We start from the raw sequence: 57,671 nt of genomic DNA, 5'->3' as shown, positions 1-57,671 counted from the left end.
AGTCAGCAGCTCGGACAGTAGGTCGCCGGCGGCGTCGACGATCTCGCGCTCGCCGGTGACCAGCAGGTCCAGGATCAACCCCCGGGCGGCGGCCAGGCCCAACCTGGCCCGCCGCCGCGCTTCGGCCGGATCGAGACCCCGCTGCACCAGCAGTTCGGTGAGCGGCTCGGCCCAGGCCGCGACGACCGCGTCCCGGAAGGAGTCCGTCCACGGGCGCCGGTAGAGGGCGTGCGAGTAGATCTCGAAGAACAGCCGAGTCGCCGGTGCCAGCGCCGGATCGCTGACCCGGCGCCAGAACTGCCGGCCCACCTCGGCCAGGTCACCGTCGGACGAGACAAGGTCGGCCAGCGCTGCCCGCTGGATCGCCTCGACCCGCTCCACGACGGCGACGAGCAACTGCTCACGGGTGCCGAAGTGGTAGATGAGCATGCGGTGGCTGGTGCCGACACCCGCGGCGATCTCTCGAACGCTGAGGTCACTGAAGCCGGTCTCCTGCAGGTATGCCAGGCACCGGTCGAGGAGGGCCTCGCGGGCGGCGCTCATTCCTCGCTGGCCGCCTTGAGACCGGCGGCCTCGAGCGCCAGGAACCGGCGGGTCTTGCCGCCCATCAGCACGTTGAGCAGTCCCGCGAGCGGGCCGGTCTGGTCCACGCCGATGGTGATCTGAGTCGTGCCGTCCGGGTTGGTGGCCAGCCGGTGATAGCCGGACGTGTGCACGCCGAGGGAGCGGGTCTCCCAGGTGAATGATTCGCCCGCCCGTACCGCGCTGACCCGCCAGACCAGGGTGGGCATGCCCGGCTGCCTGATCCGGAACCGGTGCCCGAGCGCCAGATCGCCGCCGTCGAGCGGCCGCACGTCCTGGATGGACCTGGTCCACCGGGGCCAGGTGGTCACCGCGGCCAGCGCCTCCCAGGCACGTGCCTGCGTCGCCGCCGCCGTGATCGTCTGCTCATATCGCATGTACCAGATGGTACATGCGGTCGATCGCGCCCGCCGGCCTTGGCCCACCGGGTCGGTCGACTGTGGTCCGCCGGTTGGTGGTGCCCATCGCGCCTCCGTACAGCCCGCTCGACGACGACGGCGACCCCTGTTCCCCAGATCACTCGGGTATTGATCTCAAGCAGGGTTCAGGTTCCAAGATCTAGGTCATGAACCGAGTTGCTGACTTCGAGTCCGAGATCGCTGCCATTACGCAGGTCGTCGCCACCGTCGAACACGCCCAGCGCAACGAACTGGTCGAGGAGTTCGTCTCGCTGTTCCGCGAGGACGCCATCTGGACGACCGGGGCCGGCAAGCTCCTCATCGGGCGGGACGCGATCGCCGCCTTCACCCGGCAGGTGCTACCCGGCGCGATGAAGGGTCTCGTTCCCTCGTACGAGGTCGTGCACGTGCTCTTCATCCGGCCGGACGTGGCCGCGGTCAAGGTCCGCCAGCGGTACTTCTCGCCCGCGGGCGAGCTGCTGACCGAGCAGGGCGAGGGCACTCCGATGTACGTGATGTCCAAGGAGGACGGTCGGTGGCTGCTGACCGCCAACCAGAACACGGGCGTAGCGGCCAACGGCTGAGCCCTCAGGGCGTCTCCCAGCCGTGCTCGCCGGACCCGCATCGCCGAGGACGGTGCGGCCGCCGGCGCCGTCCGGGCCGGCCCGCTGGCGGACAATCTCCACCACCTCGTGTCCGCCGGCCGCCGCACGACGCTACGGCCGACGCACCCGTCGGCGCCGCGACCTCGATGACGCCCCTGCCCGAGCGGCGGGTGGCCGCACCCTGGCCGCCCGAGCGGTGGCTCGTCGCGCGGTGGCCCCGACCGTTGGTTCACGCTCGGGGCCGACCGCGATCTTCACCCAGGTGAGGCACGTCGCAGAGTCCGGGCCGAAGTGGGCCGCTGACGAGGGTTCGGGTCAGCTTGGGGCGAGGAGGCAGAACTCGTTGCCTTCCGGGTCTGCGAGGACGGTCCACGGGATGTCGTCCCGGCCCAGGTCGATGACGGTCGCGCCGAGAGCCTGCAGTCTCGCCGCCTCGGCCTCCGGGTCGTCACCCGGGTACGGGCGGACGTCGAGGTGGACGCGGTTCCACACGGTCTTGACGTCGGGTGTGCGGACGAACTGCAGATATGGTCCGACGCCCTTGGCGGAGCGCAGTACGGCCTTGTGGTCGGTCACTTCGTGCAGGACCCAGTCCATGGCACTGCCCCAGAAGCGGGCCATGGCTCGCGGATCCGCGCAGTCGACCACAACCGCGGCGATCGGTCCGGTGTCCCGGTAGAGCGGTCGGGGGTCCAGCACGCAGAACTCGTTGCCCTCCGGGTCGGCCATGACCGTCCACGGGACGTCGCCCTGGCCCACGTCGGCAGGTGTCGCGCCGAGATCCTTCAGGCGCGCGACGACCTCCGCCTGGTGGGCCGCCGAGGTGGTGGCGAGGTCGACGTGCACGCGGTTCTTCACCGTCTTGGGTTCCGGGGAGACGATGAGGTCGATGCAGACAGCGACGGGGTCGGGGTAGACGAAGCCCTCGGGTTCGAGGTTGGTCACGCCGGGTCCCTCGCTGGAGATTCCCCAACCGAGCACCTCCGCCCAGAAACCGCCCAGCGCGGAGTCGTCCTGAGCCTTCATGTTGATCTGCACAAGCCGCGTTGCCATGCCGGCGATACTAGGGCCCGCCGAAGATCAGCACTTGGGGAGGTCTCCGGTAGGTCGTGCAGCGACCAGCTGTGACCCGGAGCCTGAACCTGGGGCGCGACTCCGACGTTGAACCAGCCCGGGGCCCGGAGCACAGCCGCGATCCCGCCGGCTCGCCCACACCCGTCGGCCGCGGTGCCCGACACGGGTGAGGAACCGAATGGCCGGCGAGCCCCGGTCGATCGCTGGTGGATCGACCGGGGCTCGCCGTTCAGAGCCGGTCAGACCAGATCGAACCGGTCGAGTTCCATGACCTTGGTCCAGGCTGCGACGAAGTCCGCCACGAACTTCTCGCGCGCGTCCTGGCTGGCGTAGACCTCCGCGAGGGCCCGCAGCTGGGAGTTGGAGCCGAAGATGAGGTCGACCGCGGTGGCGGTCCACTTCACCTCGTCGGTGGCCAGGTCCCGGATCTCGTATACGTGCTCCTCGGACTCCGACGCCTTCCACCGGGTGCCCGGAGAGAGCAGGTTGACGAAGAAGTCGTTCGTGAGCACGCCGGGCCGATCGGTGAGGACGCCGTGCCGCGCGCCGCCGACGTTGGCCCCGAGGGAGCGCAGGCCGCCGACGAGGACGGTCATCTCGGGCGCCGTCAGGTTGAGCATGTAGGCACGGTCGACGAGCAGCACCTCCGGCTGGGTCTTCTCGCCCGGACGCAGGTAGTTGCGGAACCCGTCGGCGCGCGGCTCGAGGACCCGGAACGACTCGACGTCGGTCTGCTCCTGCGTGGCGTCGGTGCGGCCCGGCCGGAACGGCACGGTCACCTCGACGCCGGCGTCGCGCGCCGCCTTCTCGACGGCGGCCGAGCCGGCCAGCACGATCAGGTCCGCGAGCGAGATCTTCGCGCCGCCGGCGGAGTTGAACTCCCGCCGGATGCCCTCGAGGGTCTCCAGGACCGTCGCGAGCTGCTCGGGCTGGTTGACCTCCCAGCTGCGCTGCGGCTCCAGACGGATCCGCGCGCCGTTGGCGCCGCCGCGCTTGTCGGTGGACCGGTAGCTGGCGGCCGAGGCCCAGGCGGTGGAGACCAGCTGGGCGGTCGTGAGGCCGGACTCCAGGACCTTCGCCTTGAGGGCCGCGACGTCGGCGTCACCCACGAGCTCGTGGTCGACGGCGGGCACCGGGTCCTGCCACAGCTGGGGCTCCGGGACCCACGGCCCGAGGAAGCGGCTCACCGGCCCCATGTCGCGGTGCAGCAGCTTGTACCAGGCCTTGGCGAACGCCAGCGCGAACTCGTCGGGGTTCTCCAGGAAACGACGCGAGATCTTCTCGTACGTCGGGTCGACGCGCAGCGCCAGGTCGGTCGTGAGCATCGTCGGCTTGTGCTTCTTCGACGGGTCGTGGGCGTCCGGAATGATCGCCTCGGCATCCTTGGCGACCCACTGCTTCGCCCCACCGGGGCTCGTGGTCAGTTCCCACTCGTAGCCGAAGAGGATCTCGAAGAACCGGTTGCTCCACTGCGTCGGCCGGTCGGTCCACGTCACCTCGAGGCCGCTGGTGATCGTGTCCGGGCCCTTGCCGGTGCCGTAGGTGCTCAACCAGCCCAGGCCCTGCGCCTCCAGCGGGGCGGCCTCGGGCTCGGGACCCACGTGGTCGTCGGCGACGCCGGCGCCGTGGGTCTTGCCGAAGGTGTGGCCACCGGCGATGAGGGCGACGGTCTCCTCGTCGTTCATCGCCATCCGGGCGAAGGTCTCGCGGATGAAGTGCGCCGCCGCGGCCGGGTCCGCGTTGCCGCGCGGGCCCTCCGGGTTGACGTAGATGAGACCCATCTCGGTCGCCCCGACGTCGGCCGCCATCTCCTTCTCGGAGACGTAGCGCTCGTCGCCGAGCCAGGTGTCCTCCGGACCCCAGAAGATCTCCTCCGGCTCCCAGACGTCCTCCCGGCCGAAGCCGAAGCCGAAGGTCTTGAAGCCCATCGACTCCAGGGCGACGTTGCCGGCGAGCACGAGCAGGTCGGCCCACGAGATCTTCTGGCCGTACTTCTGCTTGACCGGCCACAGCAGGCGGCGGGCCTTGTCGAGGTTGGCGTTGTCCGGCCAGCTGTTGAGCGGGGCGAACCGCTGACCGCCGTCGCCGGCGCCGCCGCGACCGTCGTGGATGCGGTAGGTGCCCGCGGCGTGCCAGCTCATCCGGATCATCAGGCCGCCGTAGTGGCCGAAGTCGGCCGGCCACCAGTCCTGCGACGTCGTGAGGACCTTGACGATGTCCTGCTTGAGGGCCTCGACGTCGAGCTTGGCGAACTCCTTGGCGTAGCTGAAGCCCTCCCCCAGCGGGTTGGCCTTGGACGAGTGGGCGTGCAGCACCGACAGGTCGAGCTGGTTGGGCCACCAGTCGCGGTTGGTGCGCGGACGACCTCCGGTCTTCGGCGTCGGCGAGTCGATCGCCGGGTTCTCGCTCTCGCTGCCGTGCGCGGTCACCGAGTCGTGCGCGATCGGGCAGCCGGCCGCCGCCTTCTTGTCCACGCCCTGGGCGCTGGAGGGGGCGTTGTCCTGGATGTCGCTCATCTACTTCCTTCCGAACTGGCGGATCACTGGGAGGTGCGTTCGGTCGCACAGTCGGGGCAGGTGCCCCAGTAGACGACCTCCGCCTCGTCGACCGTGAAGCCGTGGTCGTCGGAGGCGGTGAGACAGGGAGCATGGCCGACGGCGCAGTCGACGTCGGCGATCGCGCCGCAGGAGCGGCACACGACATGGTGGTGGTTGTCCCCCACCCGGGACTCGTACCGGGCGGTCGCACCGGCAGGCTGGATGCGCCGCACCAGCCCGGCGTCGGTGAGCGCGCGCAGCACGTCGTACACCGCCTGGTGGGAGACCGTGGGCTGCTCCGCCCGCACCAGCGCGATCACCGTGTCGGTGTCGACGTGCGGGTGGTCGCGCAGCGCTGCGAGCACCGCCATCCGGGGCCGGGTCACCCGCAACGAGACCGCCCGCAGCTGGGCCTCGAAGTCGGACGTCATGCGACGAACATAGTCCACTCTTTTGGAATGAATCAAGTTTTGCCACGACTCCACCCGCACACTTTCGAGGCAGACCGGTCGGCGGCGCGCATACCGGACACGGTGCCGCCGCAGCTCGCGCTCGCCCGCGGTGTCGATCTCGACGCCGGCCGCTGCGATCACCCCGACGCGGGCGCAGGGCAGCGGCTCGGGCCACGACTGGTCGCAGCGGGCTCCGATCATGGCCCGGACCAACCGCCTCCGAAGCCGCTACCCGGCTCGCCCGCGCCACGGCGGAGCCAACGGCCCAGGCTGCTTCCGGGGGATTCCGTGGGATTCACCCGGCCGAGAGCGGCCGCGTGGAGGAGCTGACGTCCGGCGAGGCTGCCCAGGAGTCGAGCAGCCAGAGGTTCTCTTCGGAGGCGGTGCCGGGCTCGGCGCTGTAGATGACGAGGGTGAGCCCCGGCTCGGCGGTCATCGCGAGGGTCTCGAACGCGAGCGTGAGGTCGCCCACGACGGGGTGGTGGAAGCGTTTGGTGCCGGTGCCGGGGCGGCGGACGTTGTGGGCGCCCCACCGGGTACGGAAGGCGTCGCTGCGGGTCGACAGCTCCCCGACGAGGTCGTGGAGGTCCTTGTCGCGGGGGTCACGGCCGGCCTCGGTGCGCAGGACGTCGACGGTGACGTCGGCCATCAGCTCCCAGTCGAGGTAGAAGCGGCGGGCGGCGGGGTCGAGGAACTGGTAGCGGACCAGGTTGGGCGGCTGCGGGTCGCCGGTGGCGTAGACGTCGCTGAAGAAGGCGCGGGCGAGCTGGTTGGCCGCGAGCACGTCCAGGCGTCCGTTGCTGACGTATGCGGGCCCGGCGGTGATCGCGTCCAGGGTCCACTGCAGGCTGCGGTGCAGCGGCGTCTGCCTGCCCGGGCGCTGGCGTGGCCGGGTGAGCGCGTCCGAGCCTTCGGCGGCCTGGGCAAGGTGGAGCAGGTGGGCGCGTTCGGCGTCGTCCAACTGCAGGGCGCGGGCGACGGCTTCGAGGATGCCGGGAGAGCCGCCGGCGAGGTTGCCGCGTTCGAGCTTGCCGTAGTACTCGACGCTGACGTCGGCGAGCGCGGCGACCTCGCTGCGGCGTAGCCCTTTCACGCGGCGCCGGGTGCCGGCCGGCAGCCCGGCCCGCTCCGGGGTGATCTTGGCTCGGCGCGAGATGAGGAAGTCGCGGACCTGGTCACGGTTGTCCACGCTTTCGACCCTACGGGGCGTGGGCCGCGGTAGGGATGCACTGCCGGTACATCCTTCACCAGGAACTCCCTGCCGGGGCGAAACGGGGGTTACCTGGATGACGTGACGCTGTCCCTCCGGCGGTATGGCCGGAAGTGTTCCGGTCTGCTCGGTATCGGCCCGAGTGTTCGCACCTCGGCGATCCCGGGCGTGGTCCCCCGCCTCGGACCGAGCGCGCCGGTCATTCAGACAAGCGAAACGACTGCCTCAACCCTGACAAGGAGAACATCATGCGTGGCGTTGTCATGCACGCCCCCGGCGACGTCCGGGTGGAGGACCGCCCGGATCCGCGGATCGAGCAGCCCACCGACGCGGTCATCCGCGTGTCGGCGACCTGCGTGTGCGGCTCGGACCTGTGGCCGTACCGCGGGGTCGAGAAGCTGGCGGGCCCGACGCCGATGGGCCACGAGTACGTCGGCATCGTCGAAGAGGTCGGCGGCGACGTCACCGGCGTCAAGGCGGGCCAGTTCGTGGTCGGCTCGTTCTGGGCATCCGACAACACCTGCCAGATCTGCCGAGACGGCTACCAGTCCGCCTGTCCGCACCGGGTGCCGATGGGCATGTTCGGCTCGCAGGCGCAGTACCTGCGGGTGCCGCTGGCCGACGGCACCCTGGTCGCCACGCCCGAGGTGCCGCCCGCCGACCTGATCCCCAGCTATCTGGCCGCCTCCGACGTGCTGGGCACCGGCTGGTTCGCCGCGGTCGCCGCCGAGGTCGGCCCCGGCAAGACCGTCGCGGTCGTCGGCGACGGCGCGGTCGGCCTGCTCGCCGTCCTGGCGGCCAAGCAACTGGGCGCGGAGCGCATCATCGCGATGAGCCGGCACGAGTCCCGGCAGAAGCTGGCGCGGGAGTTCGGCGCGACGGACATCGTCACCGAACGCGGCGACGCGGGCGTGGCGAGGATCAAGGACATGACCGGCGGGCTCGGCGCGCACTCGGTGGTTGAGGCGGTGGGCACGCAGGAGTCGATGATGCAGGCCATCCACTGCGCCCGCCCCAACGGGCACATCGGTTTCGTCGGCGTCACCCACGACGTGGCCCTGCCCGGCATGGAGATGTTCTGGTCCCTGGTGCACCTGCACGGTGGCCCCGCACCGGTACGCCGGTTCCTGCCGGACCTGATGCGCCTGATCGGCGACGGCACGATCAACCCGGGCAGGGTCTTCGACCTCGACCTGCCCCTCGAGGAGGCCGCCGAGGGCTACGGAGCCATGGACAGCCGCCGCGCCATCAAGACCCTGCTGCGCCCGTAACGGCCGCACCGGTTGCTCGCCAGCGCGGCGGGCAACCGGTGCCGCCGCGAGACGGCTGCTGCTTTCGTCTGATCAGGCATCACTTTTGCTCGATGGAGCGAAAGTTCTGGACCGATCAATCGAAGTAGTTTAATGTCTTGGTGCATCACCCCGCGTTCCAGGTGGCGCACATCGTCGGCGTCGATTGCCCCTGGCACGGGGTCGACGGCTGCCGCCTCCCCCAACGCACTCCCGCGGCCGGCCGTCCCCACCCCTACTGCCTCCCGGGAGGAACGATGGGCACACGGCTGCCGCGCCGATTCCGCAGTCCTGTCCTAGGTTCGATCGCACTCGTCCTCGCCGCCACCGGCCTGTCGGCCACGCCGGCCGCGGCGGCCCCCGCCCAGGAACCGGGCGTCACCCTGCGCGTGTACGACGTACAGGTACCGCTCGACGAGCTCTGCACCCTCAAGCCCGGTCAGACACCGAACGTCGACAAGCTGATGTCCACGGTCAACTGGACCTCGACGGCGGACTTCGGGTTCGACGATTACTTCGTGACGGAGGTGCTCGGCAACATCAACGTCACCCAGGCCGGCGCGTACGCGTTCCGGCTGACCAGCGACGACGGATCGAAACTCACCATCGGCACCTCCGTGGTCATCGACCACGACGGCCTGCACGGGCCGACACCGAAGGAGGGGACGGTGACCCTCTCGGCGGGCATGCACGCGCTGCGCATCGACCACTTCGATCGCACCGGCGGGCAGCAGGTCACGCTGGAGTGGAAGACCCCGGGTTCCTCGTCGTTCGTCGTGGTGCCCAACTCGGCCCTGAGCACCGACGCCGGCGTCGTCCGGGTCACCGCCCCCGGCCGCAAGGAGTGCGAGGGGGTCTTCGACTCACCCGGCGACGGCCTGCCGCTGACCGGTGTGCATCCCGGCTACACGTTGACCAACCTGCGGCCCAACGGCTTCCAACCCAAGGTCACCGGCATGGACTGGCTCGCCGACGGCCGGCTGGTCATCTCCACGTGGGGCGGCAACGACCAGTCCGGCACGTCGCAGGACGGCGAGGTGTACATCCTCGACAACACCGGTGGCTCGACCGGCCCCGGCAACGTCACCACCAAGAAGATCGGCGACAACCTCAAGGAGCCGATGGGCCTGAAGGTCGTCGACGGGGTCGTCTACGTGTCGGAGAAGCAGCGGCTGACCCGGCTCGTCGACACCAACGGCGACGAGGTCGCCGACCAGTACCAGACGGTCGCCACCTGGCCCTACGGAGGGAACTTCCACGAGTTCGCGTTCGGCCTGCTCTACCAGGCGCCGTACTTCTACCTCAACCTGTCGGTGTCCATCAACTACGGCGGCGCGACCACCAACCCGCAGCCGGCGCCGAACCGGGGCACCACGGTCAAGGTCCACAAGGACACCGGCGCGCTCTCCTACGTCGCCGGGGGCCTGCGGACGCCGCACGGCATCGGCTGGGGTCCCGAGGGGGGCATCTTCGTCACCGACAACCAGGGCGGCTGGCTGCCCTCGTCGAAGCTGCTGCACATCAAGCAGGACCGGTTCTTCAACCACTACATGAACCCGGCCGGCCCGTTCGACGGCAACCCGGTCACCCCGCCCGTGCTCTGGATGCCACAGAACGAGATCGCCAACTCCCCCAGCACTCCGCTGCGGTTGCCCAGCGGCACCTTCGCCGGGCAACTGGTGATCGGTGACGTGACCTACGGCGGGCTCCAGCGGGCCTACCTGGAGAAGGTCAACGGCGAATACCAGGGCGCGCTGTTCCGGATGACTCAGGGCCTGGAGGCCGGGGTCTCGGAGGTCAACCTCGGCCCGGACGGAGCCATCTACGTCGGCGGGCTCGGCGCAGGAGGGAACTGGGGCCAGGAGGGCAAGCTGTCGTACGGCCTGCAGAAGCTCACCCCCAACGGCACCAGCACCTTCGACATGCTCGAAATGCGCGCCACCGCAGGCGGCTTCCAGATCGAATACACGCAGCCGCTGTCCACCGAGACCGCGGCGGAGCTCGCCTCGCGCTACCAGATCAAGCAGTGGCGCTACCAGCCCACCGCCAGCTACGGCGGCCCGAAGCTCGACGAGGGGGCGTTGCAGGTCTCCGCGGCGACCCTGTCCGCCGACCGCAGGACAGTCACCCTCACCGTTGCGGGCCGCAAGGCCGGGCACGTCGTGTACCTCCGCTCGCCGCGGCCGTTCACCTCGTCCACCGGCCAGCCGTTGTGGAGCACCGAGGCCTGGTACACGCTCAACGCCATCCCCGGCAGCACCCCGCCGCCGGTCGACGGTCCCAACCTGGCGCTGAACCGGCCGGCCACCGCCGACAGTTCCTGCGGGGCCACCGAGGGCCCGGAGAAGGCCGTCAACGGCAGCGTCTCCGGCGGCAACGGCGACAAGTGGTGCTCGAAGGGCACCACCAAGTACCTCCAGGTGGACCTCGGCACCAGCCGGGAGGTGACCCGGTTCGTCCTCAAGCACGCCGGCGCGGGAGGGGAGGACCCCGCCTGGAACACGAAGGACTTCACCATCGCCACCAGCACCGACGGCACGACCTGGAGCACCCGGGCGACGGCCACCGGCAACACCGCCAGCACCACCACCCACCAGGTGGCAACGGTCTCCGCCCGCTACGTCCGCCTCAACGTCACCGCCCCGACCAGCACCGCCGATCCGGCGGCCCGGATCTACGAATTCGAGGTGTACGGACCCGGTGGCGGCGGCACCGTCACCGGCATCGGCGGCAAGTGCCTCGACGTCAGCAACGCGGGCACCGCCGACGGGACGAAGATCCAGCTCTGGACGTGCAACGGCACCAACGCCCAGCAGTGGACCCGGGTCGGCGACACCTTCCGGGCCCTCGGCAAGTGCCTGGACGTGTCGAATGGCGGCAACGCCAACGGCACCAAGGTGCAGCTGTACACCTGCAACGGCAGCGGCGCCCAGGTGTGGCAGCCGCAGGCGAACGGCTCGATCCTCAACCCCCAGTCGGGCAAGGTGCTCGAAGCCGCGGGCGGCTCCGCAACCGACGGCACGCAGATCCAGATCTGGACGTACGCGGGCGGCGCACACCAGCACTGGGTGATCGGCGCAGGCGGCAACCGCATCCCACTCGTCGACGGCGACGGCGCGGACGCCTGACCGCAGCACCTCCGGGGCCGCCCGCACCTCTCCGGTCCGGGCGGCCCCGCCCCTTCGTCAAACGAGGTCGACGGCACGGCGACGTCCGGGGCCCGGGCAGGCTGTCTGCCGCAGTCCTGGCCCGGGCCCCGGACGGCTAGCGGGGTGAGTAACGGGCGTGGAGCAGGAGGGCCGTGGCGAGCAGCCCGCCCCCGACGAGACCGGTGGGGCTGAGACGGTCGCCGAGGATCCAGGTCGCCAGGACCGTTCCGACAAGTGGTTCCAGCAGCGCCATCAGCGCTGCCGTGCCGGCCGAGGTGGTACGCAGCCCTCGGAAGTACAGGGTGTAGGCCAGCGCGGTGGGCGCGGTGCCCAGGAGAAGCAACAGCCCGACGGAGGTCCAGCCCGGGTTGAAGCTCATGCCCGACGTCACGGTGGCGAGCGGGGCGAGCGCGGCGGCGCCGATGGTGAAGCCGAGCCCGGTCGCCGCGAGGTCGTCGAGGCCGGGCACGGGGCGGGCGCTGACGAAGGTCATGGCGGCGAAGCAGCCCGCTGAGAGCAACGCCAGCGCGGCTCCGGCAAGCACGCCCGAGGCGCTGTGACCGCTGGGCGGTACGCCGACGAGCAAGGCCAGACCGGTGGCGGCCAGTGCCACCGTCGAGAGGACAGGCAGACTGATCCGTCGCCGGCCGGTGATCCACTCGGCGACCAGGACCAGGACGGGTGAGGCGCCGATGGTGAGCAGGGTGGCGAGGCTCACCGTGCTGAGCGACACCGCGGCGAAGAAGCAGGTCTGGAAGATTGCGGCGAGGATCCCGATCGCGGTGATCCGGGTCCAGGCGGCCCGGCTGCGCGGCAGCGCCCGCCGGGTCAGCACGAGCGGGACGGCGATGAGGGTGCCGCCGATGGCAAGCCGGTACGCGGCCACCGCCAGCGGCGACAACCCCGTTTCGAGGGCGAGCAGGCTGCCGGAGGGACCACCGGTGCCCCACAGCACGCCTGCGGACACGAGCAACCACAGGCCGGTGGCGGGGCGTCGAGCGGCGACCACCGGGTGTTCGGAGACAAGCATGAAGGAATCGCTCCTGCGACGAGATGGAATGAGTCGCGGAAGCGGGACGTGCCCTCGACGATGCGTGAACCGCGCGTTCAGCCCGTAAAACGGCTGAACGCGATGAGCAGGGACGCCCCGCTCAGGAGCGTGGCGGCGCGACGACGTCGAAGGTCCGGTGCATGCTCTGATCCTATTGGTGACCCGGTAGCGGCGCCATCCCGTATCGGGCGGGCTTGATCCCGCCCCTGAGGCTGGCGGGTGCCGGGCGACGGCTGCCACCCGGGTGGCGTCCGACCGCCCGGCGGCTGGTCGGGGCGGGCGTCCACGTCATCGGCGCCGCAGCCGGATGGCGTCGAGGAGGGCGGGCTCGATCTCCGCGCCCCGGTCACCGTGCGCCAGGGTGTTGGTGACCGGCACGAAGAACCATGCCTGCTCGCCGCCGAGGAGGGGCGAGTACACCGGGACGAAGCCCTGGTCGCGCAGCGAGACGACGAAGTCGACCGAGATCTCACCGCGTCGGGTGACCGCGGCCGTGCCGTGCCACGGAAGCAGCACGGACCCACCGAGCGGGGCGAATCCGCAGCGCCCCTGCCTCGGCTGGTTGACGGTCAGGCGGACCCGGTCGGGGAACATCCGGTCGTAGCCCAACGCGTGGTCCGCGCGCGCCGCCGCCAGGTAGTCGATCGTGTCGGCCCAGACGACGCGCAGCACCTGCCGCCGCGCCGCGAGCACCTCGGCCGGATCCTCGCCGTCGAGCTGGTAGATGTCCGCGTAGACGCGCTGGGACCATGTCAGGCGAGGGCCGGGCGGTCCGGGGACCGCCACCGAGTGCAGCAACGACGTGAAGATGTCGCGGAACGGCGGCGCCTGCCCGTCGGCCCCGGGATCCACGGCGCTGGCGCGGGCCAGCGTCCGCACCGGCTGGTCGGTGATGTCGAGGCCGGCGAGGGTGGTGCGGTATTCCTGGCGGTACCGCTCGAGGAGCGTACGCCGGGTCGCCGGGGTGAGCCCCAGCCCGGCGTACGCCGCCTCGTCCACGTCGGTGAACGAGACGAAGTCGTCGGCGCCCACCAACCGTCGGTACTCGCGGAGCTTGCGCTGGTAGGCGTCGAAGGAGTCCGGCGGCCGGTTCCGGTAGTGGGTGGGATCGGTGAGGATCCGCAGCCGGATGCCCGGCGGGTACACCTGCGCGATGGTGTGTCGCAACTCGACCAGCCGGACCAGGGCCGCGAGTTCCGCCAGGTCCGGCAGGGCGCCCTCGGCCTTCAGGCCGCTGCTGGACTGCTTGAGCGGAAAAGCGACCAGCACCAGGCGGATCGGCTGGCCGCGCCGGATGAACGGCAGGGTGTCGCTCATCGCCGCGGAGAGCGGATAGCGCGACCGCGACCCGCGGTGGAACTGCTTGCGGGTCAGGATGTGGTGGACGAGGCGGGCGACGGCCGCGTCCGTGGTCTCCGCCGCGCCGGTCTCCTGCCGCAGCCAGCGGCGCGCGCCCTCGGCGGTGTTGCGGGCGTGGCCGCGCGCCTGGTCGAGCAGCCGGGCCACCAGCCGGGTCGACTGGGCGGCGGAGAGCCGGACCTGGTAGCTCCGCGCGGCCAGTCGCGGCCGTAGTTCGGGTAGGTGCAGGCCGGCGACCGACTGGGCGTACGACAGTTGCGGTCCCGCCGGCTGCCGCGACGGCGGCAGAGGATCGGGGAGTCGCTCGAACGTCGCGATCAGCGGTGCCCGGTCGGCGGGCGGTGCCCCCTCCGGGCGGTCGCTGGTGAAGTTCGGCGGTTCCACCGCCACCACGAGCGCCTCCGGGTAGGCGGCGGCCATGGCCCGCCGGTTGGCGAGGTTGTCGTCGAACACCGCCACGACGTCCCAGGGGCCGCCGCGTTTCAGGTTGGCGACCTTGAGGTCGGCGACCGGGGCGGTTCGGTCATCGGGCTGGGTGAGCAGCGGGAGATGTCCGATGCCGTACCGGTCGAGGACGTCGCGGGTGTGCGCGCGGACCCGGTCCCGGCGGCCGGTGTTGAGCACGACAACGCCGCCGATCCGCTCGACGTCGCGGACGAACCGGTTCAGGCCGGGCGACACCCGGTCCGTGCGGAGCCGGTCCCAGGGTCGGTAGAAGCCCCGCAGGAACTCGGCGTACGCGCCGGCCCAGTCCACCCCGGGCCAGGCGAGGTCCAGGCCGTTGCGGCGCACGAACCGGTCCCAGGCGGGTCGGCTGTCGGACGGCAGCACGGCGAACGCGCCGGGGTCGACGGACACGGGTCGCCCGCCGGCCCCCCGCGCCGCCGGCAGGCGCAGTTCGCGGAGCGCACGTACGGCCCGCTCGGTCGGCACCAGCGCGCAACAGTCGACGTCGATCACCACCGTCGGCGGCGGGAGGGCGGGCCGGTCACGCCGGGCCTGCGCCCGGGCGCGTACCCGGTCGAGCACGCCACGCAGCACCGCGTCCTGCTCGACGGGGACGGCGTGCGCGTACGTCCGCCACGGGTGCTGGCCGGTCAGCAGCGCGACGGTGCGGGGACGGAGGAAGCGCAGTTCCTCGGCGACGACGGCATCGACCCGGGCGTCGGCCCCGGCGCCCTCGCCCACCGCCTGCGCGAGCGCCCGCAGGACGTCGTGCAGCGCGGTGACCGCCGCGGTGACGGCGGCGACCGTCGGCGTGCCGCGCGGAGCTGGCGCGGCGAGCAGGACCCTGCCCGTCGGCTGGCCCTGCCCGGAGAACTCGTAGCGCCACGCCCCGGCCCCGTCGGTCTCGACGAGGGTGCCGTGGCGGTCGAGGAGCGTCCGGAAGACGGCGACCACCGGGCGAGCCATGAACTCGACGAAGTAGTCGAGGTCGTCCAGGTCCTTGTCGTCGCGGCCGCCGACCGCCTCCCGGATCGCCGGCCGCCCGCCGGGGCCGGACGGCGTCAGCAGGGCGCGCGGGGGGACGGCGAGCGTGTCCGGCCCGAACGCGGGATGCACCGAGGACAGCCCGAGCGGTGTCGCGTCGGCCCGCAGCGACGTGTACCGCGCGGCGTGCAGTCGGAGGATGGGGTCCTGCGCGATGCTGCTCTCCCCCGCCGGGCGGCCGTCGGCGGTGCTCTCCCGCGACGGCCAGGGCCCGTCACCGCTCGCGCCCGGTGCGGCGGGTCCGCTGCGGTCCAGGTGCCTTCCGGTCAGCGTCATCCGGGCATCCCGGTGACCGGCTGGGTCTGCAGCCTCGCCCAGAAGCGTGGATCGCCGATCACGGAGACGCTGGCGTCCGCCTCGAACAGGACCGTCTCGGACTCGGGAGCGATCTCCCGCCAGCTCAGCTCCGGGCGATGGGCGTGCCGCCGGAGCTGGCAGAGTGTGATCGGGCCACGGTAGGGCGGCGGATCGTAGTTCTCCTGCGCGAAGGCGTTGGCGGCCCAGAGCACCTGGTACCAGAAGAAGTCGGCCTCGTCCGCGTCGGGGTCGACCTGGTGGACGTCGCGCAGCCGGCGCATCGCCCGGTGCTCCGCCCCGAGCAGGCGCTCGGCGCCCAGCAGTCGCCGCAGCCAGCCGAGCCGCATGTCGTACAGGTCGGCCGGGCCCAGTCCGGCACCGAACTCCCGGGTCCCGGGTCGGAAGCTGTTGACGACGGTCAGTGACTCGATCACGTCACCGTCGGCGGCGAGCCGGTGCGCCATCTCGTACGCCGTCGGACCGCCCGAGCAGGCGCCGACCAGCGTGTAGGGTCCCTCCGGTTGCGCGGCGCGCAGCTCGGCGAGGTACCGGTCGGCCATGTCGCCGACCGAGAGCAACGGCAGGTCGCGCTGGCGCAGGCCCCGTGGCTCGAAGCCGTAGATCGGCCGGGTGACCGCCGCGCCGAGCAGGTCACTGACGAAGCGGACGTTCCCGGTTGCCCAGTGGACCCAGAAGACGGGCCGCCCGACGCCCTTGCGGAGCACGGTCAGGCTGGGCAGGTCCGCGCCCCTCGACCGGGGCGCGCCGGTCGCCCACACTGCTTCAAACTGAGGATCCTGCTGCATCGGCTCTCTCCCGTCGGCTGCTGTCGGCACGCCGGAGTGGACTGTTGAGGAAGGCGGCCCCGACCAGCACGGCGATCAGCCCGGCCGCCACGCAGACCGCCGTGGGACCGAACCGCTCGGTGAGCACGCCGCCGGCCACCGCCCCGACCGGGACCGCCGACCAGGCCAGCACCGCGGCGACCGTCATCACGCGGCCCCGCAACCGGTCCGGCACGATGAGCTGCCGGAGGCTGGTCGCGGCGATGTTGATGGTGGCGCCGAGGCCGCAGACGAGCGCCCACAGCACGAGCCCGCCGACGTACGACCGGTTGAGCCCGAACGCCACGGTGAGCAGGCCGGTGCCGAGCTGCGCGCCGACCGCCACCTGCGCGAACGAGAACGCCGCGCGGAGCCGGGGGGCCAGCGTCGCCAGGGCGAGGACGCCGGCCGCACCGGCCGCGTACAGCCACGCCAGTTGGGTGTCACTCGCCCCGAGCTGCTGCTTGGCCAGGACGACGAGCAGGGCGAGCGTGACGGCGTCGACGAGGTTGGCCAGCACCATCATCAGCGAGACGGTGCGCAGCACGGGGTGCCGGACGACGTACCGGAGCCCCTCCCGGATCTCCGGGCCGACGCCCGCGAGCGGCCGTCGCCCCGGCGACGGCGCGCGGAACGGCCGGCGGATGGCGAGCAGGCACGCCGCGGACACCAGATAGGTGACCGCGTCCAGGACCAGGCACACGACGATCGGCGCGACCGCGACGACCGCGCCGGCGAGCACCGGCCCCAGCACCCGGGCGGCGGCGGAGACCGCCTCGAGCCTGCCGTTCGCCGCCACCAGGTCGTCGGGTCCGACCAGCGTCGCGACGACCGCGAACCGCCCCGCGTCGAACGCGATGCGCATCGTGGTGAGCAGGAACGACAGCGCGTAGAGCGTGCCGACCCGCAGCAGACCGGCGACGGCGAGCAGCGGCACGATCAGCAGGAGTGCGGCGCGGGCCAGCTCCAGCCGCACCATCAACGCCTTCCGGTCGGTCCGGTCGACGACCGCGCCGAGGACGAGCCCGAAGAGCAGGTACGGCGCGAACGACACCGCGACGGCCGTGCCGAGCGCCTGGGCGGAGCCGGTCAGCCGGTACACCAGCAGGGGGATGGCGAACAGGGTGAAGGCCGATCCCCACGACGACACGGCGTGGCCGGTGAGATACCACCGGAAGTCACGGCCGAGCCGCGGCGCCGCCGTCATCGGCTGCCCGTGCCCGCCCGCCGGGGCCGCCCGCCGGCGGCCGACCGGAGCAGGGCGGCCCGGTCGACCTTGCCGTTGTCCGTGACGGGCAGGGCGTCGAGCCGGACGAACGCGGCGGGAACCATGTAGCTCGGCAGCGTCCGGGCCGCGTGCCGGCGCAGGTCCTCCGGCGCGACCGGATCGGAGCGACAGGTGTAGAACGCCACCAGGTCGGCGCCGCTCGCCCGCCCCGCCACCACGGCCACCGCCTCCGTGACGGCGGGATGGCGGGACAGCGCCGACTCCACGTCGCCCAGCTCGATCCGGTACCCGCGGATCTTCACCTGGTGGTCCGCGCGGCCCAGGAACTGGAGGTTGCCGTCGGGCAGCCAGCGGGCCCGGTCCCCGGTCCGGTACATCGTCGCGCCGTCGGGATCGTGCGGGTCGCGGATGAAGCGCCGGCCGGTCAGGGCGGGATCACCGGCGTAGCCGAGGGCGACGCACTCCCCGGCGATATAGAGGTCCCCCGGGGTGCCGACCGGACAGGGCCGCAGAGACTCGTCGCGCACGTGGTATCGGGCGTTCTGCATCGGGCGCCCGTACGGGATGCTCGGCCACGACGGGTCGACCGCGCCGACCCGGTAGTAGTTCGACCAGACCGTCGCCTCGGTGGCTCCGCCGAGTGCCACGACCTCCGCGCGGGGGAAGTGGCGCCGGATCTCGGCGGGCATGCCGAGGGGTATCCAGTCGCCGCTGAGGAAGACCCGCCGCAGCGCGGGCTCCCCTCCGGGCGTCCGCCCCGCCGTCGCGGACAGCAGGTACGCCATGGCGGCCGGCGCCGAGTCCCAGAAGGTGATCTCCTCGGTGTGGAGGAGGTCGACCAGATGGTCCGGGTCCGCCAGTTCCCGGTCACCGACCAGCCGCACCGACGCGCCGGCGGCGAGCACGCCGAACATGTCGTACACGGAGAGGTCGAAGGCGAACGAGGTGACGAAGAGCAGCCGGTCGTCCGGGGTGACGCCGAACTCGCGGTTGACCCAGTCGATCAGGTTGACGACGGCGCGGTGCGGCACGACGACGCCCTTGGGGTCGCCCGTCGACCCGGAGGTGAAGATGCAGTACGCGGGGTCTTCGGCCGTGCAGTGGGGGGCGGCGGCCGGGACGACGGCGTCGCCGTCCACCGTGGTGATGTCGAGCCGCTCCGCGCCGTGCCCGGATGTGTCCTCCGGGATGGTGTCGACCCGCTCCGCGCCGTGCCCGGCGTTGTCCTGCGGGGCGGCGCTCAGCAGCACGTCGTAGCGTTCGGCGAGGGGCGCGGGCAGCGCGCTGCCCGTTCTGTGCAGCACCTGGGCCGCGCCGAGACCCGGCCCGCGCAGGTTACGGAAGAAGCGGGTCGGCAGGCGCAGCAGTCCCGGGTCGTCGCCGCTGCTGGGATCGATCACGTCGGCGACGATCACCCGGCCGCCGGGGGTGAGCATCCGGCCGCACTCGCGGAGGACCTGCTCCAGATATCGCGGCCCGGGAAGGAACTGCGCGGTGCTGGCCAGGATGACCAGGTCGAAGGCGCCGGTCACCAGGGTGGCGAGTTCGTGGGCGAACCCGACCCTCAGGGTGACCGGAGCGCCGGCCTGTCGGGCCCACTCCTGGTTGCGGCCGATCGCGACGGACGACGGATCGACGCCGACGTACTCGGACACCCTGCCGGCCAGGGCGCGCAGGATGAGCCCGGCGCCGCAGCCGATCTCGAGCACCCGGCTGCGCCGGTCGACCAGAGCGTCGGCGAGGGCGACCACGTGGTCGCGATAGGCGTCGATGTCCCGCCCGGTGAACGTGGGCGCCCCGGCCCGCAGGTTGAAGCCGGCCGCCGCGCCGAGGTCGTCGCGGGCGGCGACGGTGTCCCACAGGTCCTCCACCGCCTCGGGCGCGATGGCCCGGTCGACGGCGGTCGGCGGCCCGTCGAGCACGACGATGTCCCGCAGGGTCGGCACGAGGTCGGCGAGTTCGAAGGCGGTCCGCAGGTGCCGCACGTCGGCCAGCACGCACGCGCAGTCGACCTGGCGCAGCGCCCGGCCGATCCGGTCGAGCGGCCAGCGGGGATCGACCGGCACGTAGGCCGCGCCGGCGCGGAGCACGCCCAGCAGGCCACGGACGGCCTCGGGGTGGTGCCCGGAGAGCAGCCCGACGTAGGCGCCACGGCCGACACCGCGGTCGCGGAGGTGCGCCGCCGTCCGGCCGGCGGCACGGTCCAGGTCGCGGTGCGTGTAGGCGACGCCGTCGTCGGTGACGAGCGCCGGCCGGTCGGGCACCCGGTCCGCGGCGGCGGACACCAGGTCGTGGACCCGGAGGTGCCGGGGAAACGGGCGGGCGGTGTCGAACCACGCGGGCGGTGGCGGCTGGCCGAGCATGCCGGTCACCCCAGCCCCATCGAGTTCGCGATGATGACCTTCTGCACTTCCGAGGTTCCTTCGATGATGGTCATCGCGCGCACCTGCCGGTACAGGTACTCCAGGGGATGACCGCGGATCCAGCCGACGGCGCCGTGCACCTGGAGCATCCGGTTGACGACCTCGCAGGCGGCCTCGCTGGCGGCGAGCTTGGCGAGCGCGGCGAACTCCACCACGTCGTCGCCCTCGTCGAAGTGCTGGGCGGCGGCGGCGGTCAGCAGGCGTGCCGACTCCAGGGCCAGGCGGCTCGCCACGACGTGTTCCTGGACGTGCTGGTGCTCGCCGATCCGCCGGCCGAACGACGACCGGGTGCGCGCGACCTCGACCCCGAGGGCCAGCGCCCGGGCAGCCATCCCGTTGCACTGCGCGGCGACCAGGAGGCGGCCCCGCGCCAACGCCTCGGCGCTGCGCCAGTCGGGGGCGTCGGCGTCGGCGGCACCGACCAGCGCCGACTCGTCGACCCACACGTCGTCCAGCAGCAGTTCGAAGACCGGCTCCCCCGACATGCCGTCGAATCGCTGGCCGACGACGAGCCCGGCGGTGCCGGCCGGCACGGCGAATATCCCGGGCGAGCGACGGGGCGGGTCGGTGTCGATGCGGGCCACCACGAGCGTCAGGTCCGCCTGGTCGGCGTTGGAGACGAACGCCTTGCGCCCCCGCAGGAGCCAGCCGCCCTCTTTCCGGCTCGCTGTCGTGGCCAGGGCGAAGGCGTCGGAGCCGCCGTCCGGTTCGGTGAGGGCCAGGCACCGGGTGGCCCGGGCCGTGACGAGGGGGCGGAGGTGGCGGTCGTCGCGCTGCGGGTCGCCGGTGAGCAGCAGCCAGCTCGGTCCCTCGGCGTTGCAGAGGGCGGTCGGCGCGAGTGGGCAGCCGCTCGCCTCGGCGTACTCGTGCATCATGAGCTTCGCGGTGAAGGGCATGTCCTGCCCCCCGACCGACTCGGGGTAGTCACCGGCGTAGAACCCGAGGTCCGCCGAGCGCCGGCGGACGAGGCGGCGGTCGTCGGGCGAGATGGCCGCCGGCTCGTCGACTCCCAGCTCCCGGGCCATGGGTACGAGTTCGCGCGCCACGAAGCTGCGGAAGGAATCGACGATCGGCACGTGGTCCCGCAGGTATCGGCTGACCGGGGACGTGCTGGTCACGCCTCGATCACCTCCCGTACGGCGGCGGTCAGCCCACGCAGGGTGGGGTGCCGGATGAGCAGCGCCAGCCGGAGGCGCCGCCCGAACTGCTCACTCAGTTCCGCCATCAGCTCCGCGGCGTGCAGCGAGTTGCCGCCGAGGGCGAAGAAGTCGTCGTCGAGCGCGGATTCGCGGATGTCCAGACAGTCCTCCCAGGCCCGGCGGACCGTGGCGGGAATGTCCAGCTGCGTGTGTTGAACTGTCATGAGCCCTTCCTCTCAGGTGGCAGCACCTGGTGGAGCCGGCGGCGCCACGCGGCGGCCGTCTCGGTGGCGTACGAACGTGGAACCCGGCCCGGGTCGTGGACCAGGCGGGGGCGGACGACGGCGCCGTCGAACTGCGCGGTCCCGCCGAGGGCCGCCTTCGGCGAGAGCCACGGTGGGAGCCATTCGGCGGCGACGGTGTCGCGGATCCGGATGACGGGGCGGCGCGACACGTCCTCGAAGGCGAGCAGGGCATCCGGGTTGCCGGACCAGCCGGTGCGGGTGGCGTCGCCGACCGCCAGGACCACCTCGTCGAAGGGGGTCTCCGCGTGTTCGATGTCCGACCAGAACCGGGTCAGGAACGGCGCCCAGGCGGCGGCCGGATCCGCCGCCGGGTCGGGCTCGTCGACCGAGATCGTCGTGTTCATGAAGCAGCCCATGAGGTGCTCCGCGCCGGCGCCGCGAGCACCCCAGGCGTAACCGACACTCGTCGGACCGGGACGTCCGGCGTCCCGCAGGGCCCGGTGCAGGGCCGCCAGCAGTCGCGGAAAGAGCGTCGGCCGCAGGGACGGGGCCACCGCGACCGCGTCGACGGGGACGACGTTCGATCCGGTGTCCGGGGCGCCGGGCTGGTGCCCGGTGTCGTCGGTGTCCCGGGCGGCCACCGACCGGAGCCGATCGACCCAGTACCCGAGCCGTTCCGGGGTGGCCGCCGCCGATTCCCCGTCGACATGTCGCCGCACCGCGTCGCGGTACTCGTCCCACCCCGACGGCGGGCGAACGGGACGGGGCTGCCCGTCGGCGGCGGCCGCGAAGTCCGACAGGAAGATCCGCAGCGACCTCTCGTCGACCACCGCGTGGTCGAAGACGAACAGGAGCCGGTCCGCGTCGGCGCCGCGGATCAGACGGGCGCTGACCGGCCCGGAGTCGCTGCGCTCGGCGCGCGCGATGGCCGACCGGACCGCCTCCGTCCGCTGACCGTCGTCGCCCGCGGTCACCTCGTCGACCTGGCACGGCGGGTCCGGACGCCTCGCCTGCACGATCACACCGCGGTGCTCGTCGACCCGGCACCACAGCGCGGGATGCCGAGCCACGACGCGGCCGAGGGCGGCGCGTACCGTCTCCGCGTCGAGGATGCCGGGGCGCACCGTCAACGACAGCGGGACCACGAGGTTCCGCCCGGTCACCTCCCTGATCAGGAAGAACCGGCGCTGCGCGCTGGCGGCCGGCAGGATGTCCGGCGGCGGGCCGTCGGGCCAGGCCCGCGCGAAGCGGCTGGCGTACGGCACCCGCAGCCGGCCGGCGACGGTCACCGCGCACCCGCCGCCCGCGCCGGGGCGGGCAGGTCGCGGATCGCCTCGGCCAGCTCGGCGGGGCGGGGCCGTTCGAAGACGAGTCGCATCTGCACGCGCCGGCCGAGCCCGCCCTCGATCAGGCCGGCGACCCGGGCGGCGAGCAGGGAGTGCCCACCCAGGTCGAAGAAGTCGTCCTGCGCGTCGACGTCGCGTCCCAACACATCGCGGTACGCGGCGAGCACCAGGTTGAGGACCGGATCGGCGACATCGGGGGCGGGCGGCGCGGGCCGGTCGACGGCGATCCGGCGCAGGGCCGTCCGGTCCACCTTGCCGCTGCCGGGTTGGCGGGGAAACGCGGGTACGGCGATCCACTGGTCCGGCACCGACACCCGCGGCAGGGTCTCGCCGAGGCGCCGGGGCAGGAGGTCGACGAGGCCGGGGGGCGGGTCCTCGACGAAGCCGACCAGCCGCGCCTCGGCGGCCGAACCGACCAGCAGCACCGCGCACTCGCGGTCGCCCGAGATTCGCCTGGCGGCGAGTTCGACCTCCTCGGGCTCGATGCGGTGGCCGCGTACCTTGACCTGCCGGTCCCGTCGTCCGACGAAGCACAGCGTCCCGTCGGGGCGCCAGTAGCCGATGTCGCCCGAGCGGTAGTACGGCTCCCCTCCGCCGGCGAGCGGTCGGAACCGTCGGGCGGTCAGCTCCGGCTCGTCGACGTACCAGCAGTCGGTGCCCGCGCCGCCGATGGCGATCTCCCCCGGTACGCCGGCGGGCTGCGGCACGTCCCGGTCGTCGAGCACGACCACCCGGACACCGGGCAGCGGACGCCCGATGGGTACCTCGTCCTCGGTCGGCGCCATCGGCACGACGTCGTGCAGGGTGGAGGTGATCGTCGCCTCGGTGACCCCGTAGGCGTTGCAGACCCGCAGGCCGGGGGCGATCGCGGCGGTCTCGCGGGCCAGCTCGGCGGGAAGCCGTTCGCCGCCCACGACGATCATTCGGAGGGCGTGGTCCCGGTCGGCGAGGCCGGCGGACAGATCGGCGACGACCGACGCCAGGTAGGCCGTGGGGAGGTTCAGCACGCTCACCCGGCGCAGCAGCAGCAACGCGGCGAGCTCGGCCCCGCTCGGGACGTCCACCCGGGGAAGGACCAGCGCGCCGCCCTGCACGAGGGTGGGCAGCACCTCCTCCAGGAAGACGTCGAAGGCGGGGTTGGTGAACTGCAGCGTCCGGTCGGCGCTGGTCAGGGCGAAAGCCTCGACGGTCCGGTCGACGGCCGCGTCGAGCGACGGCCGGGAGACCGCGACCGCCTTGGGCACCCCGGTGGAGCCGGAGGTGTGGATGACGTACGCGGCGTCGATCGTGCGCGCCGTGGGCGGCGGCGCGTCGGACCTGGTCCAGCCGGCCGGGACGACGTTCGTCGGGGCCTCGCGGAGTCGCGCGCATCGGTCGGGCTCGGCGATGAGCAGGACGGGACGCAGGCGCTCGACCACGCGCGCGACGCGCGGGTCGGGGGTGTCGACCGGCAGCGGCGCGAACGGGATGCCGGCGTCGAGGCAGGCCAGCAGGTAGACGATGGCGTCCACGCCCCGGGGCAGGACCGCGGCCACCACGTGTCCCGGGCGGGCCCCCGCGTCGTGCAGCGCCGCACCGGCCTGCCGGACCCGCGCGGCCAGATCGGCGTAGCTGAGCGTGTTCGAGCCCTGGTGGATCGCGACCGCGTCGCCGAAGCGTGCGAAGGCCGCGCGGAGTCGATCAGCCACCGGCGGGGCGGCCGCGCGCTCGCTCGCCGCCACGGCGGGTGGCTCGTCCATCGGCAGTTCCCGGACGGGTGCGGCGGGAGCCGCCAGGTAGGCGCGCAGCAGCCGCTCGTACCGTGCCGACAGGAGGGCGACCGCCGCCGGGGTGAATCGCTCGGTGGAGTAGTCCCAGACCATGGTCAGCGCCTCGGTGTGACCGCCGCCGAGAGCGCGGTGGCCGGGGATGACGACGACGTCGATGTCGAACCGGGCGGACTGGAGGTTGATCCCTTCGGTCACGCTGACGTCGAGGCCGGGAACGGTCCACCGGGGCAGCGGGCTGTCGTGCTGGCTGAACATCACCCGGAACAGCGGGTTGTCCAGGTCCCCGGTGCTGGCACCGAGCCGGCGGACGATCTCGTGCACCGGGGCGGCCTGCTGGTCCAGGGCGGCGAAGAGGCTCCGCATGGCGACGTCGACGAGGTCCGTCCCGCTCCATCCGGGCTCGTGCCGGAGCCGTACGGGAAGGCTGTTGACCATCATCCCGATGGTGTGGCGGAAGGCGGGCGGCCGGTTGCCGACGGCGGTGCCGAGCACGAAGTCGTCCCGGCCGTGGTGCCGACGCAGTAGTTCGGCGAAGAGCCCGTAGAGGACCGCGAACGGGGTGTGCCCGTCCCGTGCGGCGCGTTCGTGCAGGGCCCGGACGAGATCGGGTGGCAGCGACCGGCGGAGCTGGCCGCCGGCGAAGTCCCGGCGGGGCGCCCGGCTCCGGGCCAGCCCGTGGAAGGTCGCGGCGAAGTCGGTGCCCGCCAGCTCCTCCTGCCACCACGACAGGGCCTCGGCGACCTCGGCGCGGTACGCCGGCTGCTGGCAGTGCCGGACGTACTCGGCGTAGCCCGGCGCGCGCGGAGGACTCGGCTCCCGCCCGGTGGTGATGGCCCGGTACGTGGTGAACAGCGCCTCCACGAAGGTCGAGAACGACCGTCCGTCGTGGATCAGGTGGTGTTCGGAGTGCACCAGCCGGTGTCGGTGCTCGGCGAGCCTGACCAGCAGCCAGCGACCCAACGGCGCAGCGTCGAGCCGGAAGAGCTGCGCCGCGTGTCGCCGGAGGGCGTCCAGGAAGTCCGCGTCGGGATCGGTGGCGTCACGCAGGTCCAGTTCGTCGAGGTGGACGCGGAGGTCGCCGTCGACGATCCGCTGGGTGGGTTCGTCGGCCGAGACGGCCAGCCGGAACGCGTCGTGCCCTGCGACGACCTGTTCGAGGCTCCGGCGCAGCGCGTCGCGGTCCAGCACGCCGTCGAGGTCGAAGACCGCCGTGAAGTGGTACGCCGCGCTGTCCGGCGACAGCCGCTGGTGCAGCCAGACAAGCTCCTGTTGGGCGGACAGTGCGAACGTCCTCGACGTGGTTGACATGCGGCGACGATCCCTCCTCGGTGGTCGTCGCCAGTCTGGGCGCGGGCGCTGACGTCCGGCTTCCGTCGCGCTGTCACGCCGCTGTCACGCCGCGGCCTCCGGAACGGCCGCACCGCCCCTCGCGGCCGTCGGCGAGGGGCGGTGCGGCGGAGGGTGGGCTGACCCCTTTGGCGAAGCGGTTGGCCGCGGCCGGCGGGACGCTCGGTGAGCTGAAGCCAACCGTCACGGTCAGGAGGGCGTCACCGCGCGGTGGTGGCCATGCGCAGCCCCAACGCGATGAGCACGGTTCCGCTGACCGCGTCGAGGCGGCGCCGGATCACCGGTCGGCGGAACCAGGCTCCTGCCCGGCCCACGGCAGCGGCCAGGGTCAGATAGAACGCTGTTTCGACCAGGACCTGCACCGCCGCCAGCAGCGCGGTCGTGGCCAGCAGCGGACGGTCCGCCGGCACGAACTGCGGATAGAACGCGATCATGAACACCGCGGCCTTGGGGTTCGCCAGCATCACCACCACTCCCTCGACGAAGGCCCCGGCCCAGCGCGGCTGACCCTCCGGGATCGAGGTCACCGTGGCGGCCTCGGTGTGGGCCCGGCTGCGCCAGGCGGTATGCCACGCCTTGAGGCCGAGGTAGAGCAGGAACAGCGCACCGGCAACGCGCAGCACGACGAAGGCCACCTCGGAGGCGGCCACCAGCGCGGCCAGACCCGCCCCGGCGCACAGCGCCCACACGTACAGGCCCGCCTCCAACCCCAGCACGGTCGGCACGGTCGCGCGCAGACCGTGCAGCGCCGCCCGGCGGAAGATCAGCGCCATCGCCGGGCCAGGGGATGCGGAGATCAGCAGTACCGCCACCACGAACCCGGGCAGCGTCGCGAGAAGATCCATCGGCTCATCCTGCCGTCGGCTGATCGTCGCCTCAATCGCATACCCGGGCTCGTCTTCGGGGGCAGATCACGAGCGGCTGGTGGCCGAGGTACTGGTCACGGCCGCCACCCGGCATCCTCCTGCCTCGCTCGGGCGTGGACGTCGGTACCCGACGTCCACGCCAGAGCCAACGGGGTTGAGACGGTGCCGACGGCCCGGCTGGGCGGTGCGGGCGTGGCACGATACTCGGTGTCCTCCGCCGCTGGGCGGTCGGGACACGACGTTGATGGAGTCGGGATGACAGGACTGGCCGGCGCACCGGTGCCGGGGCTGACCCCACTGTGGTCCCACGACCCGGTCACCGCCGGCCCGTACCGACTGGTCGGCCGCCTGGGCGCGGGCGGGCAGGGAGTGGTCTATCTCGGCGAGGACGACCAGGGTCACCGCGTCGCGGTCAAAATGATCAACATCGACCTGCGCGATCCCCGAGCTCGGTCGCAGTTCATGAAGGAGATCGCGGCGGCACGGCGGGTCGCCCCGTTCTGCACGGCGCAGGTGCTCTTCGCCGACGTGGACGGCGAGACGCCCTACGTGGTCAGCGAGTTCATCGAGGGCCCGACCCTCTACCGCCACGTCCGTGAACGTGGAGTGGTCGACGGCAACGCGCTGCACCGGCTCGCCGTCGGCACCGCCACCGCGCTCGCCGCGATCCACCGCTCCGACGTCGTGCACTGCGACCTGAAGCCGGACAACGTGGTGCTCGGCCAGGACGGCCCCCGGGTGATCGACTTTGGCATCGCCCGCGCGCTGGGGGTCACCGAGACGATGACCAGCAGGGTGATGGGAACGACCGCGTACATGGCCCCGGAGCGGTTCCGCAACGACTCGGTCGGGCCGCCCTGCGACGTCTTCGCGTGGGGCGCGACGATCGCCTTTGCCGCGAGTGGCCGGCCGCCGTTCGGCAACGACTCGCTCTTCGCGGTGATGCACCGGGTGCTGAACGACCCGCCCGACCTGCCCCCGCTGCCCCCGGGCCTCGACGAGCTGATCCGGCAGTGCCTGGCCAAGGATCCGGCGGACCGGCCGGAGGCCGAGCAGGTGCTGATCCGGCTGCTCGGGCAGGACGCCCGGACCGCCGGCCCGATCCGCCGGGAGACGGTGCTCCAACTGGGCAACGAGACCGCCGGCGCCCCGACGCCGAACCAGCCGCTGCCGATGCCCCGCTCCGCCTCGGACGCGCCGACGGCGGCACCGACCCGAGCCGGCACGGCACCGGTCTCGGCGACCCGTCCCGAGCCGATGGCACCGACGCGGGCCCAGCAGACGCCGCAGGGCCACCCTCCAGCTTCCGCGGCGGGTACGCCCGCCACGCCGTCCGACCTGGCCGGCGGCGGCTGGGGACGACGGCTCCGCCGGGAGTCGGTCGACGCCGGGGGCATCTCGACCGCGATCTTCCTCGGCTCGGTCGGTGCCGCGGCGGGCTACGTCGCGGCGGGCGCGGTGGGCGTGGCCGCGGCGACCGGGGCGGCCACCTTCATCGTGGTCTACCTGGTCCGGCTGCTGGTCGCGGCAGCCCTCGGCGGCCGGTCCGACCGTCCCTGACCGAACGGACGCCGGGTCCGGCGCCGCCCATGGCGCCGCATCGATAGGTTGACTGCCACCAGTTGACCGCCGAGGAGGACGTCGCCATGACCCCAGCCCCGTCGCGTACCCGACAGTGGTTGCCGTACACCGCGGCCGTCACCGCCGGGTTGCTGGTCATCGCCGGGGCGTTCGTGCTCGTGCGGCAGCGGGACGCGGGCACCGACCGACCCCGGGCCGACTGCGCCACCAACCTGGACGTCAACTCCTCCACCGAGAAGGCGGCGCTGCTGGTCGAGCTGGCCAAGCGGTACAACAGCAGCGACCGGTCGCTCGACGGCGGCGGCTGCGCCCAGGTGCGCGTCAGCGCTCTGAACTCGGGCAAGGCCACCGAGGCGCTGGCGGCCGGCTGGAGCGGCACCGGCCTGCCGGAGCCGCAGGTCTGGTTGCCGACGTCGAGCCTGTGGACCGGTCAGCTGCAGTTGCTCGACCAGGCCGCCGGGCGGGCTTCGGTCGGCCGGAATGGGGTCGCTTCACCTTCGGCAAGGACAACCCGAACCTCTCCACCTCGGGCCTGGCGGCGACCATCGCCACGTACTACGCCGCGGCGAACCGCTCCAGCGACCTGACCCGGTCCGACCTGGCGGATCCGAAGGTGACCCGGTTCGTCCGGCAGATCGAGGCCAACGTGTCGCACTACAGCGACGACTCGGTGGATCTGCTCCGCGACCTCGCCGAGGCCGACCTGGCCGGCGGGGGCGCCAGCACCGGCGACATGAGCGCCATGGTCATGCAGGAGGAGCTGGTCCACCTCTACAACGAGGGGGGACTGAGCCCGAGACAGGAGGGCCAGGAACGGGGCTCCCGGCCGAGGGTGCCGCTGGTCGCCGTCCATCCGAAGGAGGGCACCTTCAACCTGGACCACCCGTTCGTGGTGCTCCCCTCCGCCGACGAGCGGCAGCGCGCGGCGGCGGAGGACTTCCTGGCCTTCCTGACCGAGGACGCCCAGCAGGAGAGCTTCGCCCGCCTCGGCTTCCGGGACCACGAGCGCCGGGCATCGGCGGAGCTGCTCGCCAGCGTCGGCGCCGAGCCCACCGGTGGGCTGACCTACTTCGCGCCGCCGAACCCGGGGGTGGTCGAGGCGATGCTGGACGGCTGGAGCACGCTGCGCAAGAAGGCCAACATCCTGATCGCGTTGGACACCTCCGGATCGATGGAGGCCCCGGTCGGCAACCGCACCCGCTTCCAGGTCGCCTCGGCGGCGGCGGCCAAGGGGCTCGCGCTGCTCAACTCCGAGGACCGGGTCGGGCTCTGGTCGTTCTCCTCGGAGACGTCGAAGCGGCCCGACAGTCCCTACCGCGAGGAGGTCCGGCTCGGCGACTTCGACGAGAAGCGGATCAACAGCCGGATCGCCAGCCTGCACGTCGCCGGGGACACCGCGCTCTACGCGACCGTCCGCGCCGCCCACCGGCAGCTGCTCGACCGGTACGACCCGGAACGGATCAACGCCGTCGTCGTGCTGACCGACGGCAAGAACGAGTACAGCCGGGACAACGACCTGGCCCGGCTGCTCGCCGACGTCGCCCTGGACCCGGAGCGTCCGGTCAAGATCTTCTGCATCGCCTTCGACCGGGAGTCGGACCTCACCACGCTGGACCGGATCGCCAAGGCGTCGTCGGGCAAGGCGTTCGACGCCACCGACCCCGCCAAGATCGACGAGGCGTTCGTCAAGGTGGTCAGCAGCTTCTGAGCCTGCTCGGCCGCGACGGGGCAAGGGCGGCGGCCACCCGACATCCGGCGACAACCACCCGCGCCAGGCACATTGACCCGGGTCGTCGAATGTGACGCATTAGACACCCCTCCGGGCGACGTGCAGCCCATTCCCGGTCGGGCGGAAACAGACCGCAATCAAGGGGTAGCGCATCGCTTCTCGTCGTTGGATACTTGCCGCCGACGCACGACTGATCCTGGCGTGCCGGTGCCGACGGAAAGGCAATTCCGTGAAGCGTGACCAGTCGCCCGTGTTGCCGGGCAGCGGCGCGACCGACTACGCACGCTATATGCGCACGGAGGCGCTGCTCGACCTGCAACGGTCCCCGGCCGAGATGGTCCACCGCGACGAACTGCTCTTCCAGGTGGTGCACCAGTCCACCGAGCTGTGGCTCAAACTGGCCGCGGCTGAGTTGACCGAGGCGACCGCCCGGGTGAGCGCCGGGAATCCGGCGGCGGCCGAGGCGCTGCTGGCGCGGGCGACGCTCGCGGTGCGGCTGGTCACCGACCACCTGGAGATGTTCCGGCATCTGTCCCCTGTGGACTTTCAAACGATGCAGCCCGCGCTGGGGAACGGTTCCGGGGCCGAGTCGCCGGGTTGGCGGCAGGTCCAGGCGGCCAGCCGGCAGCTCGGGCGCGCCTTCGCCGACTGCCTCGCCGACCGGGGGATCCCGGCGGCGGAGTTGTGCCCGGCGGACCCGGCGAATCCGGTCCACCGGCTCGCCGAGGCGATGGTGGACTGGGACGAGCAGGTGTCGCTGTGGCGGGCGCGGCACTACCAGGTGGCCCTGCGGGTCGGCGGTCACGCTCCGGCGGGCACGCCGGGCAGCCCGACGACGATGCTCGCCAAACTCGTCGGACACCGGTTCTTCCCCGAATTGTGGCAGGCCCGACTCCAGCACGCAGGCGACGATATCGGCGCCGCCCGACCCTGACCCGCGTACTCGCCGGTGGAGACCGGCGGACTCCGATTGTGGCGCCGATTCGGAAATGTCGAGGGGCGATTCGTGCACGAATTGACGAGTTGGTTGTCCGGTACGGCCGATCCGCGTACGTTTCCCTACCCGGCGGTGCTGCGCGAATTCCATGAGGTCGGCAAACACTTCGTCGAAAAGGAGCTCCTCGCCCTGCTCGACGAGAGCCGGGCGAGAGTTGCCGGCGCGTCGGCGGCCGTCGGCGACGCGCGGCGGTTGACCGACTTCCTCGACGTGGCGCTCGACAAGTGGGACGGCCGCTACGACTACCGCAGCTACCTGGCCCTGCGCCTGCTCCGGCTGCCCTGCGGCGCGGACGACCCGCCACCGGCCGGGGACGACGCCACCGCGCGGCGCGCCCGTGACCGGCTGTTCGTCCGCCTGGTCGCCGACGCCCTGGCCTTCGAGTTGGCCGCCGCCGCCCACGCCACCGACCTGCTCCCCCAGCAGCGTCCGGGGCCGACCGTGGTCACCAAGCGCTGCCGCCTCGGCGTCCGGGCCGCCCTCCCCGCGCTGGCCCGCCTCGGCGTGGCCGGGGCGGTGGGCGACGGCGAGCCGGCGACAGCCGCCGCCGCGCTGCGCGCCGTCGCCGCCGACCTCGCCGCCGACGGGGATCCGCCCCTGGGGCTGAGCATGTTGCCGGTTCACGTGACCCACGACGAATACCTGTTCATCCGCGTGCTCCAGGCGTACGAGTGTCTCTTCGCCGGGCTCGCGGACGAGCTGCGCGCCGCCGTCGCCGCGCTGGCCGGGAACGACCCCCGTCCGGCGGCCGAGCGGCTGCGGTACGCCGGCGACCTGCTCGCCACCGCGGGGCCGCTCTTCTCGCTGCTGGCCACCATGCAGGCGGAGTCGTTCCGGACGTTCCGGCAGTACACCGAGGGAGCCAGCGCCATCCAGTCCCGCTCCTACAAGCTCGTCGAGTCGCTCTGCCGTACGCCCGAAGAGGACCGGCTGGACTCGGTGGCCTACCGGTCGGTGCCGGAGGTGCGGGCCCGGGTGCGGGCCGGCCAGCCGACGGTCGACGAGGCGTACCGGTCGGCCGTGCGGGAGGGCCGGCTCGACGGCGCGGGCCGCGTGCTGCTGGCGCGGCGGATGGAGGCGTTCGCCGGGGCCCTGTTGCAGTGGCGGCGCACCCACCACCGGATCGCCACCCGGATGCTCGGTCCCCGCCACGGCACCGGCTACACGGAGGGCACGCCGTACCTGGCGGCGGTCCGCGCCGTGCCGGTCTTCACCGCCGTCACCACCGATTCCCGCCCGGTCGACCCGATCGGGGGCCGCAGCTCGTGAGCCGATCCGGTCCGGCATCCGGGCCTGACCTGCCCCGGTGTCTCGACGCTGCGGCACACGCCGCGCTGCGCGCCGAGTTCCCGCTGCTGGAAACCTGTGTCTACCTGAACAACAACTCCACGGGCGCGGTGCCGAGGGGCGCCGAGCGGGTGCTGCACGACTACTGGGAGACGCTGCGCACCTGGCGGGACGACGTGTGGCAGGGCTGGCACGTCGGCCTCGACCGGTACGCCGACTCGGTCGCCGCGCTGATCGGCGCACCGCCGGGCAGCGTGGTCACCGACGCGAACCTGAGTGCCCTGCTCGCGCGGGTGGCGTCCTGCTTCGACTACCGCCCGCCTCGCGACCGGGTCGTCACCACCGACCTGGAATACCCGACGGTGCCGTTCGTCTTCCGGGCGTTCGGCCGCTACGGCGCCCGCCTCGACGTGGTCGGCGCCGGCGGCCCCCACCTCGACCAGGACGCCCTAGAGGCGCGCCTCGACGAGCGGACGCTGCTGGTGTGCGTGTCGCACGCCAGCTTCACCTCTGGCGCCACCGTCGACCTGCCCCGCCTGGTCGCCCGCGCCCACGACGTCGGCGCGCTGGTGGTGGTGGACGCCTTCCAGACCGTGGGGGTGGTGCCGATGGACGTCACCGCCCTCGGTGTCGATGTCGTCCTCGGCGGCGCGCACAAGTGGCTCTGCGGCGTCGGCACCGCCTTCCTCTACGTCCGCCCGGACCTGGTGCCGGAGCTGGAACCAGCCGCCACCGGCTGGCAGGCCGGCGACCGGGCGCTGACGTTCCAGCCGTCCACCGGCTGGGCGCCCGGTGCCCGACGGTTCGCCGGCGGTACGCCGTACCCGTTCACCTCCCTGGTCTCGCAGGTCGGCCTGGACCTGCTGGCCGGGATTGGCGCCGAGGCCATCCGGGGGCACTCGCTGGCCCTCACCCAGCGGGTCCTGGACCGGGCCCGCGAGGCCGGCATCGCCGTGGTCAGCCCCACCGAGCCGCACCGCCGCGGCGGCGTGGTGTGCCTGGACGTGCCCGACGGCGAGGCGGTGAAGCGGCGGCTGGCCGCCCGTGACCTGATCTGCAGTTGGCGCGGCTACCTGCGGGTCGGCCCGCACGTCTACAACACCCTCGACGAGGTCGACGCGTTCATGGACGCGCTGGCGAAGGAGCTGCACCGATGACCGTCACCCTCTCCCCGCGCGCCCTGATGAGCCTGCTCGCCAACGGCCCCAAGGCCATGGACGTGCTGGAGACGGCGTTCGGCATGGGTCTGCTCGACGCGCTGGAGCCCGGGCCGGTCCGCCTCGACGCGCTGGCCACCCGGTTCGGGGTACGCCCGCTGCGGCTCTACAAGTTCCTCGACTGCCTGGAGAGCCTGGGCTTCCTGAGGCGCGACGAGCCCGACGACGACATCGGCTCCACCAGCTACCGGCCCGTGCCGGGGCTGCGCGACGCGGTCGCCGCGGTGGTCGGCCCCGGCGCGGTCGAGCGTGACCGGGACCGCTACCCCTGGCGGCGGCTGCACGGCCGACTGCCCGAGAGCCTGCGCGGCCAGGTCAGCATCGGCGACGACGACTTCGCCTGGCCGCCGAAGACCGACGCCCAGACCGCCGACTTCGAACGCAGTATGGCCGTCGGGCTGGGACCGGTGATCGAGGCGGTACGGCGGCACGCCGGTCTGCTGTGGCCGGAGCGGCGTCGCCTGCTGGAGGTGGGCGGCGGCGACGGGACGCTCGCCGCGCACATCCTGGACACCGCGGCGGGCCTGCGGGCCGACGTGTACAACCTGCCGGCCGTGGCGCCGCTGGTGGCGGCCACCCGGGTCGCGCGGGGGCACGCCGAGCGGCTGGGGTTCGTCGGCGGCGACTTCCTGACCGAACCGCTGCCCCGGGGGTACGACGCGATGTCGTTCGTCCGGGTGCTGCACGACTGGCCGAACGAGGTGGCCCGCCGCCTGGTGGAGCAGGCGTACGCGGCGCTGGAGCCGGGCGGGCTGCTGCTGATCTGCGAGGAGTTCCGCACCCCGGACCGGCTGGCGATGCAGTTCTTCTGGAGCTACTTCCTGATCGGGGTGGACAGCTGCGTCAGCCGGCTGCGCGAGGCGGAGTTCTACACCAAGCTGCTCGCGGAGGTCGGCTTCGAACGGGTGGCGGTGCTGCCCGGTGCCTGGGAGTTGGTCGTGGCGTACAAGCCGACCCCGGCGGGCTGACCGGCCCGCCCGTACGCACCGGCCGCGCACGCTGCGTCAGCGCCGCCTCCCCGCCCGGCGGACCGACGGCCGGCACCGAGAGCGGGCGACCCCGAGCGCCCCCGGACGAGGCATTGACGCTCGACAGCGGCCCGACTAGCGTGCCTTCTCACCACGGCGTCAACCTGCGATGACACCGGGTGAGTGTGGGAGGCAATGTGAGATCAAGAGTCCTGATGGCCTCGCTGGTGGCGGCGAGCTGCACCCTGGTCGCCGCACCGGCTGCGGCGGCACCCGCGTCCACGCCGTCCGCACCGGTGAGCGCGGCGTCCGCCGCGCCCGGCGTCCGGCCCGTGCCGGGCGAGTACATCGTCCGGCTGCGCCCGGGCGCCGACCCGCGCGGCCTCGCCCGTGCCCTGTCGGTCAACCCGCGGTTCGTCTACGAACGGGCCGTCAACGGCTTCGCCGCGGAGCTGACCGCCGGGCAGGTGCAGGCGCTGCGCCGCGATCCCGCGGTGCTCGGCGTCGAGCAGGACGCCTGGCTCGACGACGTCGCCGAGGGCACCCAGACCAACCCGCCGTCCTGGGGTCTGGACCGGATCGATCAGCGCACGCTGCCGCTGTCCAACAGCTACACCACGACCGCCACCGGCTCCGGTGTGCACGCCTACGTCATCGACTCGGGCATCGATGTGACCCACCCCGACTTCGAGGGCCGGGCCAGCTTCGACTACAACGCCATCGACCGGCGCAACACCGACTGCGACGGGCACGGCACCCACGTCGCCGGCACGATCGGCTCGAAGACGTACGGGGTCGCCAAGGGCGTCCGGCTGCACGCCGTGAAGATCCTCAACTGCCAGGGGTCGGGCAAGACCTCGGCCACCATCGCCGCGATCGACTGGGTGACCGCCAACGCGGCGAAGCCGGCGGTGGCGAACACGTCGTGGAACTGGACCTACTCCGACACGCTGGCGACCGCGATCACCGGGATGATGAACTCCGGCGTCTTCCTGGCCACCTCGGCGGGCAACACCGGCGCGGACTCCTGCGACCGGCTGCCCCGGGCGGTGACCGCCGCGGTGGCCGTCGCCGCGTCGACCAACACCGACGCCCGGGCCAGCTACTCCTCGATCGGCGCCTGCGTCGACCTCTACGCCCCCGGCTCGGCGATCCTGTCGACGCAACCGAACAACACCACCGCCGTCTTCAACGGCACCTCGATGGCCACCCCGCACGTGCCGGCCACCCCACCACGTTGTCGCAGGCCCCGGCCCGCCACTTCCCGATCAGTCGAACCGACGGCCGTAGGGCCGCCCGCCGCGCCACCGCGACTCGTGCCGACGAGGAGGACGGCTGCCGTGAGCCACGTGCACTCCGTACCGGTGCGGGTTCAACCCGAGCCGTGCGAGACGATCGTCAGCCTCCCGCATCCGCGACTGCGGCCGTACGTCGTGGGTTACGCGGGCTTCCGGTCCGGCTCGGGAGCCGCCGTACGGCACCGGGTGCTGCCGATGAACCTGGCCACGATGATCATCGACTTCGCCGGGCCGAGCAGGGTGATCACCGGGCCCAGGGGTGGGCCCACCGTCCACGAGCAGACGGCGTGGGGGGACGGCGTCTCCATCGGCTTGACGCCGGCCGGAGCGACCGCGCTCCTCGGCGTGCCGATGCGGGAGATGACCGGCGGCACCTTCCGGCTCGCGGAGCTCCTCGGCGACCGCGAGGCGGAGTTGGCCGAGCGGCTCGGGGAGGCGCCGGACTGGCCGTCGTGGTTCCGGTTGCTGGACGAGCACCTCACCGCGCGGCTCGTCACGGACACGCGAACGGACAGGCTGACGACGCACGCGTGGTGGCGACTCCAGCAATCCGCGCACCGGCTCCGGATCAGCGCCCTGGCCGACGAACTCGGCGTCAGCCGGCGCACCCTCGAACTCCGGTTCCAGCGGCAGATCGGCCTGTCGCCCAAAACGGTCGCCAGGATCGCTCGCTTCCAGCGCGCCGTACACATGCTCACCCGGTCCGCCGGCCTGCCACGGACGGCGGTCGATTGCGGGTACGCGGACCAGTCGCACTTCAACCGTGAGGTCCGCGCCATGTCCGGCCTGACGCCGACCGAGCTGTGCGCATTCCTTCAATACCGGGAGTCCGCTGCTGGGTAGCGTCCCCGGCATGAGGCTCACCGGCAGGACAGCGCTCGTGACCGGCGGTTCCCGGGGGATCGGCCGGGCGATCGTGCGTCGACTCCACCGCGAAGGCGCGACGGTCGTGTTCACGTACAAGGAGAACCAGGCGGCTGCCGACGAACTCGTCAGCCAACTCGCCGGCACGGTCGCCGTCCGCGCCGACCAGGAGGACGTCACCAGCATCAGGGCGATGTTCCAACCGGTTCGCGACGGCCTGGACATTCTCGTCAACAACGCCGCCGTCAACCCCCGGGTGCCGATCGCGGACCTCACCGAGGACGAGTTCGACCGCGTGTTGACGGTCAACACCAAGTTCCCCGTGCTGGCCATCCGCGAGGCGGCGCCGGTGCTGCGCGACAACGGCCGCATCATCAACATCTCCACCCTCAACACGGTGGTGCCGGCGCCCGGGCACTCCCTCTACTGCGCCAGCAAGGCCGCGCTCGAACAGTTCACCGCCGTCGCCGCACGGGAGTTGGGCGGCCGTGGCATCACCGTCAACACGGTCTCGCCCGGCGCGACCGAGACCGACCTGCTCCGGGCCGTCAACCCGCCGGAGGCCCTGGCCCGGACCGCCGCCGTCACCGCGTTGCAACGGCTCGGCCAGCCCGACGACATCGCGGCCGTGGTCGCCTTCCTCGCCGGGCCCGACGCGCAGTGGATCACTGGCCAGAACATCCGCGCGACGGGCGGGCTGCTCGTCTGAACCTCGTCCGGGCCGATGCGGGTGACCGTCGGGACGCGGGCCGCGACGGCGGGCGCGGCCCGCGTCTGTCCACTGAGGAGCGACGGGGCGGCGGTCCCTGGCCCGTGCCCTGTAGCGTGTGACGCACTCTGGCAGAACCGCCCGGCGCCCCTCGGCCCCGGGCACGGGACACCTGACGTGAGGGCGCGCATGACGGCCGCCGACTTCGGCGTCAACCCGACCACCGCGACCAGCCCGGAGCAGTACGTCATACTGCTGCGTCGCATCCGCGACCAGTCCGGCCTCGCCTACCGCGAGATCGCCCGCCGCGCGCAGCGCAACGGCGACGTGCTGCCGGCGAGCACCCTGGCGACGATGCTGGGCCGTCCGACGCTGCCCCGCCGCGATCTGGTGTCGGCCCTGCTGCGGGCCTGCGGCGTGCCGGACGAGCGCGCGGCGGAGTGGCTGACGGTGTGGGGCCGGCTGGCCGCCGCCCGCACGACGGCGAGGCCACCGACGGCCACAACATCGAGCCGGCCCGGACACGTGCCGGTCGCCCCGGCCGCCCGCACCACCGGCCCGAGCGGGCCCGTCGCCGCGCGGGACGCCCGGACCACCGGCCCGAGCGGTCCCGTCGCCGGGCCGGGCGCGGAGGGTCTCGGGCCGGCATCACACCCGCAGCGCTCCGCCGCCCTACGCCTGATCCCCGCACCCGGCGGGACCGGGACGGCCGGTCCGGCACGGGGACGGGGCGGCGCCTCCGGCGCAGGGCGGGACCGGGCCGTGTTGCGTGGTTTGCCGTCACCGGCCGCCGACGAGGCGCGGCCGGCGGACGGGGGGTCAGGCGCGCCGGTTCCCTATCAGCTGCCACCAGCGCCGCCGTTGATGGTCGGCCGCTCGGCGGAAATCGACCGGCTGCTCGCGGCGACGGAGACCGACGCCGCGGTGTGTTTGGTCGAGGGTGCCGGCGGTGTCGGCAAGTCCGCGCTCGCGCTGCACGTCGCGCACCGGATCGTCGGGCGTTACGACGGCGGCTGCCTCTACGCGGACCTGCGCGGGGCCACCGACGGCATCGCGGCGGCCGAGCCCGCGGACGTGGTGGGCCGGTTCCTGCGGGCGCTGGGCGCACCCGCCGTCCCCGCCTCGCTCGACGAGGCGTCGGCGTTGCTGCGCACCTGGACCGCCGAACGGGGCGTGCTCGTGGTGCTGGACAACGCCGCGTCGGCGGCGCAGGTCCGACCGCTCCTGGCCAGCGGGCCCGGCTGCACCACGATCATCACGAGCCGGTGGATGCTCCCCGACCTGGACACGACCGCCCGGATCCGCCTCGACCCATTACCCGACGACGCGGCGCACGCCCTGCTCGCCGGGCTCACCGGCGCCCAACGCGTGCAGGCGGAGCCGGCCGCCGCGGCGACGGTGGTCCGCCGGTGCGGCGGGTTGCCGCTGGCGTTGCGCATCGTCGGCGCCCGCGCCGCGGCCCGGCCGGACGCTCCACTCACCGGCCTCGCCGAGCGGATCGACGACGAGGGCATGCGGCTGGACGTCCTGGAGGTCGGTGACCTGTCCGTACGGGCCAGCCTGCACCTGGGCTACCAGGCGTTCGGGGACGCGCGGCAGGGCGAACGCCGGCAGGCGGCCCGGCTCTTCCGGCTCGCCGCGCTGCCGGACTGGACGCACGTCACGTCGTACGGCTGCGCGGCGCTGGCCGATCTGCCGGTCGCCGCGGCGGAGCGGGCGCTGGACGCGTTGGTCGACGCGCACCTGATCGAGTCGGCCGGGGGCGACCGCTACCGCTTCCATGACGTCGTCCGGCTCTACGCCCGCGAGCGGGCGCAGGCGACCGACGACCCGTCCCAGCGGGCGGAGGCCCTCGGCAGGCTGACCACGTGGCTGCTCGCGGCCACCACCCGCGCTGCCCGGCTGCTCTATCCCGACGACCGGTTCGGCATCGACGAGCCGGCCGGCCCGGCGCGCCCCGGCCCGCCGCTCGGCGACACCGCCGACGCGTGGGCGTGGTTCGAGCGGGAGCACACCAACCTGTTGCTGATAGCCCGCCAGCAGACGGCGGCCGGACGGACCCTCACCGAGGTCCGCGACCTGGCTCTCGTGGCGGCCAAGTTCCTCGACTACGCCGGGCACATCGCCGAGCAGCAGCAGTTCGGCCACCTCGCCTTCGCGGCGGCGAGCCGAAGTGACGACCGCTCGGGCGCGGCGTCCGGGCTCAACATCGCCGCAGTCGCGCTGCTGCGCCAGGGCCGGCTCGACGAGGCGATCCCGATCCTGGAGCAGTGCCTGGCCGTCCAGCGCGAACTCGGCGACCGGAGCCGGGAGGCCGCCATCCTGAACAACCTCGGAAACGCCCTGCGCGACAGCGGCGACCTCGCCGGCGCCCTGCACCACCTCCAGGCGGCCCTGGTCATCCGGCGGCAGCTCGGCCAGCGGCACAAGGAGGGATTGGTGCTCGACAACCTGGCCCTGGTGTACCAGCGCCTCGGCGACTACTCGCGGGCCATCGCCTGTCACGAGGCGGGGCGCGCCGTCGCCGACGGCGGCACCGATCCGCTACGCGAGGCCCAGGCGCTGGTGAACTTCGCCGAGACGCTGCGGGCCTCCGGTGACCACCGGGCGGCGATCGGCCGGGCCGCCGAGTCGCTGGAGATCTGCCGACGCTACGAGCACCAGCGGGGCATCGGCCTGGCGTTGCAGGTGTTGGGCGACGCCCACGCGGGCCTGGGACACCTCGCCGTGGCGCGCCGGCACTGGCGGGAGGCCCTGGACCGGCTCGACGGGCTGGACCCGCAGGCGTGCGCCCGGCTGCGCGCCGCCCTGGCACCGGCCACGCCTCCCGCTGGACCGCGCTGACGGGGCAGCCCGCGGGGTGTCGAAGCCAGCCCGGGGCGCCCCGGCCGCATGCGAGGCCGGCCGGGGCGACGTGCGTCCGACGGCTGCCGGGCCGGCGCTCGCCTGGTCAGCAGCGTATCCGTGGTGCCAGCCGACTGTCGGCGGGGCCGCCGCGGTCCAGGTAGGTCGACGCGGCGAAGGCCAGGAAGCGTTCCGCGTCGGCCGCGGTCGAGGCCAGACCGAAGGAGACGCGTACCGCCCCGCCGGTCGGCAGCCCCAGCGCGGCGAGGTGCTCATCGATCGTCTCGGCCTGCGCGAGGACCGTACGGCGCAGGGAGCCCCGGCTGATCCCGAAGGCGGCCTCGGCCGCGCCCGGGTTGCAGAAGCACCCCGTACGCAGGGCGAAGCCGGCCGCCGACGCTTCGCGTGCGACGAGCCGCTCGTCGACGAGCGAGCCGTCCGGGTAGCGGAAGTTGAACGCCACGGTGCCGCCCCGGGCATCGCCCGTCGACGGCCCGTAGACCCGGACCAGCGGCCGGCCGTTACGGTGCCGCAACGCGGTCAGTCGCTCCAGCAGCCACCCGGTGAGCAGGCCGACCCGGGTGTGGACGAGGTCGACGCCGATCGAGTCGAGCCAGCGCAGCCCGAACTCCACGTCCGGGATGCTGAGGAAGTTGAGCGTGCCGTCCTCGAAGCCCGACTCGTCCCCCATCGGCTGGTGCCAGTCGCCCTGAACGCTCACCGCCCGGATGGTGCCGCCGGCGAACCAGGGGCGGCGCAGCCGGGTCAGCGCGTCGCGCCGGGCCAGCAGCGCCCCCACCCCGGTGGGGTAGCCGAAGAGCTTGTACCAGCTCAGGCAGACGAAATCCGGGCGGACGACGCTCAGGTCCAGCCGGTTCGTCGGGGCGAACGCGGCGGCGTCGAGCAGCACGGCGTACCCGTGCTGCTGGGCCAGGTCCACCCACCGCAGCGGATGCTGCACCCCGGTGAAGTTGCTCTGTGCCGGGTACGCGAAGAGCCCCGACGCGCCGGACCTGCGCCACCGGGGACGCCCGGCCGGCCCGCCCCGGCCGGCGGCCAGCGCCGCGACCACGTCGGGTTCGGCCACCCGCAGGTCCGGCCCGGTCAGCGGCACGTAGCGGACCGGCGCGCGGGCCGCGCGGGCGTACTCCCGGATGCCGTTGACGGAGTTGTGGTTGTCCCACGTCAGCACGAGCGGGCAGCCGGGGCCGAAGCCGTACGCCTCGCCCACCAGGCGGCAGGCGCCGCTGGCGTTCGGGGTGAAGACGACCGCGTACTCGGTCGGGTCGGCGCGGAAGAAGTCGAGCACCGCGCGCCGGGCCGACTCGACCAGCGAACCGGCCGCCTCGGAGGTGGGGTTCTCCGAGTGCGGGTTGCTGTACAGGCCCGAGAGCAACCGGTCCTGGTGGGCGACGACCTGTGCCCGTGCGGCCACCCCGGACCCCGCGTAGTCGAGGTAGGTCCGGCCGTCGCGGTCGAGGTGCCGGTACTCGGTGGCGCGCAGCTCGTCGATCCGGGCGGTGCTCGCGTACGCGGCGGTCGCGGCGACCCGTGCGCCCGGTGTGGCGGGTGCCCGCTCCTCAGTTGTCATGTGGGGTGCGGCCGATCCGGCTCAGGGCGCGCCGGTCGAGTTTGCCGTTGGGCAGGGTGGGCAACCGCTCCACCCGCTCGAACACGGTGGGAACGGCCACGGCGGGCAGCCGGTCGAGCAGGTGGGCGCGCAGGGCTTTCTGCTCCACCGGTTCGGCGCAGACGACGAAGGCGACCCCCTGGTAGGGGACGGCGACGCCGGCCAGGAGCACCGCCGGGTGGGACATCAGGGCGTGCTCGATCTCGGCCGGTTCGATGCGCATGCCGCCGACCTTGAGCTGCTCGTCGACGCGTCCGTGGTAGCGGAGCAGGCCGTCGGCGCCCATGCTGACCCGGTCGCCGGTGCGGTACACCGGCCCGCCGGACACCACCCCGGGCGAGCAGACGCACAGCTCGCCGTCGTCGATCGAGATCGTCGTGCCGGGGATGGGACGGCCGATGGGCACCGGGTCCTCGCCCGCGGCGCATCTGTGCACGGTGCTCCAGACGGTGCATTCGGTGGGGCCGTACTCGTTGTAGAGCGTCGCGTGCGGCATGCGCTCGTAGTGCAGGTCGACCAGGCCGGGCGGGCAGCTCTCCCCGGCCACGATCACGGTGGTCAGGCTGGGCACCGGCGAGCGCAGCACCAGCCGGTACAGGGACGGCACCATCAGGGTGTGGGTGGGCCGGTGCAGGGCGCCGGCGCGGATCAGCGCCCGCACGTCGAACGGCCGGTCGCTCGGGATGACCAGGGTGCCGCCCGTGCACAGCGTCCAGTAGACGCCCGCCACGGAACTGTCGAACGAGATCGACGAGCACAGCAGGAACCGCTTCGGCGGGCGACCGTAGTACTCCAGCCGGGCGCCGGTCGAGTAGCTCAGCGCGGCCCGCGACACCGTGACCGCCTTCGGCACGCCGGTGGAGCCGCTGGTGAACAGCGTGTACGCGTCGGGCCCGTCCCGCCAGCCGCAGCGCGCCGGACGCAGGGACGCCAGCAGGCTCTCGGTGAGCACGACGCGGGCACCGCTGCCCGCGGCCATCAGTTCGCGGCGGGCCGCCGGGAAGGCAACGTCGATGGGGACGTACCGCGCGCCCGCCCGCAGTACGCCGAGCATGGCCACGATGGCCCAGCGCGACAGCCGGGTCCGCACGATCACCGGCTCCCCGACGGCCACTCCCCGCTGCTGCAGGTGCACGGCGACCGCGCCGCTCAAGCCCTCCAGGTCCGCGTACGTCAGGGTCTGCTCGGGATCGATCACGGCCGGCGCCTCCCGGCGGGAGCGCAGTTGCGCGGCCAGTGCCTCGGGGATCATCGCCGCCCGGCCACGACCGGCATCCGCTTGATCCCGCCCAGCCAGGTCGACCGTACGCGCTCGACCTCGCCGGCAGGCTCGAAGGACGCGAAGGTGGCGAACAGTTCCTCGAAGAAGATGCGCAACGTCAGCCTGGCGACGGCCGCCCCCAGGCAGTAGTGCCGCCCGTCCCCGAAGGCCAGATGCCGGTTCGGGTGGCGGTCCATGTCCAGCGTGTCGGCGTCGGGGAAGACGCTCTCGTCGCGGTTCGCCGACCCGAGCCACACCACGACGGCGTCGCCCGCCGCGACGCGGACGCCGCCGAGCGTGGTGTCCCGCGTCGCCAACCGCATGAAGTGCCCGGCCGGCGAGGTGAACCGCAGCGCCTCCTCCACCGCGCGGCCGACCCGCTCGGGTCGCCGGGCCCAGTGCGCGTACCGGCCGGTGCGGATCAGCTCGGCCAGGGCCGCACGGGGCACGTGCGGGATGGCGGCGCTGCCGCCGAGGAGCAGGCTGTAGCAGTTGGCCACGACCGCGCCGGGGCGCAGCGGCATGGACCCCAGCAGGTCCACCAGGTCCCCGCGCGGGCGCCGCCGGTGCTCCAGCACCAGGTTGAGCAGGTACGCGAACAGTTCCCGGTGCCCGCGGTCGAGGGTCGCGGAGGGACCGTCCGGCAGCATGACCTCCGGGTCGTGCTCGGCCACCGACATGGACACCCACCGGGCCAGGGCGGGCCAGTCGGCGGCCGGGATGCCCATCAGCGGCCCCAGGAAGGCCAGCGGCAGGGCGGCGGTGAGTTCGGCGAAGTCCAGGACCCCACCGGCGGGGCGGAGCATCTCCCGTACGAAGGAACGGATGGCCGGCGCGTGCCGCGCCACCGCACGCGTGGTCATCTCGCGTTGCAGCGGCCCCCGGATGAGGCCGTGCCGCGGCGGGTCGGTCGCCGCGAACTGCTGGTTCTGCGCCGGCTCCGGCCGGCCGAGCATGTTGAGCATCACCCCGCCGGTGGAGGTGAACCTGGCATGGTCGGCCAGGACGGTTCTGGCATCGGCGTGGCGGGTGACCGCCCAGAAGCCCGACCTGCCCTCGACCGGCTGCCAGCGGACGGGTTCCCACCGGCGCAGCGCCCGCCAGACGGCGTGCGGGTCGCCGGCGCCGTGCAGGGCTGGGTCGGCGAGGTCGACCCGGCCCGGGGGCCGGGTGTGGCCGCACGGTGGGGTTCTCATGCGGCCAGTACCTCGTCGACCAGCTCGGCGATGGTCGGCTTGAGGAACAGCACCGCGGCGTCGACCTCGACGCCGAGCTGCTCGTAGAGGTCCATCAGCAGGTCGGCGGCGAGCAGCGAGTCGCCGCCGAGGGCGAAGAAGTCGTCCTCGACACCCACTGGCGTGACGTTCAGCTTCTCGCTCCAGAGCCGGGTCAGCATCGACTCAAGCTCGGTTCGCGTCGGCACGGATATCCTCCCAACTGTCGATGAACCGCCGTGTCAGGGCATGCATCTCGGCCTCGCGGTACGAGCGGCGGTACCGCAGGCAGGCGGTGTAGGCGCCGCCCGCTCCCGGCTCGAGCCAGAACGCCAGCCCGTTGATGGGCAGCACCGGCCCGCCCAGCCCGAGCCCGGCGGGGATCGTCAGCGGCTCGATCCCAGCGCCGTCCAGCACCTGGATGACCTCGAACTGGGCCAGGCCCGGTCCGCCGTCGGCGAACAGCGCATCAGCCTGCGGCACCGCGTCCAGCAGCAGCGGAAACGGAATCTCGTGCGCGTACGCCTCGGCGAACGCGCGGTGCGCCGCGCCCACCGTCGGCGTGCCGAGCCGCACCGGCAGCACGTTCATGTACAGCCCCACGGTGTCCCAGTCGGAGCGCTGCCGGCCGTGGGTCAGCACCGGAACGACGGCCTCGCCGGGGCACAGCGGGCCGAGGGCCCGCGCGAACGCGGTGAGCAGGACGACGAACGGCGTGCTGCGCACGGTCCGGGCGACCGCCGCCGCCTGGTCCTGGGTGATGCCGCTCGGCGTCCTGATCTCGGCGGTGCCGGCTTCGCTGCCCGTGCCCTGGGCGAGGGCCGGTACGTCGGCGAGCATCCGGTGCCAGAACGGCACGGACCGGGTCACCCGCCGGGGCGCGTAGGTCGACCCGCTGTCGTGGTACGAAGGCGCCGGGCCGGTCTGCGGCTTCAGCACCTCGCGGAGCAGCAGCCGCATCGACCACGGGTCGGAGACGGTGTGGTGCGCCACGAGCAGCAGTTCCCGCCCGGCCAGGTACGCCCAGAGCAGGCACCGCGCGTCGGGCGGGTACCGGCCGGCGGCGGCCGCAGCCCACACGTCGTCGACCGTGCGCAGCGGCACCGGCGCCGCACCCAGCACGGGATGCCGGGCCACGACCGCGTCCAGGGCCCGCCGCAGGGCGGCCGGGTCGGGCTCCGCGGGCAGCCGGGCCGCGCCCAGCGCCACGAACCGGTCGATGTCCGCCGGCCCGCCCGCCCAGGACAGGATCCGCTGTCCGAACGGCTGGTCATCCACCTCGTACACCTCCCATGGCCGTCCCGGCCGTGTCGACCGGCGCCCGCCCGTGCGGTGCCGGGAGTCTTGTCGGCGGTTGCCCGGCGTCCGGCGCGACGGCGTCGTCCGGGAGGTCACGCCACCGCCGCAGCGGCGAGAAGTAGAGCAGCAGGCCGGACGCCCACACTCCGGCGGCCGCGATCCACAGCGTCGGGCGCACCCCCAGCCAACTGCCCAGCAGCCCGCCCGCCAGGGCACCCACCGGCATCACCCCGAAGATCACCCACCGGACCGAGGCAGTCATCCTGCCCAGCAGGTCCGGCGGGCAGACCCGCTGCCGGTAGCTGACCGCCGCCGCGTTGTAGACGGCGAAGACCGCCCCCAGTCCCGCCATGCCGGCCGTGTAGGCGACCGCGCCCCACCCGGGCTGGGCGATTGGTACGAGCAACACCGTCCAGCCGAGCCCCAGCGGAGCGATCCAGATGATCCGGGCGGTGCCCACCAGCCGCGCCAACCGCGCGGACACCAGGCCGCCGCCGATCCCACCCAGCGTGGTCAGGGCCAGCACCACACCGACCATGTGCTCGCTCAGGCGGAGGTCGCGCACCAGGTACAGGACCGCCAGCGCGAAGATCATCTGACTGAACAGGTTGAGCGACGCCGAGGCCGCCACCAGCCTGGGCATGATCGGGTGGCGGAACACGAAGGACAGCCCGGCGGCCAGCTCGCGGCGGAAGTCCCGCCGCCGCGCCGCGGCCGGCGGCTGCTCCGGACGGCGGATCAGCAGGAGGGACACGGCGTTCACCAGGTAGGCGAGCGCGTCGATCCCCGCGGTTCGCGCCACGCCCAGCGCCGACACCAGCGCGCCGCCCGCGCCGTATCCGGCGATCCGCGAGACCGAGTACGTGGTCGCCAGCTTGCCGTTGGCGTCGAGCAGTTGGTTCCCGGCGACGACCGACGGAAGGAAGCTCTGGTGCGCGGTCTCGTACAGCACGGTGCAGACGCTGGACAGCAGCGCCACGATCCACAGCTGCGCCATCGTGACCCAGCCGGCCCAGGCGCCGGCGGCGACGGTGGCCACCAGCGCGGCCCGTACGAGGTGACAGGCCACCATGACGCGGCGTTTGCGCATCCGGTCCACCCACACCCCGGCGGGCAGGGAGAGGAACAGGTAGGCGACCATCCGGGTGGCACTGAGGACGCCGACCTCCACGGCGGAGGCGTCCAGGACGGTGACGGCCAACAGCGGGATGGCCAGCATCGAGACGGCGTCGCCGACCTCGCTGAGGGTCCGGCCCGACCACAACACCATGAAGTCACGGTGTCGCCAGAGGCTGCCGCTCATGCCGCGTCCTTGACCGCGCGCAGCAGCAGGTCGGTCATGGTGGTCAGGAAGCGTTCCACCTCGGCGCGCCCGTACCCGTCGCGCATCACCCGCACGGTGAGCTGCACGTGGGGATGCACCCAGGCCATCAGGTAGAAGCTGGCCCCGCTGTACGCGCGGGGCGGGAGGAACTCGACACGCCCGGGGACCACCTCGGACGACGCGGGACCGGCGTCGGCCGGCGCCGGAATGAAGGTGAAGAAGCTGCCGTGGTCGAAGTCCATGGGTGCGACGGCGAACGGGTCGTACACGCCGTGCTGCATGGCACGCACCGCCGCGACGTTGATCTCACGGGCCAGCGGGCGCAGCGGCCCGTCGGGGTCGCAGGCGGCGAGCATGGGCACCCACTGGGTCATGGACGACACCAGGCGCCGCACTGCGGGATCCAGCCGGTTCGCGGCCAACTGCCACAGCAGTTGGTCGGTCCGACCCGTGGTCGCGGCCAGCGCCTGCGCGTAGACCGTGAGCAGCAGGGTGGGCAGGGTGACCCGCAGGTTTCGTGCCGCGTGGCGAACCGCGTCGTACGGGATGCCGGTGTGCGCGCGAGCCCGTACCAAAGGGCCCCGGGACACCGGCAACCGCGGTGCCGCCGCGACGATCCGCTGGCGGTATTCGCCGGCCGCGGCGAGCCGGGTCCGGAACGCGTTGCCGCGCTGGCGTTCGGCCAGCTCGCGGGGTGCGGGGGCGGCGGCGGGGCGTTCTCCGCGCAGCAGGCCGTGGAAGTCGGACTCCAGGATCCGCGTCGCCGCGCCGTCGGCGGCGATGTGGTGGATCACCAGATGAACCTGCGGCGACCCGCCGCCGTCGGGAGTACGCACCCGGGCCCGCCACGCCGGCTGGGCGGCCAGGTCGAACGGCTCCCGCGCGGACGCCTCGTCGAACGGCACGAGCGGGTCGCGCAGGACGACCTGCCGCACCGCGCCGGGCTCGTCGGCCGGGCGGTAGACGGTGCGCAGCGACTCGTGCCGCACCGCCAGCGCGGTGAGCGCGTGCCGCACCTGCTCCTCGGTGGTCCCGGTCGGCGTCGACCAGGTGAGGTCCTGGTTGGACTCCCACAGCTGCTCCGGGGGGCGCACCGAGAGAGCTCGCCACATGGAGAGCTGGCCCATGGTGAGCGGGTAGCCACCCTGACTGCGCATGACTCCTCCAGGCGTCGCGGGGGTGGGTGGTCACCTCGCGGCGACCACCCACCGTCATCGGCGTGTCTCAGGCAGTGCAGTCGTCCTTCCGCATCGCCCGCACCTCCTCTCGTCAGAGCGGTCGACGTCCTCCGGCCACCAGGTGGGATCCGGAGGCGCGTCGCCGATGGGATGGAGCTTCTGGATCAGGTCCAGCTGGTGCCACGCTTGCGGACGCTGCGCATGCGCTTCTCCTCTCCCTACGCGGCGGCCCCGTACCCGCCCGGTCATCTCAGCGTCGGCCGCCGCCCGCCTCGGCGGTAGGGCTGTCGGCGGTCGAGGGCGTTCGACCTTGTTCGACCGGGACCTCGAACGGCACCGGCGTGGGAGCGTGCCGCCGTGGCCACAGCGGCGCGAGCGCGAGGACCGCCACCGCGCCCGACAGCCCGCTGAATCCGATCACCGTGGTGGCCGACCAGCGGTCCGCGGCCAGACCCGCCATGACCATCGCCGCCCCCTGGAGCCCGCTCAGACCGGTGATGGCCACCCCGAACGCGCGTCCCCGGTACTGCGTCGGCACGGCCCGGCCGAACAGCGCGTTCAGCGGGATGGCGAAGGCACTCGCGGCGCCGGCCAGCACCAGCAGCAGGAGCACCAGCCACAGTGGAGGGACGAGCCAGGTCGCCGCCAGCACCCCGGCGGACAGGGCGGCCAGGGGCAGGATCAGTCGCTCCCGCGCCGCCGGCGGACAGAGCCGGGTGAGGGCCACCCCGCCGAGGGCCATCCCCGACGGCGCCGCCGCCAGCAACAGTCCGACGGTGCCGGCGCCGCCGCCGTACTGGCGGGCCAGCGGCACCATCAGCCCTTCGGCGGCATAGGTGAAGGCGCTGGCCGTCCACAGGACGAGGACGTAGGCGCGCAGCCGGGAATCGGTGTAGATCACCCGCAGACCGGCGACCCGGTCCCGGCGGGCCGGGCCCAACGACGGGCGGGGCGAGGGGCGGGGACGGACGCCGATCATGATCAGCAGCGCCGAGACCAGGAACGTGCCGGCGTCCACCAGCAGCGCACCGCGCAGCGACAGCAACGCCACCAGACTCCCGCCGACGGCGAAGCCGACCACCTGCACGACCTGGGCGCAGATGTTGTCCACGCCGTTCGCCACCGCGTAACGGTCGCCGTCGAGCACTTCGGGCATCAACGCCGCCCGCGCGGCCACGAACGGCGGCCGCATCAGGTTGACCGTGAAGAGCAGCACCACCAGGGCGGGCGCGGCGAGGTCCAGCAGCGCCGCCGCCGGAATGAGCGCCGCGCGAGCAAGGTCGCAGGCCACCAGGACCCGCCGCCGGGGAAACCGGTCGGCGAGGCCGGAGAGCAGTGGCCCGCCCACGAGCCAGGCCAGGTAGGAACTGGCGTAGGCGGCCGCCGCCAGCGCGGCCGAGCCGGTGCCGGTGTAGACGAGGTACGCCACGGTCACGGCCGTGAGCTGGTCACCCGCCAGGGACAGCAGGTACGCCGCGAACAGGTAGCGGTACTCGCGCACCGCGAACACCTCGGCGTACGTCGCGGCGCGCTCGGTCACCCCGTCCCCCGTCCTGTCCCACCACCGGCTGCCAGCACGGCGCTCGGTCGAAACCGTAGCCGCGCCGGCGCCGATCGGGCCGGGAGCAGGCGTTCGGGGGCGTTCGAATCCGTTCGGGACAGGGCTCCGGCGGCCGGTGGGGGGGCACCCGAGGGGAGGTCATCGGCGCGACGCGTCGGGTGGGCGGCCGCGATCGTTCGCGGAGTGAAACGGCGTGGGCGCACCTAAGCCCGGCCGACCCAGGGCCTGCCTGGTCTGGCAGGATCGGGGCCCATGCACCCCTTTCGGCACTTCCTCCTCGCCGGGTTCAACCAGGTCGCCGAGGACACCTGGGCCAACGACGAGCGGATCGTGATCCAGGCGGTCTTCTTCAACCTGGTTCCCGACCTACCTACCTCGCTGACGGACCTGTCCGGGCTGCGGAAGGGGATGGCGAAGATGGCGTCCGCCCAGGGCGGTGCGCTGATCGAGGCCGATGTCACGCCCGTCGGCGGCCAGCCGGCACTTCGCCAGGTCATCAAGGTCAAGCTGCCCAACCAGCCCCATGGTCAGGCATTCCTGGGCAGCTACATCGTGCCGAAGGCCGCGTGCAGCGCGGTGTTGCGGGTGCAGGCCGCCGAGAGTGGGGCGTCCGGCCAGCGGGAAGCGATGGTCATGTCCCAGGTCGGCCCGATGAACTACTTCAGGCCCCACCCCTATGGGGCGGACGGCGAGGGTGGCCTGCCGTCGCACGTCGCCGACGATCCGGCGTACGACCCGCAGTTCCCGCGGCACCCACTGACGCGGGTGCGCCAGGTGATGGCCCAGCTCGCCCAGCAGGTCGAACTGCATCCCGGCTTCGCCGCGCTGCCGCCGTTCACCCGCTGACCTCGCTGATCCCAGGCGGCCACGCCCGGCGGGGCACGCTCTGTCGGGATGCACCGGCGGCTGTCGGACCCGACGTCCGGAACCCGGCGAGATCCCCGATGCCCACGGGTACGCCGTGCTGATCCCGGACGCTGCGGCCCCGGGACCCACGCCGGCCCGGTGATCGGTCGCCCGCCGGCCCGGCCGACGAGCTGGCGGCAGGAACCGCTTGCGTCATCGGGTCACGTGCGGGGTTCCGGACGCCTTCGTCGACCAGGTCGGCGCCGAGGCCGCCGTCACCGCCTGGCGGCGGCACGTCATCGCCACCAAGGCAGCCCGTCCACTGTGCCGTGGCGTCCGCGACGCTGCCGTCGTCGCCGTGCTGCTGCACACCGGCGCGGGCAGAGGAACGCGCCCGTCTCGACTCGGCGGCCTCGTCCGCGCCGCCCGCACGGGTGCCATCCGCCTGCCCGGCAGGGCGGCGGCGTCCGGACACGAAACCTCCTGGTTCAGGCTCTTTCCGGCCGTGCTCGAGAGTCTGCGGACTGTCGGGGAGGCCCAGCACTCCGGTTGTCGGCCGGACCGCGTCAGCGCGACGGCAGCGGGATGAAGGCGCGGTGAAAGCGCGATCCGTTTAGCTGGGGCCGGACCTGATGCCGGCCTACCGAAAGAAGGCTCAATGAGCATGCAAAAACGAATCCGCACCGCGCTGATCAGTCTGGCTTTCGTGGCCACCGGAGCATTCGGTGCCGGGCTGGCGCCCGCGCCGGCAGGTGCTGCGGTCGCCACGCCGATCACCGCGACACTCACCGCCCAGACCACCCCGGCCGAGTCCGGCTTCACCATGGAGCCGGCGAACGTCGGAGCCCTGGCCGGCGTCATCAGGAACAGGGCCACGAACCGATGCCTGGAGCAGGCGTACGGCGGCGCCACGGGGCACGTCTTCACGGCCCCCTGCCACTACGGGTCCACCCAGACCTGGTCCTGGGTCGGAAACTACGAGTGGAAGAATCTGATCAACAGCTGGAGCCAGGAGTGCCTCGACGGCACCGAATCCACCGGCAGGGTCTACACACTGGCCTGCAACGGCGGCCGCTACCAGCAGTGGCGGCACAACTCGGTCACCAGCCGCATCGACCACCGGAACGAGATCAATGTCTTCAGCGCACTCGACAGCAACTGGGAGGGTTCGGTTTATCTGAACCGGCCGAACGCGGGCGACTACCAGAAGTGGTTCTGACAGACCAGGCGCGGGGGCGGTGGCCGGGGCGCACGCCCCGGTGGGGACCGTCACGCAGCACATCAGCCCGTGAGCCGGTGGACCGCCGACAGCCATCACCCGCGCCACCGGCTCCTTCGAGCCGTCGACGCGTACCCCGACGGCCGCGAGCGGGCACAGCGTCTCCCCCAGGCGTACCCCACGGACCGCTCAGCGCGTGTCGATCCTGTCCCCCAGCAGATCGGCCCGGACAGGCGTAGGCTGGGGTCATCCCGGAACCGGCGACATCCCACTCCTGAGGTGCCCGCCGCGCCGGCTCCGCCCGAGGGATGCCATCCACGCCGGATCCGCAACGGCCGACTCATCTCCCGCCGCCCGAGCATCGGGAGGCTTCCCCGACCGGCCCCGGGGCCGTCGACCGGCGTCGGCGCCACGGGTGACGCTCACGATCGAAGCTTTGGTGATCGGTACCGCACGCACCCGGCCACCGCGCCACGACCGAGCGGGACGACCCGGCCGGCCAACCGGCCCCGCCCGACGCACGACTCATCGCGCGCACGACCCCACCGCTACGCCGCGGTCACGGCGATAAGGATCCACCATGACGCCATCGACCAACGCCCTCGCTCCCCCGTCGACGCCGCGCCTGCGGATCGAACCGACCCGGTCCGGGCGCACGCTGCTCGACGGCGGCTGGTGGCCCCGCTCGACAGATCCGCTCGCGGAACTACCCGGCCTCGTCCGCGCCATCGACAGGCTGCGCGGACCGATCGTCCGACTGGTCCTCAACGCCGACACCTGGGACGGCAATCCACGAAGCCTGGCCGTCGACGGCAGGGTGCTGCGGTTGGGCTACTTCACCAGTCAGCCCGCCAGCCTGCTGACCGCGATCTGCCGCAACGACGACCGGGTCGACCTGCTCGTCGTCCCGCCGGAGACCGAGGCCGGCCTGGCGGAGGCGGCGATGGCGCTCGCCGCCACCGCCGGCAACCTGGTCCACGCCCCGCGGCTGCTCACCGCCGCGGGCGCGATGTCCGCCGGGCGGACCGACAGCGCTGGCAGGCGCGCCCGGGAGGGTGGCAGCCCGCGCACCGCCCCCGACGCCCCGCCCACCGGCCCCTGCCATCCAGCCGGGGCCAAGCCGGCCGGGCGGCATCCGCCGCCGCAGCCGGCGCCCGCGTCGGCAGCGCCTCCGCCGAGGCAGCGCAGGACCGGCGACGTCCACACCGTGACTCCCGAGGAGCAGACCATGACAATCGCCCGACACACGATCGTCTCCGCACTGCGCCGACGCGGTCAGCACACCAGGGCCGACTGGGTCGAGCGGGAACTGCCGACGCAGGTCGACACGACTCGGCACGCCGGACTGCTCGCGACCCTGCGTCTCGACCCCGCCGAACTCGGCGAGCCGACCGCTGGGTGAGAGTGACCCCGCCTGGAGCGGCGGCCCGGCGGCCCCCGCCGCGCCGCCACGGCCCATCGGAGCCCTGCTGCTCGGCCCGCACCGCCCTGAGCCGGCATCCTCCAGCCGCCGGGACCGCAGCGCCTTCATCTCGGGCCGAACAGCAGCAGCTACGGAGACCCCATGCGCTACCTCAGTGACGTCGACCTGCGCGCCGTACTCAACGTTCTCATCGGCCGGTCCGGTGGCACCGTCCTGATCAGCAACGAGGAACTGTACGACGCGATGCTGCCCAACCACAGCCACGGCGAACGGGTGCTCGTCGAGGAGACGGAAGGCGGCCTGCGGCTGTCCATCGTTCCTCTCCCGTAGGCGCCGGCGTCGCCCGCCCATCCCACACCGGCCGGTGCCGCCGTGCTGGCCGGGACGCGACGCTGGGCCGCGGACGGGATCGCGTGCCGCGAGCGGCCCTCACTGCGGGGCGTCGTCGAGACCTCCCTCGACGAGTGCGGCCCGCCTGAGCGCCACGGGGTCGACGCCCATCGCGACGAGGGCGCGCACGGCGGTGCCCTGGGTGAGCGAGCAGACCGCCGCGACGACGTGGGCTCCCCGGATGCCCGGCGGGCGGGCCGACTTGGACAGGGTCACGGCCTGCCGCCACACCTGCTGGGCCTGGGGCGTGGCGCGGAAGACGCCGGTGGCCGGTCCGAGCTGCCCGCCGTCGAGTGGGGCGGTGTCCGGGGTGGTGATGCCGATGGAGGCCAGTGCGCTCGCGTGCGCCTGCTCGATGGCCTGGCGCAGCGCGTCCGGGTCGGCGCCCACCCGAGCGAAGGCTCGGCGGGCGCTGCCCTCCGACAGCCCTGTCGCCGCCACGAGCAGATGCTCCGGTGCCGGCAGGTCCTCTCCGGCGCGGCGGGCCTCCGCCTCGGCGTCGGTCAGCACCTGCCGCATGGTCTTGATGTCACGGACGGCGTTCAAGAGTCCCATCGGGAACCTCCTCGGGGTGACGGGGGCTATGACCGGCGTTCGCGGGTCATGGGTGCGAACTTCTTGTGTGCCGCCTGCGCGCTGATGCCGAGGGCCTGGCCGACCTGCGCCCACGTCCAGCCCTGTCGGATCGCTTCGTCAACGGCTGCCAGTTCGAGCTGGCCGGCCAGTCGACGCAGCGCGACGACGGCGGCGAGCGCGGCGGCGGGCTGATCGGGGGCCGGAAGATCAGGAAGCGGCGGCATGTCATCAACTTAGGTTGATAGCGTCCGACTGTCAACCTAAGTTGATGGCCGCCGTGGTTCACGCCTTGAGGAGTTCGCCCGACCTAACCGCGACTGGGTGGCCACCGGCGCGGCTCCCACCGGACGTGGACGTACCCGTGGAGTGGGGCAGGATAAGGGTGGGTATGACATCCTGCGGTCAGTTTCGCCAGGCAAGGGGCATCGATCAGTGGCAGAAGCGGATCAACACTGGTCCTCCGGCGATCCTCGAAAGCTGCTCGACGCGTTCGAGCAGCTACCCGGGTTCGTGTGGGTCTTCGAGGGCCCCGACCTGCGGGTGGTGGCCGCGAGCCCGGAGGTGCGCGCCGCTGTCGGCAATCGCAGTGACCTGATCGGGAGGCCGTTCAAGCAGGCCGTGCCGGAACTCGTCGGCCAACACATCTTCGAACTCCTCGACCAGGCCCTGCACGGCATCCGCACCCGGGGCTACGAGCAGCGGATCCTCACCGACCGGCACGGGGACGGGAAGCTGGAGGAAGCCTTCTACACCTTCGACATAGCACCGTGGCGCGACCCCGACGGGTCGATCCGCGGCGTCATCGTGCAGGCGGTCGACGCGACCGACGTGGTGACCGCCCGACGCGCCGCCGAGTCCGCCGCCACCATCTCCGAGCAGCGCTACCGGCACGCCGCCAGCCTGGTCCTGGAACTCCAACGCAGCCTCCTGCCCGAGGCCCTGCCCGTCCTGCCCCGGGTGCAGGTCGCCGCCCACTACCGGGTCGCCGGTAGCGACCTCGTCGCCGGGGGCGACTGGTTCGACGTCGTTCCCCTGCCCGACGACCGCATCGCCCTCGCCGTCGGCGACGTCGTCGGGCACGGGGCCGCCGCAGCGGCGGCGATGGGGCAGCTCCGCACCGTCGTCCTGCAGGCGCTGCGCTCCGGCAGGACCCTCGCTCAGACGCTGGCCGTCCTCGACGACTTCGCCGGCCACACTCCGGCCACCCGCGCGGCCACGACCTGCATCGCCGTGCTCCACCCGGTCACGGGCACCCTGGAGGTCGCCAGCCACGCCCACCCCCCGCCGTTGCTGGTCGACGCCGCAGGCAACACCACATTCATGCCCCTGACCCCGGCGGGGCCACTCGGTACGCGCTCCGGTCCGGCCACGATCCACACCACCCGGCTCGCCGCCGGGGGGTTGCTGCTGCTCTACACCGACGGCCTGATCGAACGGCCGCACCGCAGCCTGCGCGAGGGTGCCCGATCCTTGGCCACGGCCGCCGCAGCCGCCCGGCGCGCCACCCTGCACGAGAACACCACCGTCCCCGACCGGCTACCCGACCGGGTCTGCACGCTCGTCACCGAACGCCTGACGCTCGCCGACGGCGGCTACCGCGACGACATCACGCTCCTGGCCGCCTACCTTATGCCCGAACCCGTCACACCCCTGCGCCTCACCCTGCCCACGGACCCGGCCGCGCTGCGGCCGATGCGCCGGCAGATGACCGAGTGGCTGCACACGATCGGCGTCGGCGCGCAGGACACGAGCGACCTCCTCCACGCGCTGGGAGAAGCAGCCGGCAACGCCATCGAACACGCCAGTTCGTCCGGCACGCCCGCGACCTTCAACGTCGAGGCCGTCCTCCAGGATGACGGCGTCGTCGACCTCACCTGCGCCGACCGCGGGCGGTGGCGCCCACCGGTGCCCGACCCCGGTGGACGCGGCCGCGGCCTGGCGATGATCCGAGGTCTCGTCGACCACCTGGACGTCATCCGCACCGCCGACGGCACCACCCTTCGCATGCGCCACCGCCTCGGTCGCCCGGCCACCGTGACCAGCGCCGCCGCGCACCCGACCGGTGGCGGCCCGCGCACCCCCACCGTCGACGACATGTCGATTCACGTCACCGACACCACGGACGGCAGAACGGTCGCAGTGCACGGCCCGGTGGACATGGCCACCACCCCCCAACTGCGCGCCGCCATCGTGCAGGCCAACCGGGGCGGCGCCCTGCCCCTCACCATCGACGTCAGCGCGGTCAGCCACCTCAGCAGCGCCGGCGTGCAACTCCTGCACCGCCTCGCCGAGGACCTGGACCGCCTGCGGGTCGCCGCCGAACCGGGCTGCCCCGCCGAGGCGGTGCTGGCGCTGACCGGATTGCAGCACCTGCTCACGCGGCCCGGAGCGCCCGACTCCTGAAGAGCCGGTACGTCCCAACCGGGGGTGGCGCCCCCACCCTCGCCGTCGATGTCGACACGGTCGGCCCGGCTCTCGGCCGCACACAGCGCGGCGAGATAACCCGACCGTGTCGAATGCCCCGAACAAGCCCTCACTGTCGCCGCGCTCTCTTCAGGATGAGAACAAGGATGTACTCGAGAGCGAGAGGGGTAGGGCGGCATGAAGCGTCGACGGAGCAGAAGGGTGCCGCTGATGCAGGCGGCGGCGATGTCCGTGGCAGCGGTGGTGGCGGCGGTGGCTGTCGTACGAGCCAGCCGTCGCCGTGCCGCGGGCGACGCGAAGCTCGCTGAGTCTCCTGCCGGGCAGGACAGCGCGTTCGCCGAGGCGGGCATCGGCGGTTCGTCGATCCCCGGCGGCGCGGCCGGCCGGGAGAAGGAAAGAGCGTCCTCGCCCGCAGGGCGGTAAGGACCCCCGTGAGCGTTCAGGCACGGCGTCGGCTGGGCGTCACCACGCGAGCGCCCGCCCGGCGGTGTCCGGTGACCACACCGGGCGCGCCCCTGGTGCGAGATGCCGAACATGTCCTGGAGGTGACGACGCATGGGTGACCCACCCAGCGGAGGCCGGACGGCCGACGGGCGACCGCCGGAAGCAACGGTCGCTCAGCTCGTGCAGCGTGCCACCGACCAGATCACCCGTCTGGTACGTGAGGAGCTGACGCTGGCCCGGGCGGAGCTGACCGCCAAGGGCAGACGCGCCGGGTCCGGTGCCGCGATGGTCGGTGGCGCGGGCGGGGTGGCCCTGCTCGCGACGGGTGCGCTCGTCGCCGCGTTCATCCTCGTCCTCGCCGAGTTCATGCCGGCGTGGGTGGCCGCGCTGGTCGTGGCGGTGGTCCTCTTCGCGGTGGCCGGGCTGCTCGCGCTGACCGGGAAGAAGCAGGTCGGGCGGACGATGCCCGCCGCGCCGGAATCGACGCTGCACAGCGTGCGCGCGGACGTGGAGTCGGTGCAGCGGGCAGCCAAGGAGGGACGAGGGCGATGACCGCGAACGGGAGCAGCGACCCGGACCGTACCCGGCAGGACATCGAGAAGACACGTGCCGAATTGGGCGCCACGGTTCGGGCCCTGGCGGCGAAGACCGACGTGAAGGCCAGGGGCCGGGACAGAGCCATCGAGATCGGGGGCCGGGCCCGGCAG

At 73.0% G+C, this 57,671-nt stretch carries 47 protein-coding genes (2 of these 47 cut by a window edge); 21 read left to right on the top strand and 26 right to left on the bottom strand.

The window, feature by feature from the left end:
* Both ACSNOB_RS03025 and ACSNOB_RS03020 read right to left on the bottom strand, forming a co-directional pair.
* Window positions 1-543: the 5' portion of a TetR family transcriptional regulator gene (locus ACSNOB_RS03025; RefSeq protein WP_436685040.1), read on the bottom strand. 42 nt of this gene lie to the left of the window's left edge; 543 of the gene's 585 nt are visible here — the first part of the coding sequence; it begins with the start codon at window positions 541-543; its stop codon lies beyond the left edge, outside the window.
* Window positions 540-959 carry an SRPBCC family protein gene (locus ACSNOB_RS03020; protein ID WP_436685039.1) on the bottom strand — a complete coding sequence of 140 codons (420 nt, stop codon included), beginning with the start codon at window positions 957-959 and terminating at the stop codon, window positions 540-542. Before ACSNOB_RS03020 ends, ACSNOB_RS03025 begins: the two co-directional genes overlap by 4 nt.
* A gap of 188 nt (window positions 960-1,147) precedes the next feature.
* Between ACSNOB_RS03020 and ACSNOB_RS03015 the strand changes: the two genes are divergently transcribed.
* Entirely contained in the window at window positions 1,148-1,564 is a 417-nt protein-coding gene (locus ACSNOB_RS03015; RefSeq protein WP_436685038.1) for an SgcJ/EcaC family oxidoreductase, read from the top strand.
* Window positions 1,565-1,900: 336 nt separating this feature from the next.
* Here the strand turns inward: ACSNOB_RS03015 and ACSNOB_RS03010 are convergent, their stop codons facing one another.
* From ACSNOB_RS03010 to ACSNOB_RS02995, 4 genes are all read right to left on the bottom strand, one after another.
* Window positions 1,901-2,638 (bottom strand): VOC family protein, encoded by a 738-nt coding sequence (locus ACSNOB_RS03010; RefSeq protein ID WP_436685037.1) that lies wholly within the window; start codon window positions 2,636-2,638, stop codon window positions 1,901-1,903.
* Between the two features lie 260 nt (window positions 2,639-2,898).
* A complete protein-coding gene (gene katG, locus ACSNOB_RS03005; RefSeq protein WP_436685036.1) occupies window positions 2,899-5,175 on the bottom strand; it encodes a catalase/peroxidase HPI in 2,277 nt (758 codons plus the stop codon).
* Between the two features lie 23 nt (window positions 5,176-5,198).
* Window positions 5,199-5,627: a Fur family transcriptional regulator gene (locus tag ACSNOB_RS03000; protein WP_436685035.1), complete on the bottom strand. Its 429-nt coding sequence runs from the start codon at window positions 5,625-5,627 to the stop codon at window positions 5,199-5,201.
* A gap of 316 nt (window positions 5,628-5,943) precedes the next feature.
* Window positions 5,944-6,837 (bottom strand): helix-turn-helix transcriptional regulator, encoded by an 894-nt coding sequence (locus ACSNOB_RS02995; protein WP_436685034.1) that lies wholly within the window; start codon window positions 6,835-6,837, stop codon window positions 5,944-5,946.
* A 269-nt stretch (window positions 6,838-7,106) separates the two neighbouring features.
* Here ACSNOB_RS02995 and ACSNOB_RS02990 point away from each other — a divergent pair, with 269 nt between their 5' ends.
* Both ACSNOB_RS02990 and ACSNOB_RS02985 read left to right on the top strand, forming a co-directional pair.
* Window positions 7,107-8,129: a zinc-dependent alcohol dehydrogenase family protein gene (locus ACSNOB_RS02990; RefSeq protein ID WP_436685033.1), complete on the top strand. Its 1,023-nt coding sequence runs from the start codon at window positions 7,107-7,109 to the stop codon at window positions 8,127-8,129.
* Between the two features lie 275 nt (window positions 8,130-8,404).
* Entirely contained in the window at window positions 8,405-11,275 is a 2,871-nt protein-coding gene (locus ACSNOB_RS02985; protein WP_436685032.1) for a ricin-type beta-trefoil lectin domain protein, read from the top strand.
* 136 nt (window positions 11,276-11,411) lie between these two features.
* Here ACSNOB_RS02985 and ACSNOB_RS02980 read toward each other — a convergent pair whose 3' ends face one another.
* From ACSNOB_RS02980 to ACSNOB_RS02935, 10 genes are all read right to left on the bottom strand, one after another.
* Entirely contained in the window at window positions 11,412-12,326 is a 915-nt protein-coding gene (locus ACSNOB_RS02980) for a DMT family transporter (RefSeq protein ID WP_436685031.1), read from the bottom strand.
* Between the two features lie 309 nt (window positions 12,327-12,635).
* A complete protein-coding gene (locus ACSNOB_RS02975; protein WP_436685030.1) occupies window positions 12,636-15,473 on the bottom strand; it encodes an L-tyrosine/L-tryptophan isonitrile synthase family protein in 2,838 nt (945 codons plus the stop codon).
* A complete protein-coding gene (locus ACSNOB_RS02970; RefSeq protein ID WP_436685029.1) occupies window positions 15,470-16,300 on the bottom strand; it encodes a thioesterase domain-containing protein in 831 nt (276 codons plus the stop codon). The genes ACSNOB_RS02975 and ACSNOB_RS02970 overlap by 4 nt, the downstream gene beginning before the upstream one ends.
* Entirely contained in the window at window positions 16,278-17,525 is a 1,248-nt protein-coding gene (locus ACSNOB_RS02965; RefSeq protein WP_436685028.1) for an MFS transporter, read from the bottom strand. Before ACSNOB_RS02965 ends, ACSNOB_RS02970 begins: the two co-directional genes overlap by 23 nt.
* Entirely contained in the window at window positions 17,522-19,909 is a 2,388-nt protein-coding gene (locus ACSNOB_RS02960) for an amino acid adenylation domain-containing protein (RefSeq protein WP_436685052.1), read from the bottom strand. The genes ACSNOB_RS02965 and ACSNOB_RS02960 overlap by 4 nt, the downstream gene beginning before the upstream one ends.
* A gap of 5 nt (window positions 19,910-19,914) precedes the next feature.
* Window positions 19,915-21,087, bottom strand: coding sequence for an acyl-CoA dehydrogenase family protein (locus ACSNOB_RS02955; RefSeq protein WP_436685027.1), 1,173 nt, complete (start codon window positions 21,085-21,087; stop codon window positions 19,915-19,917).
* Complete coding sequence (locus ACSNOB_RS02950; protein WP_436685026.1) at window positions 21,084-21,332, bottom strand: phosphopantetheine-binding protein; 249 nt, start codon at window positions 21,330-21,332, stop codon at window positions 21,084-21,086. Before ACSNOB_RS02950 ends, ACSNOB_RS02955 begins: the two co-directional genes overlap by 4 nt.
* Window positions 21,329-22,642: a condensation domain-containing protein gene (locus tag ACSNOB_RS02945; protein ID WP_436685024.1), complete on the bottom strand. Its 1,314-nt coding sequence runs from the start codon at window positions 22,640-22,642 to the stop codon at window positions 21,329-21,331. The genes ACSNOB_RS02950 and ACSNOB_RS02945 overlap by 4 nt, the downstream gene beginning before the upstream one ends.
* On the bottom strand, window positions 22,639-25,776 hold the full coding sequence (locus tag ACSNOB_RS02940) for a non-ribosomal peptide synthetase (RefSeq protein WP_436685023.1): 3,138 nt from the start codon (window positions 25,774-25,776) through the stop codon (window positions 22,639-22,641). The genes ACSNOB_RS02945 and ACSNOB_RS02940 overlap by 4 nt, the downstream gene beginning before the upstream one ends.
* A gap of 239 nt (window positions 25,777-26,015) precedes the next feature.
* Window positions 26,016-26,660: a LysE family translocator gene (locus tag ACSNOB_RS02935; protein ID WP_436685022.1), complete on the bottom strand. Its 645-nt coding sequence runs from the start codon at window positions 26,658-26,660 to the stop codon at window positions 26,016-26,018.
* Window positions 26,661-26,936: 276 nt separating this feature from the next.
* Here ACSNOB_RS02935 and ACSNOB_RS02930 point away from each other — a divergent pair, with 276 nt between their 5' ends.
* The 10 genes from ACSNOB_RS02930 (at window position 26,937) to ACSNOB_RS02885 (ending at window position 40,175) form a co-directional block, all read left to right on the top strand.
* On the top strand, window positions 26,937-28,241 hold the full coding sequence (locus tag ACSNOB_RS02930; protein ID WP_436685021.1) for a protein kinase domain-containing protein: 1,305 nt from the start codon (window positions 26,937-26,939) through the stop codon (window positions 28,239-28,241).
* 86 nt (window positions 28,242-28,327) lie between these two features.
* Complete coding sequence (locus tag ACSNOB_RS02925; protein ID WP_436685020.1) at window positions 28,328-28,849, top strand: hypothetical protein; 522 nt, start codon at window positions 28,328-28,330, stop codon at window positions 28,847-28,849.
* Window positions 28,795-29,970, top strand: a complete 1,176-nt coding sequence (locus ACSNOB_RS02920) for an extracellular solute-binding protein (RefSeq protein WP_436685051.1) — start codon at window positions 28,795-28,797, stop codon at window positions 29,968-29,970. The genes ACSNOB_RS02925 and ACSNOB_RS02920 overlap by 55 nt, the downstream gene beginning before the upstream one ends.
* 250 nt (window positions 29,971-30,220) lie before the next feature.
* Window positions 30,221-30,925 carry a tryptophan 2,3-dioxygenase family protein gene (locus ACSNOB_RS02915; protein WP_436685019.1) on the top strand — a complete coding sequence of 235 codons (705 nt, stop codon included), beginning with the start codon at window positions 30,221-30,223 and terminating at the stop codon, window positions 30,923-30,925.
* A 72-nt stretch (window positions 30,926-30,997) separates the two neighbouring features.
* Window positions 30,998-32,257, top strand: a complete 1,260-nt coding sequence (locus ACSNOB_RS02910) for a tryptophan 2,3-dioxygenase family protein (RefSeq protein ID WP_436685018.1) — start codon at window positions 30,998-31,000, stop codon at window positions 32,255-32,257.
* Window positions 32,254-33,432: an aminotransferase class V-fold PLP-dependent enzyme gene (locus ACSNOB_RS02905; protein WP_436685017.1), complete on the top strand. Its 1,179-nt coding sequence runs from the start codon at window positions 32,254-32,256 to the stop codon at window positions 33,430-33,432. The genes ACSNOB_RS02910 and ACSNOB_RS02905 overlap by 4 nt, the downstream gene beginning before the upstream one ends.
* Complete coding sequence (locus ACSNOB_RS02900) at window positions 33,429-34,460, top strand: methyltransferase (protein ID WP_436685016.1); 1,032 nt, start codon at window positions 33,429-33,431, stop codon at window positions 34,458-34,460. The genes ACSNOB_RS02905 and ACSNOB_RS02900 overlap by 4 nt, the downstream gene beginning before the upstream one ends.
* Window positions 34,461-34,657: 197 nt before the next feature.
* Entirely contained in the window at window positions 34,658-36,601 is a 1,944-nt protein-coding gene (locus tag ACSNOB_RS02895) for a S8 family serine peptidase (RefSeq protein WP_436685015.1), read from the top strand.
* Between the two features lie 10 nt (window positions 36,602-36,611).
* Complete coding sequence (locus tag ACSNOB_RS02890; RefSeq protein ID WP_436685014.1) at window positions 36,612-37,331, top strand: SDR family oxidoreductase; 720 nt, start codon at window positions 36,612-36,614, stop codon at window positions 37,329-37,331.
* A gap of 189 nt (window positions 37,332-37,520) precedes the next feature.
* Window positions 37,521-40,175: a tetratricopeptide repeat protein gene (locus ACSNOB_RS02885; protein WP_436685013.1), complete on the top strand. Its 2,655-nt coding sequence runs from the start codon at window positions 37,521-37,523 to the stop codon at window positions 40,173-40,175.
* A gap of 106 nt (window positions 40,176-40,281) precedes the next feature.
* On the opposite strand, the gene ACSNOB_RS02880 is transcribed toward ACSNOB_RS02885, so the two are convergent.
* From ACSNOB_RS02880 to ACSNOB_RS02845, 8 genes are all read right to left on the bottom strand, one after another.
* Window positions 40,282-41,766 (bottom strand): aminotransferase class V-fold PLP-dependent enzyme, encoded by a 1,485-nt coding sequence (locus ACSNOB_RS02880; protein ID WP_436685012.1) that lies wholly within the window; start codon window positions 41,764-41,766, stop codon window positions 40,282-40,284.
* Window positions 41,756-43,057 (bottom strand): amino acid adenylation domain-containing protein, encoded by a 1,302-nt coding sequence (locus ACSNOB_RS02875; protein WP_436685011.1) that lies wholly within the window; start codon window positions 43,055-43,057, stop codon window positions 41,756-41,758. Before ACSNOB_RS02875 ends, ACSNOB_RS02880 begins: the two co-directional genes overlap by 11 nt.
* A complete protein-coding gene (locus ACSNOB_RS02870; RefSeq protein ID WP_436685010.1) occupies window positions 43,054-44,262 on the bottom strand; it encodes a cytochrome P450 in 1,209 nt (402 codons plus the stop codon). The genes ACSNOB_RS02875 and ACSNOB_RS02870 overlap by 4 nt, the downstream gene beginning before the upstream one ends.
* Window positions 44,259-44,489 (bottom strand): phosphopantetheine-binding protein, encoded by a 231-nt coding sequence (locus tag ACSNOB_RS02865; protein WP_436685009.1) that lies wholly within the window; start codon window positions 44,487-44,489, stop codon window positions 44,259-44,261. Before ACSNOB_RS02865 ends, ACSNOB_RS02870 begins: the two co-directional genes overlap by 4 nt.
* Window positions 44,467-45,558, bottom strand: a complete 1,092-nt coding sequence (locus ACSNOB_RS02860; RefSeq protein WP_436685008.1) for a hypothetical protein — start codon at window positions 45,556-45,558, stop codon at window positions 44,467-44,469. The genes ACSNOB_RS02865 and ACSNOB_RS02860 overlap by 23 nt, the downstream gene beginning before the upstream one ends.
* On the bottom strand, window positions 45,551-46,882 hold the full coding sequence (locus tag ACSNOB_RS02855) for an MFS transporter (RefSeq protein WP_436685007.1): 1,332 nt from the start codon (window positions 46,880-46,882) through the stop codon (window positions 45,551-45,553). Before ACSNOB_RS02855 ends, ACSNOB_RS02860 begins: the two co-directional genes overlap by 8 nt.
* Window positions 46,879-48,060: a condensation domain-containing protein gene (locus ACSNOB_RS02850; RefSeq protein WP_436685006.1), complete on the bottom strand. Its 1,182-nt coding sequence runs from the start codon at window positions 48,058-48,060 to the stop codon at window positions 46,879-46,881. The genes ACSNOB_RS02855 and ACSNOB_RS02850 overlap by 4 nt, the downstream gene beginning before the upstream one ends.
* A gap of 271 nt (window positions 48,061-48,331) precedes the next feature.
* A complete protein-coding gene (locus tag ACSNOB_RS02845; protein ID WP_436685005.1) occupies window positions 48,332-49,621 on the bottom strand; it encodes an MFS transporter in 1,290 nt (429 codons plus the stop codon).
* 273 nt (window positions 49,622-49,894) lie between these two features.
* On the opposite strand from ACSNOB_RS02845, the gene ACSNOB_RS02840 reads away from it, so the two are divergent.
* From ACSNOB_RS02840 to ACSNOB_RS02825, 4 genes are all read left to right on the top strand, one after another.
* The gene (locus tag ACSNOB_RS02840; RefSeq protein ID WP_436685004.1) at window positions 49,895-50,488 is read left to right on the top strand and encodes a hypothetical protein; all 594 of its coding nucleotides are present in this window, start codon (window positions 49,895-49,897) and stop codon (window positions 50,486-50,488) included.
* Window positions 50,489-51,146: 658 nt separating this feature from the next.
* Window positions 51,147-51,707, top strand: a complete 561-nt coding sequence (locus ACSNOB_RS02835; protein ID WP_436685003.1) for an RICIN domain-containing protein — start codon at window positions 51,147-51,149, stop codon at window positions 51,705-51,707.
* Window positions 51,708-52,287: 580 nt separating this feature from the next.
* Window positions 52,288-53,109 carry a DUF5994 family protein gene (locus tag ACSNOB_RS02830; RefSeq protein WP_436685002.1) on the top strand — a complete coding sequence of 274 codons (822 nt, stop codon included), beginning with the start codon at window positions 52,288-52,290 and terminating at the stop codon, window positions 53,107-53,109.
* A gap of 162 nt (window positions 53,110-53,271) precedes the next feature.
* Entirely contained in the window at window positions 53,272-53,460 is a 189-nt protein-coding gene (locus ACSNOB_RS02825) for a hypothetical protein (protein ID WP_436685001.1), read from the top strand.
* A 99-nt stretch (window positions 53,461-53,559) separates the two neighbouring features.
* Here ACSNOB_RS02825 and ACSNOB_RS02820 read toward each other — a convergent pair whose 3' ends face one another.
* Complete coding sequence (locus tag ACSNOB_RS02820; RefSeq protein ID WP_436685000.1) at window positions 53,560-54,075, bottom strand: Clp protease N-terminal domain-containing protein; 516 nt, start codon at window positions 54,073-54,075, stop codon at window positions 53,560-53,562.
* 26 nt (window positions 54,076-54,101) lie between these two features.
* Window positions 54,102-54,320, bottom strand: a complete 219-nt coding sequence (locus tag ACSNOB_RS02815; RefSeq protein WP_436684999.1) for a helix-turn-helix domain-containing protein — start codon at window positions 54,318-54,320, stop codon at window positions 54,102-54,104.
* Between the two features lie 208 nt (window positions 54,321-54,528).
* On the opposite strand from ACSNOB_RS02815, the gene ACSNOB_RS02810 reads away from it, so the two are divergent.
* The 4 genes from ACSNOB_RS02810 to ACSNOB_RS02795 all read left to right on the top strand — a co-directional run.
* The gene (locus tag ACSNOB_RS02810; RefSeq protein ID WP_436684998.1) at window positions 54,529-56,499 is read left to right on the top strand and encodes a SpoIIE family protein phosphatase; all 1,971 of its coding nucleotides are present in this window, start codon (window positions 54,529-54,531) and stop codon (window positions 56,497-56,499) included.
* Window positions 56,500-56,721: 222 nt separating this feature from the next.
* Window positions 56,722-56,943, top strand: a complete 222-nt coding sequence (locus ACSNOB_RS02805; RefSeq protein WP_436684997.1) for a hypothetical protein — start codon at window positions 56,722-56,724, stop codon at window positions 56,941-56,943.
* Window positions 56,944-57,075: 132 nt separating this feature from the next.
* A complete protein-coding gene (locus tag ACSNOB_RS02800; protein WP_436684996.1) occupies window positions 57,076-57,516 on the top strand; it encodes a phage holin family protein in 441 nt (146 codons plus the stop codon).
* Window positions 57,513-57,671, top strand: the beginning of a protein-coding gene (locus ACSNOB_RS02795) for a DUF3618 domain-containing protein (RefSeq protein ID WP_436684995.1). 354 nt of this gene lie beyond the right edge of the window; the window shows 159 of its 513 coding nt (coding positions 1-159); it begins with the start codon at window positions 57,513-57,515; its stop codon lies off the right edge, out of view. Before ACSNOB_RS02800 ends, ACSNOB_RS02795 begins: the two co-directional genes overlap by 4 nt.

This window comes from Micromonospora sp. URMC 106 (genome assembly GCF_051386395.1).
Taxonomy (GTDB): domain Bacteria; phylum Actinomycetota; class Actinomycetes; order Mycobacteriales; family Micromonosporaceae; genus Micromonospora.
The sequence above is the reverse complement of the archived record's forward strand: the minus strand, read 5'-3'. Positions and strand labels throughout refer to the sequence as shown.

Coding starts and splice junctions, on each gene's coding strand:
- ACSNOB_RS03020 (WP_436685039.1), bottom strand. CDS start 959: ATGCGATATGAGCAGACGATCACGGCGGCGGCGACGCAGGCACGTGCC.
- ACSNOB_RS02900 (WP_436685016.1), top strand. CDS start 33,429: ATGACCGTCACCCTCTCCCCGCGCGCCCTGATGAGCCTGCTCGCCAAC.
- ACSNOB_RS02990 (WP_436685033.1), top strand. CDS start 7,107: ATGCGTGGCGTTGTCATGCACGCCCCCGGCGACGTCCGGGTGGAGGAC.
- ACSNOB_RS02975 (WP_436685030.1), bottom strand. CDS start 15,473: ATGACGCTGACCGGAAGGCACCTGGACCGCAGCGGACCCGCCGCACCG.
- ACSNOB_RS02980 (WP_436685031.1), bottom strand. CDS start 12,326: ATGCTTGTCTCCGAACACCCGGTGGTCGCCGCTCGACGCCCCGCCACC.
- ACSNOB_RS02950 (WP_436685026.1), bottom strand. CDS start 21,332: ATGACAGTTCAACACACGCAGCTGGACATTCCCGCCACGGTCCGCCGG.
- ACSNOB_RS02830 (WP_436685002.1), top strand. CDS start 52,288: ATGACGCCATCGACCAACGCCCTCGCTCCCCCGTCGACGCCGCGCCTG.
- ACSNOB_RS02875 (WP_436685011.1), bottom strand. CDS start 43,057: ATGATCCCCGAGGCACTGGCCGCGCAACTGCGCTCCCGCCGGGAGGCG.
- ACSNOB_RS02855 (WP_436685007.1), bottom strand. CDS start 46,882: ATGAGCGGCAGCCTCTGGCGACACCGTGACTTCATGGTGTTGTGGTCG.
- ACSNOB_RS02815 (WP_436684999.1), bottom strand. CDS start 54,320: ATGCCGCCGCTTCCTGATCTTCCGGCCCCCGATCAGCCCGCCGCCGCG.
- ACSNOB_RS02880 (WP_436685012.1), bottom strand. CDS start 41,766: ATGACAACTGAGGAGCGGGCACCCGCCACACCGGGCGCACGGGTCGCC.
- ACSNOB_RS02835 (WP_436685003.1), top strand. CDS start 51,147: ATGAGCATGCAAAAACGAATCCGCACCGCGCTGATCAGTCTGGCTTTC.
- ACSNOB_RS02885 (WP_436685013.1), top strand. CDS start 37,521: ATGACGGCCGCCGACTTCGGCGTCAACCCGACCACCGCGACCAGCCCG.
- ACSNOB_RS02820 (WP_436685000.1), bottom strand. CDS start 54,075: ATGGGACTCTTGAACGCCGTCCGTGACATCAAGACCATGCGGCAGGTG.
- ACSNOB_RS02850 (WP_436685006.1), bottom strand. CDS start 48,060: ATGCGCAGTCAGGGTGGCTACCCGCTCACCATGGGCCAGCTCTCCATG.
- ACSNOB_RS02825 (WP_436685001.1), top strand. CDS start 53,272: ATGCGCTACCTCAGTGACGTCGACCTGCGCGCCGTACTCAACGTTCTC.
- ACSNOB_RS02840 (WP_436685004.1), top strand. CDS start 49,895: ATGCACCCCTTTCGGCACTTCCTCCTCGCCGGGTTCAACCAGGTCGCC.
- ACSNOB_RS03015 (WP_436685038.1), top strand. CDS start 1,148: ATGAACCGAGTTGCTGACTTCGAGTCCGAGATCGCTGCCATTACGCAG.
- katG (WP_436685036.1), bottom strand. CDS start 5,175: ATGAGCGACATCCAGGACAACGCCCCCTCCAGCGCCCAGGGCGTGGAC.
- ACSNOB_RS02970 (WP_436685029.1), bottom strand. CDS start 16,300: ATGCAGCAGGATCCTCAGTTTGAAGCAGTGTGGGCGACCGGCGCGCCC.
- ACSNOB_RS02925 (WP_436685020.1), top strand. CDS start 28,328: ATGACCCCAGCCCCGTCGCGTACCCGACAGTGGTTGCCGTACACCGCG.
- ACSNOB_RS02965 (WP_436685028.1), bottom strand. CDS start 17,525: ATGACGGCGGCGCCGCGGCTCGGCCGTGACTTCCGGTGGTATCTCACC.
- ACSNOB_RS02870 (WP_436685010.1), bottom strand. CDS start 44,262: ATGAGAACCCCACCGTGCGGCCACACCCGGCCCCCGGGCCGGGTCGAC.
- ACSNOB_RS02940 (WP_436685023.1), bottom strand. CDS start 25,776: ATGTCAACCACGTCGAGGACGTTCGCACTGTCCGCCCAACAGGAGCTT.
- ACSNOB_RS02890 (WP_436685014.1), top strand. CDS start 36,612: ATGAGGCTCACCGGCAGGACAGCGCTCGTGACCGGCGGTTCCCGGGGG.
- ACSNOB_RS02985 (WP_436685032.1), top strand. CDS start 8,405: ATGGGCACACGGCTGCCGCGCCGATTCCGCAGTCCTGTCCTAGGTTCG.
- ACSNOB_RS02930 (WP_436685021.1), top strand. CDS start 26,937: ATGACAGGACTGGCCGGCGCACCGGTGCCGGGGCTGACCCCACTGTGG.
- ACSNOB_RS03000 (WP_436685035.1), bottom strand. CDS start 5,627: ATGACGTCCGACTTCGAGGCCCAGCTGCGGGCGGTCTCGTTGCGGGTG.
- ACSNOB_RS03010 (WP_436685037.1), bottom strand. CDS start 2,638: ATGGCAACGCGGCTTGTGCAGATCAACATGAAGGCTCAGGACGACTCC.
- ACSNOB_RS02960 (WP_436685052.1), bottom strand. CDS start 19,909: ATGCTCGGCCAGCCGCCACCGCCCGCGTGGTTCGACACCGCCCGCCCG.
- ACSNOB_RS02800 (WP_436684996.1), top strand. CDS start 57,076: ATGGGTGACCCACCCAGCGGAGGCCGGACGGCCGACGGGCGACCGCCG.
- ACSNOB_RS02935 (WP_436685022.1), bottom strand. CDS start 26,660: ATGGATCTTCTCGCGACGCTGCCCGGGTTCGTGGTGGCGGTACTGCTG.